The sequence below is a fragment of the Nitrospira calida genome (assembly GCF_976986435.1).
Genome location: NZ_OZ335950.1, coordinates 1,423,622 through 1,481,292, shown reverse-complemented (window position 1 = coordinate 1,481,292; position 57,671 = coordinate 1,423,622). Strand labels below are relative to the sequence as shown.

52 protein-coding genes and 1 pseudogene (2 of these 53 running past the window's edge) are annotated in these 57,671 nt (G+C 60.9%); 11 read left to right on the top strand and 42 right to left on the bottom strand.

From position 1 onward, the window contains the following. The 20 genes from ACWHTU_RS07325 to bamA all read right to left on the bottom strand — a co-directional run. Positions 1-1,065, bottom strand: partial view of a glycosyltransferase family 4 protein gene (locus tag ACWHTU_RS07325; RefSeq protein ID WP_447862828.1) — the 5' portion only. The gene continues 48 nt to the left of window position 1, outside the view; the window shows 1,065 of its 1,113 coding nt (coding positions 1-1,065); it begins with the start codon at positions 1,063-1,065; its stop codon lies beyond the left edge, outside the window. Positions 1,066-1,214: 149 nt separating this feature from the next. Further along, positions 1,215-1,985: a glycosyltransferase family 2 protein gene (locus ACWHTU_RS07320; protein WP_447862827.1), complete on the bottom strand. Its 771-nt coding sequence runs from the start codon at positions 1,983-1,985 to the stop codon at positions 1,215-1,217. Between the two features lie 74 nt (positions 1,986-2,059). Continuing rightward, positions 2,060-2,944: a hypothetical protein gene (locus ACWHTU_RS07315; protein WP_447862825.1), complete on the bottom strand. Its 885-nt coding sequence runs from the start codon at positions 2,942-2,944 to the stop codon at positions 2,060-2,062. 65 nt (positions 2,945-3,009) lie between these two features. After that, positions 3,010-4,128, bottom strand: a complete 1,119-nt coding sequence (locus ACWHTU_RS07310) for a glycosyltransferase family 4 protein (RefSeq protein ID WP_447862823.1) — start codon at positions 4,126-4,128, stop codon at positions 3,010-3,012. Between the two features lie 173 nt (positions 4,129-4,301). Next, the gene (locus tag ACWHTU_RS07305) at positions 4,302-5,063 is read right to left on the bottom strand and encodes a glycosyltransferase family 2 protein (RefSeq protein ID WP_447862821.1); all 762 of its coding nucleotides are present in this window, start codon (positions 5,061-5,063) and stop codon (positions 4,302-4,304) included. A gap of 10 nt (positions 5,064-5,073) precedes the next feature. Further along, positions 5,074-6,195, bottom strand: coding sequence for a glycosyltransferase (locus tag ACWHTU_RS07300; RefSeq protein ID WP_447862820.1), 1,122 nt, complete (start codon positions 6,193-6,195; stop codon positions 5,074-5,076). Next, positions 6,192-7,256 (bottom strand): glycosyltransferase family 9 protein, encoded by a 1,065-nt coding sequence (locus ACWHTU_RS07295; RefSeq protein WP_447862818.1) that lies wholly within the window; start codon positions 7,254-7,256, stop codon positions 6,192-6,194. Before ACWHTU_RS07295 ends, ACWHTU_RS07300 begins: the two co-directional genes overlap by 4 nt. Positions 7,257-7,331: 75 nt before the next feature. Then, the gene (gene waaF / locus ACWHTU_RS07290; protein WP_447862817.1) at positions 7,332-9,011 is read right to left on the bottom strand and encodes a lipopolysaccharide heptosyltransferase II; all 1,680 of its coding nucleotides are present in this window, start codon (positions 9,009-9,011) and stop codon (positions 7,332-7,334) included. 50 nt (positions 9,012-9,061) lie between these two features. Continuing rightward, positions 9,062-10,186 carry a tetraacyldisaccharide 4'-kinase gene (gene lpxK / locus ACWHTU_RS07285; RefSeq protein ID WP_447862816.1) on the bottom strand — a complete coding sequence of 375 codons (1,125 nt, stop codon included), beginning with the start codon at positions 10,184-10,186 and terminating at the stop codon, positions 9,062-9,064. A 17-nt stretch (positions 10,187-10,203) separates the two neighbouring features. Further along, positions 10,204-11,646: a 3-deoxy-D-manno-octulosonic acid transferase gene (locus ACWHTU_RS07280; protein WP_447862815.1), complete on the bottom strand. Its 1,443-nt coding sequence runs from the start codon at positions 11,644-11,646 to the stop codon at positions 10,204-10,206. 109 nt (positions 11,647-11,755) lie between these two features. After that, the gene (locus ACWHTU_RS07275; RefSeq protein ID WP_447862813.1) at positions 11,756-12,337 is read right to left on the bottom strand and encodes a lysophospholipid acyltransferase family protein; all 582 of its coding nucleotides are present in this window, start codon (positions 12,335-12,337) and stop codon (positions 11,756-11,758) included. An 83-nt stretch (positions 12,338-12,420) separates the two neighbouring features. Then, the gene (gene msbA, locus ACWHTU_RS07270) at positions 12,421-14,148 is read right to left on the bottom strand and encodes a lipid A export permease/ATP-binding protein MsbA (protein ID WP_447862811.1); all 1,728 of its coding nucleotides are present in this window, start codon (positions 14,146-14,148) and stop codon (positions 12,421-12,423) included. Beyond that, positions 14,145-15,275 carry a lipid-A-disaccharide synthase gene (gene lpxB / locus ACWHTU_RS07265; protein WP_447862810.1) on the bottom strand — a complete coding sequence of 377 codons (1,131 nt, stop codon included), beginning with the start codon at positions 15,273-15,275 and terminating at the stop codon, positions 14,145-14,147. Before lpxB ends, msbA begins: the two co-directional genes overlap by 4 nt. Positions 15,276-15,305: 30 nt before the next feature. After that, the gene (locus ACWHTU_RS07260; protein WP_447862808.1) at positions 15,306-16,304 is read right to left on the bottom strand and encodes a Gfo/Idh/MocA family protein; all 999 of its coding nucleotides are present in this window, start codon (positions 16,302-16,304) and stop codon (positions 15,306-15,308) included. Between the two features lie 53 nt (positions 16,305-16,357). Next, positions 16,358-17,194: an LpxI family protein gene (locus ACWHTU_RS07255; RefSeq protein WP_447862806.1), complete on the bottom strand. Its 837-nt coding sequence runs from the start codon at positions 17,192-17,194 to the stop codon at positions 16,358-16,360. 30 nt (positions 17,195-17,224) lie between these two features. Continuing rightward, positions 17,225-18,034 (bottom strand): acyl-ACP--UDP-N-acetylglucosamine O-acyltransferase, encoded by an 810-nt coding sequence (gene lpxA, locus ACWHTU_RS07250; RefSeq protein ID WP_447862805.1) that lies wholly within the window; start codon positions 18,032-18,034, stop codon positions 17,225-17,227. A gap of 54 nt (positions 18,035-18,088) precedes the next feature. Further along, the gene (fabZ, locus tag ACWHTU_RS07245) at positions 18,089-18,565 is read right to left on the bottom strand and encodes a 3-hydroxyacyl-ACP dehydratase FabZ (RefSeq protein ID WP_447862804.1); all 477 of its coding nucleotides are present in this window, start codon (positions 18,563-18,565) and stop codon (positions 18,089-18,091) included. A 134-nt stretch (positions 18,566-18,699) separates the two neighbouring features. Continuing rightward, entirely contained in the window at positions 18,700-19,242 is a 543-nt protein-coding gene (locus ACWHTU_RS07240) for an OmpH family outer membrane protein (protein ID WP_447862802.1), read from the bottom strand. A gap of 162 nt (positions 19,243-19,404) precedes the next feature. Further along, positions 19,405-20,001 carry an OmpH family outer membrane protein gene (locus tag ACWHTU_RS07235; RefSeq protein ID WP_447862800.1) on the bottom strand — a complete coding sequence of 199 codons (597 nt, stop codon included), beginning with the start codon at positions 19,999-20,001 and terminating at the stop codon, positions 19,405-19,407. A gap of 24 nt (positions 20,002-20,025) precedes the next feature. Beyond that, positions 20,026-22,356: an outer membrane protein assembly factor BamA gene (gene bamA, locus ACWHTU_RS07230; RefSeq protein WP_447862798.1), complete on the bottom strand. Its 2,331-nt coding sequence runs from the start codon at positions 22,354-22,356 to the stop codon at positions 20,026-20,028. Positions 22,357-22,671: 315 nt separating this feature from the next. Between bamA and galU the strand changes: the two genes are divergently transcribed. From galU to ACWHTU_RS07205, 5 genes are all read left to right on the top strand, one after another. Next, positions 22,672-23,565 (top strand): UTP--glucose-1-phosphate uridylyltransferase GalU, encoded by an 894-nt coding sequence (gene galU, locus ACWHTU_RS07225; RefSeq protein WP_447862796.1) that lies wholly within the window; start codon positions 22,672-22,674, stop codon positions 23,563-23,565. 138 nt (positions 23,566-23,703) lie between these two features. After that, a complete protein-coding gene (lon, locus tag ACWHTU_RS07220) occupies positions 23,704-26,202 on the top strand; it encodes an endopeptidase La (protein ID WP_447862794.1) in 2,499 nt (832 codons plus the stop codon). Position 26,203: 1 nt separating this feature from the next. After that, on the top strand, positions 26,204-27,256 hold the full coding sequence (thiL, locus tag ACWHTU_RS07215; protein WP_447862792.1) for a thiamine-phosphate kinase: 1,053 nt from the start codon (positions 26,204-26,206) through the stop codon (positions 27,254-27,256). 9 nt (positions 27,257-27,265) lie between these two features. Further along, a complete protein-coding gene (locus ACWHTU_RS07210) occupies positions 27,266-27,760 on the top strand; it encodes a DUF2062 domain-containing protein (protein ID WP_447862790.1) in 495 nt (164 codons plus the stop codon). A 20-nt stretch (positions 27,761-27,780) separates the two neighbouring features. Further along, the gene (locus tag ACWHTU_RS07205) at positions 27,781-29,205 is read left to right on the top strand and encodes an HD domain-containing protein (RefSeq protein WP_447862788.1); all 1,425 of its coding nucleotides are present in this window, start codon (positions 27,781-27,783) and stop codon (positions 29,203-29,205) included. 1,078 nt (positions 29,206-30,283) lie between these two features. Here ACWHTU_RS07205 and ACWHTU_RS07200 read toward each other — a convergent pair. The 9 genes from ACWHTU_RS07200 to thiS all read right to left on the bottom strand — a co-directional run bounded on the left by ACWHTU_RS07200 (position 30,284) and on the right by thiS (position 39,535). Beyond that, positions 30,284-31,273 carry a M23 family metallopeptidase gene (locus ACWHTU_RS07200; protein WP_447862786.1) on the bottom strand — a complete coding sequence of 330 codons (990 nt, stop codon included), beginning with the start codon at positions 31,271-31,273 and terminating at the stop codon, positions 30,284-30,286. Continuing rightward, positions 31,270-32,646: a Pup--protein ligase gene (gene pafA / locus ACWHTU_RS07195; protein WP_447862785.1), complete on the bottom strand. Its 1,377-nt coding sequence runs from the start codon at positions 32,644-32,646 to the stop codon at positions 31,270-31,272. Before pafA ends, ACWHTU_RS07200 begins: the two co-directional genes overlap by 4 nt. A gap of 95 nt (positions 32,647-32,741) precedes the next feature. Continuing rightward, on the bottom strand, positions 32,742-33,428 hold the full coding sequence (gene prcA / locus ACWHTU_RS07190) for a proteasome subunit alpha (protein WP_447862783.1): 687 nt from the start codon (positions 33,426-33,428) through the stop codon (positions 32,742-32,744). Positions 33,429-33,430: 2 nt separating this feature from the next. Beyond that, the gene (prcB, locus tag ACWHTU_RS07185; RefSeq protein WP_447862781.1) at positions 33,431-34,255 is read right to left on the bottom strand and encodes a proteasome subunit beta; all 825 of its coding nucleotides are present in this window, start codon (positions 34,253-34,255) and stop codon (positions 33,431-33,433) included. A 70-nt stretch (positions 34,256-34,325) separates the two neighbouring features. Continuing rightward, positions 34,326-35,825: a depupylase/deamidase Dop gene (gene dop, locus ACWHTU_RS07180; protein WP_447862779.1), complete on the bottom strand. Its 1,500-nt coding sequence runs from the start codon at positions 35,823-35,825 to the stop codon at positions 34,326-34,328. 18 nt (positions 35,826-35,843) lie between these two features. Beyond that, complete coding sequence (arc, locus tag ACWHTU_RS07175) at positions 35,844-37,517, bottom strand: proteasome ATPase (protein ID WP_447862777.1); 1,674 nt, start codon at positions 37,515-37,517, stop codon at positions 35,844-35,846. A 312-nt stretch (positions 37,518-37,829) separates the two neighbouring features. After that, positions 37,830-38,462: a thiamine phosphate synthase gene (gene thiE, locus ACWHTU_RS07170; RefSeq protein ID WP_447862775.1), complete on the bottom strand. Its 633-nt coding sequence runs from the start codon at positions 38,460-38,462 to the stop codon at positions 37,830-37,832. 43 nt (positions 38,463-38,505) lie between these two features. Then, complete coding sequence (locus ACWHTU_RS07165) at positions 38,506-39,279, bottom strand: thiazole synthase (protein ID WP_447862774.1); 774 nt, start codon at positions 39,277-39,279, stop codon at positions 38,506-38,508. Positions 39,280-39,319: 40 nt separating this feature from the next. After that, positions 39,320-39,535 carry a sulfur carrier protein ThiS gene (thiS, locus tag ACWHTU_RS07160; RefSeq protein ID WP_447862773.1) on the bottom strand — a complete coding sequence of 72 codons (216 nt, stop codon included), beginning with the start codon at positions 39,533-39,535 and terminating at the stop codon, positions 39,320-39,322. A gap of 149 nt (positions 39,536-39,684) precedes the next feature. Here thiS and ACWHTU_RS07155 point away from each other — a divergent pair, with 149 nt between their 5' ends. Then, positions 39,685-40,146 carry a histidinol-phosphatase gene (locus ACWHTU_RS07155; protein WP_447862772.1) on the top strand — a complete coding sequence of 154 codons (462 nt, stop codon included), beginning with the start codon at positions 39,685-39,687 and terminating at the stop codon, positions 40,144-40,146. Between the two features lie 30 nt (positions 40,147-40,176). On the opposite strand, the gene ACWHTU_RS07150 is transcribed toward ACWHTU_RS07155, so the two are convergent. From ACWHTU_RS07150 to ffh, 11 genes and pseudogenes are all read right to left on the bottom strand, one after another. Next, a complete protein-coding gene (locus ACWHTU_RS07150; RefSeq protein ID WP_447862771.1) occupies positions 40,177-41,523 on the bottom strand; it encodes a S41 family peptidase in 1,347 nt (448 codons plus the stop codon). 26 nt (positions 41,524-41,549) lie between these two features. After that, positions 41,550-42,749, bottom strand: coding sequence for a murein hydrolase activator EnvC family protein (locus ACWHTU_RS07145; RefSeq protein ID WP_447862769.1), 1,200 nt, complete (start codon positions 42,747-42,749; stop codon positions 41,550-41,552). After that, a complete protein-coding gene (gene ftsX, locus ACWHTU_RS07140) occupies positions 42,746-43,645 on the bottom strand; it encodes a permease-like cell division protein FtsX (protein WP_447862767.1) in 900 nt (299 codons plus the stop codon). Before ftsX ends, ACWHTU_RS07145 begins: the two co-directional genes overlap by 4 nt. Further along, the gene (gene ftsE / locus ACWHTU_RS07135; RefSeq protein ID WP_447862766.1) at positions 43,642-44,310 is read right to left on the bottom strand and encodes a cell division ATP-binding protein FtsE; all 669 of its coding nucleotides are present in this window, start codon (positions 44,308-44,310) and stop codon (positions 43,642-43,644) included. The genes ftsX and ftsE overlap by 4 nt, the downstream gene beginning before the upstream one ends. Positions 44,311-44,400: 90 nt before the next feature. After that, on the bottom strand, positions 44,401-44,787 hold the full coding sequence (locus ACWHTU_RS07130) for a YraN family protein (RefSeq protein WP_447862764.1): 387 nt from the start codon (positions 44,785-44,787) through the stop codon (positions 44,401-44,403). A 51-nt stretch (positions 44,788-44,838) separates the two neighbouring features. After that, positions 44,839-45,471 (bottom strand): ribonuclease HII, encoded by a 633-nt coding sequence (locus tag ACWHTU_RS07125; RefSeq protein ID WP_447862763.1) that lies wholly within the window; start codon positions 45,469-45,471, stop codon positions 44,839-44,841. Positions 45,472-45,635: 164 nt separating this feature from the next. Further along, positions 45,636-45,980, bottom strand: a pseudogene (rplS, locus tag ACWHTU_RS07120) (50S ribosomal protein L19); the annotation flags it as partial. Between the two features lie 4 nt (positions 45,981-45,984). Then, positions 45,985-46,776 carry a tRNA (guanosine(37)-N1)-methyltransferase TrmD gene (gene trmD, locus ACWHTU_RS07115; protein WP_447862761.1) on the bottom strand — a complete coding sequence of 264 codons (792 nt, stop codon included), beginning with the start codon at positions 46,774-46,776 and terminating at the stop codon, positions 45,985-45,987. Beyond that, positions 46,766-47,299, bottom strand: coding sequence for a ribosome maturation factor RimM (gene rimM / locus ACWHTU_RS07110; RefSeq protein WP_447862760.1), 534 nt, complete (start codon positions 47,297-47,299; stop codon positions 46,766-46,768). The genes trmD and rimM overlap by 11 nt, the downstream gene beginning before the upstream one ends. Before the next feature lie 72 nt (positions 47,300-47,371). Then, on the bottom strand, positions 47,372-47,656 hold the full coding sequence (gene rpsP, locus ACWHTU_RS07105) for a 30S ribosomal protein S16 (protein WP_447862758.1): 285 nt from the start codon (positions 47,654-47,656) through the stop codon (positions 47,372-47,374). 61 nt (positions 47,657-47,717) lie between these two features. Beyond that, complete coding sequence (gene ffh / locus ACWHTU_RS07100) at positions 47,718-49,067, bottom strand: signal recognition particle protein (RefSeq protein WP_447862757.1); 1,350 nt, start codon at positions 49,065-49,067, stop codon at positions 47,718-47,720. Positions 49,068-49,433: 366 nt separating this feature from the next. Between ffh and ACWHTU_RS07095 the strand changes: the two genes are divergently transcribed. Beyond that, complete coding sequence (locus ACWHTU_RS07095) at positions 49,434-49,694, top strand: DUF4321 domain-containing protein (protein WP_447862756.1); 261 nt, start codon at positions 49,434-49,436, stop codon at positions 49,692-49,694. 3 nt (positions 49,695-49,697) lie between these two features. Here the strand turns inward: ACWHTU_RS07095 and uvrB are convergent, their stop codons facing one another. After that, entirely contained in the window at positions 49,698-51,698 is a 2,001-nt protein-coding gene (gene uvrB / locus ACWHTU_RS07090) for an excinuclease ABC subunit UvrB (RefSeq protein ID WP_447862754.1), read from the bottom strand. A gap of 178 nt (positions 51,699-51,876) precedes the next feature. Between uvrB and ACWHTU_RS07085 the strand changes: the two genes are divergently transcribed. The 3 genes from ACWHTU_RS07085 (at position 51,877) to groL (ending at position 55,203) form a co-directional block, all read left to right on the top strand. Beyond that, positions 51,877-52,878: an RNA polymerase factor sigma-32 gene (locus ACWHTU_RS07085; protein ID WP_447862753.1), complete on the top strand. Its 1,002-nt coding sequence runs from the start codon at positions 51,877-51,879 to the stop codon at positions 52,876-52,878. A 277-nt stretch (positions 52,879-53,155) separates the two neighbouring features. Then, a complete protein-coding gene (groES, locus tag ACWHTU_RS07080) occupies positions 53,156-53,464 on the top strand; it encodes a co-chaperone GroES (protein WP_447862751.1) in 309 nt (102 codons plus the stop codon). Between the two features lie 104 nt (positions 53,465-53,568). Beyond that, positions 53,569-55,203, top strand: coding sequence for a chaperonin GroEL (gene groL, locus ACWHTU_RS07075; RefSeq protein ID WP_447862749.1), 1,635 nt, complete (start codon positions 53,569-53,571; stop codon positions 55,201-55,203). A gap of 87 nt (positions 55,204-55,290) precedes the next feature. On the opposite strand, the gene ACWHTU_RS07070 is transcribed toward groL, so the two are convergent. Then, the gene (locus ACWHTU_RS07070; RefSeq protein WP_447862747.1) at positions 55,291-56,946 is read right to left on the bottom strand and encodes a [protein-PII] uridylyltransferase family protein; all 1,656 of its coding nucleotides are present in this window, start codon (positions 56,944-56,946) and stop codon (positions 55,291-55,293) included. Between the two features lie 268 nt (positions 56,947-57,214). On the opposite strand from ACWHTU_RS07070, the gene ACWHTU_RS07065 reads away from it, so the two are divergent. Beyond that, positions 57,215-57,671, top strand: the 5' end (the start) of a protein-coding gene (locus ACWHTU_RS07065) for a [protein-PII] uridylyltransferase family protein (RefSeq protein WP_447862746.1). It continues 1,805 nt past the right edge of the window; the window shows 457 of its 2,262 coding nt (coding positions 1-457); its start codon is at positions 57,215-57,217; its stop codon lies beyond the right edge, outside the window.

Here is a 57,671-nt window from a genome sequence, read left to right as displayed (position 1 = left end):
CCGCTCCCAGGTGAACCGCTTCGCGCGTTGGAACCCCTTTTCCCGTAAGGAGGCGCGCAAGGATGAATCATGAATCACCCGCGCCATCGCGTCCGCCAGCTCGTCCGGCTTGTCCGGATCGACGAGTACGGCAGCATCGCCGGCGACCTCCGGCAGGGCCGTCGTGTTCGAGGTGATCACCGGCGCGCCGCAGGCCATGGCTTCCAACACCGGCATCCCGAAGCCTTCGTAGATCGAGGGGAAGACGAATACCTCGGCATGGGAATACAGCATCCGTAGATCCGCGAGAGACAAGGGTCCGGTACAGACCACATGCTCCTCAAGGCCGGCGGCCGCCACGCTGTCGCAGAGATTGCCGAAGCGGTGCGTGGGTGACCCGACCATGATGATCGTATGGGACTTCAGTTGCTCCCGTCGGCCAACATAGGCTTCGAGCACGGCGCGATGATTTTTTCTTGGGTCGGCGCCGCCCACGAACAGAATGAACGGCCGCGGCGTCCACCCAAACCGCCGCCCCCAGGCCGCCAGCGCCAGCAGATCATGCGACGGATAGAACTCCTCAGACACCGCATTGTGAATGACTGTAACCTTCTCCCGCGGCACGCCGCAGATCGCCACGATGTCGCGAGCCGAGTGGTCGGAGACGGTGATGATGCGGGCCGCCTCATGCGCGGTCCGCCTGACGCGCCTGGTCGCACCCCATTGCCCGAACAGCTTGCGGGAAAATTGAGGATGCCGCGCAAGCCACAGGTCATGAATCGTGACGATGCCGCCGAACCGGCCGACCGTCGGCAATTTGAAGTTAGGGCCATGAAACACATCCAGCTTATCCCTCGTCCCGCGCCACCGCAGGGCCCAGCCCCCGGTTTCCCGCCACGTGAGCCCCCGGCTGCGCGCCCATGGCTCGTGCATCACGCTCGCGTCGGCCGATCCCGGGCTGACGTAGGCGATCAGATCAAGATCCGGATCCTTCAACTCGACGAGCGCGCGAAGCACATGGTACGTATGCCAGCCGATGCCGCCGCGGTTCCGGACGATGGGATTCGCGTCGATTCCGATCCTCATCTTTCACCAAGAACGGTGTAAGGAGGTAGCGGGGTAGCGAACGAAGCCAAGCCGGAACGGCGACGCCAACCGGATGGTCCGTTATCCCTCCATCCCTCACTCCGTCTTCATTCCTTACCCCGTGCCCCCTTGTCTCTTCTTTACCTCGGTTACCCCGTTATCCCTTCACCCCGTTCCTGCGACGCTTCCCATGCCTTCGCGTATTTCACGAACGTGTGCAGACCCGCGAAGAGCGCGACGATAAGGCCGTGAATTCCGTCGCGATAGCCGCGTCGTAAGAGATAGGTTTTGAGGATCGTACCCAGGTGGTGGGCGCCGACCTCCCAACCGGTTACACGCGAAGAACTTTTGAGCTTCTCCTGCGCGCCCAGCGTGGTGTAGCGCATCATCTTGCGGACATGACGCCCGATCGTCGGCATGCTGTCATGGTCTAGCGGATTCGTCAGCCTCGCCACACGGCCATCGAGACAAAGATGCTCATGTAGCAACACGTCGTCGTACCGGCCGGCCGACCGTTTGAACAGTCTCAATTGATAGTCTGGATAGTAGCCGCTGCCCCGAATCCACTTGCCGTAGAAAAAGTTTCGTCGCGGGATTTCGTAGCCGACCACATCAGAAGGGGGTCCCTGCCGCAGCGTGCGCAGAATTTCATCCCGCAATGCTTCGGTTACCCGTTCGTCGGCGTCTACGATGAGAATCCAGTCGGCGCCGGCCTGATCGATCCCGAAATTTTTCTGCGGGCCGTAGCCCGGCCACGGTCTGACGAAGACCCGATCCGTGTAGGTCCTGGCGATCTCTACGGTGCGATCCACGCTGCAGGCGTCCACGACGATGATCTCGTCTACCCAGCGCAGCGACTCCAGACAGACCGCGATGTTCCGTTCTTCGTCTTTGGTGATGATGACCGCCGCAATGGACATCGTCGTTCGTAAAATGACCTGTTGGAGACTCCATGTCCTACGATGAACGCTTCAGGCTTCACATTTCACGTCTTCTACCCTCTGAACCCTCGCTTCAGCACAGCCCGATAGAACGCCGGATTCAGCCAGCGATTCCGTCCCGGCTTGAGCACCGGATACGTTCGCACCCGTTCTGCCATCACCGCCGGATGGCTGCCGGTGAAGGTTTTCATGATGTCGTAGTCCTCGAACTCATAGGCCGTCCGAGCCAGCATGCGGGCCTGTTCGGGGCCGGGTTGTTCGCCGTGGTGACGGGCCACCTGATAGCGAAACTTCTCCAGCAGCACCGTGGCCGGTTTAACCCAGCCGTAGTGGTAGATCGTCGCCCCGGACGGGCGCACCCGGTCCCGGTGGATGCTCTGCAGATAGCCGCGATCTGTTTTGAGCCAGAACCCCACGGCATCGCCGCAGGATTCGACCTGGCCGTCGTTGCGGATGATACGCACCGCGCGGTGGTAAAACCACGGATTGACCGAGCGGTAGTCTCCGTAGAAATGGAGATAGCGAAAGGTGAACCCCAGAACGCGCGGATCGTCCAGGTGATCCCGTAGCGTGCGCCGGATCGTCTCGTAATCCCGCTCGTGCAGCACTTCGTCGGCCTGCAGGTAGAGCGCCCAGTCGCCGGTACAGCGGGCCAGGGCCTTGTTGGTCTCGATGGAAAACAACAGCCCGTCCTTTTTCAGATTGTCGTCCCAGACCGACTCCACGATGCGGATCTTCTCCGAGCCGATGGAGCGGATCAGATCCAGGGTTCCGTCGTCTGACTGACCGACATTCACAATGAATTCATCGACGATCGGCAGGGCGGACCGGAGCACTTCGACGATTGGATAGTCGAACGCGACCGCGTTGCGACAGATGGTGAAGCCGCTGACCTTCATCGTCTCTTCAGTCTGTTTGGTCTCTTCAGTCTGTCTCATCTATCCGGTCGCTCGTATGGCTCCCACAACCGAACAGACCAGACCGACACTTTGTCTTTACGCGCTCAGGCAGTCCCCATCAGGTGCTCGTAGAGCTGCTCGGTCTTTCTCAGCATTTCCTGAGCCGAGTAGGAACGGAGAACATGTTGCCGCCCTTCCCGGGCCAGCCTGCTCCGCAAGTCAACATTTTCGACCAGCGCGCTCACCGCCTGGGCGAGCGCCTCGGCCGAGCCGGGTTCAATCAGCAGCCCGGTCCGTCCCGGTAGGATCACTTCGCCGGTGCCTCCCACCGCTGTGGCCACGACGGCCCGTTCCATTGCCAACGCTTGCACGACCCCCTGCGGGACGCCCTCATCCTTGAGCGAGGGTTGGACGTAGATGTCCAGCATGGCCAGCAGGCCTGGAACGTCCTCCCAATAACCGGTCAAGACCACACGATCCTGGAGCCCCAGCTCACGGATCCGACTCGAAATCTTCGGCTGTTCTTCGCCTTCCCCCGCAATCACGAATCGGATGCGGGGATAGCGTTGTCTAAGTTTCGCGGCGGCCTCGATCAAGACCTCCAGGCCTTTGTAGCTCCGCAGAAACGCCACCGTTCCGACAAGACAATGGTCGCGGTTCCACCCGAACGAGTGGCGCAGCACATCGTTGCTCGAGCGCACGGCGAAGCGCTCGAGGTCCACACCCGTGGGGATCGAGACAATCTTGCTCGGGTCGAGTTGGAATTGCTCCAACAGACGACGGCGGACGGCTTCCCCCGTCGTCACGATCGCGGCATAGCCTCTGCGGTATGCCCACCGATGGAGGACCGAATTTCGCACGGCGGTCGATTTGTGCCGCACCTGGACGACCAGCGGGCGCTGCGGGATCGAGCGTGCGACAAGCGCCGCCGCCCAACTGTCCGCGGAGCCATGGCACTGCACGATCTGGATCCGCTCTCGGCGCATCGCTCGTTGCAACACCGCCATCGTGAACGGCCACTGGATCCATGTTCTTCCGATCGTCACCACCGGAAGTCCCTGTTTGAGTCCTTCAGCCGAAAGCCAACTGTTCCAAGGCGCGGCCAGCACGACGCGATGTCCCCTCGCGATCATGCCCAGCGCTTCCTGCAACACCCGGAACTCCTGCCCGCCCCGCGCAGTGGAAGACTCGGTATGCAGGATTCGATACCCGTTCTTGCTCATCTCGATCCTGTCATTGAGAGATCCCGATCTCCCCCCTTATCCCGATCAGGAGGGTTCGATGATCGGGGATCGAAACGCGACCGCGTTGCGACAGATATGGTGAAGCCGCTGACCTTCATTCGTTGCCTCGGCTAGTCGCAAATGGCTGGGTAGCTCATAGCTCTTTGTGCCGGCTATTCGCCACCTGCTTTCTTGCTTAACTCCCACAGCTTCGCGTACTTGATGAACGTGTAGTAGGCGTACAGTCCGGCCAGGATGAGCCCCGGCACCCCGTCCAGGACGCCCGCTCGGCCGACATACATTTTCAGGAACGTGAACACCGGATGCGTGACCAACTGATGGGGGCGGAATCGCCGCCTCTGCTCGGCCATGCGGCGGGCCATCAAGTCAGAATAGCGGTCTTGCTTGAGCAGATAATGATCGATGTCCCGGAACGGGTATTGGAGCACATGCTCCTTGAGATACCCGATGCGGCCGTCGAGGTCGAAGCTTTCGTGGACGGCCTCCTCCCGATACCGCAACCGGTCCCGGCGGAAAAGCTGCGGTTGGCGGTAATCGGGATACCAGCCGCCATGCCGGATCCAGCGGCCGAGGAAATAATTCTTGCGCGGCACGAAATAGGCGTCGGCTTCGGGTCCCCGGGCGATCAAGGCCCGAATTTCGTCGCGAAGCTCCGGCGTCGCACGTTCGTCGGTGTCAAGGCTGAAGACCCATTCATGCGAGGCGTGCGCGATCGCCTCGTTGCGCAGCCGCCCGAATCCCGAGAACTCATGCTGATAAACCTGGTCGGTGAATTCCCGGCTGATCTTTTCTGTCGCGTCGGTGCTGTAGGAATCGACGACGACGAGTTCATCCGCCCACCGCACGCTTTCCAAACAGGCGCGCATGTTCGGCTCGTCGTTATAGGCGATGATGACCGCCGATATCTTCACCATGCGCCAATCCTCAACGATCCGGGGATTGTCGGGACGTGAGCACGTTCCGATAGACCCGTTCCAGTTCATCCAGCATGCGGTCGATTGAATACACGCGTTCAACCAGCGCCCGGCCTTGTTCCCCCATCCGCTTGCGCAACGACGCGTCCTCCAGTAACACCTCGATGCGCTCCGCCAAGGCGGCGGCATCGCGCGGAGGGACCACGTACCCCGTCTCGCCGTCCATCACCACGTCAGGGATCGAGCCGACGGTCGTGGATACTACCGGCAGTCCCATCGCGAGGGCCTGCATCAGGACTTGGGGAATCGTATCCCCTTCGACCGACGGGATCACGAACAGATCGAGGGACCGGAAGACGTTCAAGAGATCGTGCCGGAATCCCAACATCTTTACCGCGTCGGTCAACCCCCCAGACTCGATGCGCGCCCGGATCGCCTGCTCCTCCGGGCCCTCGCCCACGATCAGAAACGTCGTATCGGGATGGCGCGCCAGAACACGGGCCGCCGCGTCGATGAAATAGCCATGACCTTTGTACGTGCGCAGGTAGGAGATAAGCCCGACGAGTTTCCGGTCGCCGGGCAGGCCCAACTCGCGTCGCAGATCATGATCCGGCGGCGCCGGTCTGAAATACTCCACATCCAGCCCGATCGGAAAGGCCGCCACCCGGTCGGCAGCGAGCCCGTCCCGTTCGATCAACGCCCGCCGCGTCCGCTCCCCGCCCGTCACGATCACCATGTCGAGCAGGCGCCGGTACAGCAGACGAGTCGCGAAGGTGTTGTTCAGCGGTGTCGAGATGTGCCGGATCCGGATGATCTTCGGCCTGCAAGGGACCAGCCTGGCCGCCAAGGCGCCAATCCAACTATCGCACGAACTGTTCACCTGCAGGATCGCCGGACGCTCCCGGAGGATCAGCCGCCGGAACGCAAGGATCGCCGACGGGTAGCGTGACCGCTTCATGGTCACCAGCTCAACCGGCAATCCCTTGCGGCCGGCCATCTCGGCGATCGGACTGCCCGGTTCCAGGATGAGCCGCAGATCGTGCCCGCGCTTCCGCAAGCCCTCCGCGTGAAGCAGCACCGCCCATTCCTGTCCACCCACGGCTGCGCTGGATTCGGCAATGAAGATCTTCACGGTGTTGCGTGCGCCCGCCTGACCGGTACGCGTTCGCGCACAGCGGCCAGCACCTGATGAGGAGCAATGCCGATGAGACACTCCAGAGGAACCTGATTGCGGCAAATCCGACTGAAACACGGACGGCAGGGAACCGCATGGGTCAACACGGCGTGTCCGGTCCCGTACGGTCCCGTCCGGATGGGACTGGTCGGGCCAAACATCGCGACGACCGGCGTGCCAACGGCCGCCGCCACGTGCAGGGGGCCGGAGTCGTTCGTGATCAGGAGCGCCGCCGCCTCGAGCAGCGCCGGCAAGAGGCCAGGATCGGTCTGCCCGGTGAGATCGATCGGACTGGTCCGCATCAGGGCCTTCAGCGCGTCCGCATCGATCCGCTCGCCCGGCCCGCCGATCAACACGATGCGTCCGGCCCCCTCGCGCTGGAGTTCATCGGCCACGGCGGCGAAGCGTTCCAGCGGCCAACGCTTGGTCGGCCATCGGGCCGAGACGTTCATCGCGATCCAGTCGTTCCCGGACGCAAGGCCGTGGCGCTGCAGAAGCTGCCCCACCGCTTCGCGGTCTTCAACTGGAATGCGAAACCGAGCCGGCGGAACCGGCCAGACCGGCGCGCCTAGTGCCGCCGCCGTCAGGAGAGACCGGTCCACCGCATGCATCTCGGGCGTGGGGACCGGCACGCGAATCGAGTAAAAGAGCGGACTGCCCTCGCGGCCGTTGGCGAAGCCGATTCTGGTCGAACACCCCGTCAGCCAGGCCATCGCCGCGCTGCGAAAAAGCCCTTGAAGATCCACCACCAGATCGAACGCGGCGGCGCGCAGGGCCGGCACCTGCGAGAGCCAACCGGTCAGCCCCCCGTTCACGGGCCACACCCGATCGACCCCCTCCGCCCGTTCCACGATGCCCGCCCATTGTCGCTTCACCAGCCAAGTGATGTGGGCCTGCGGCCAGTGCCGGCGCAAGGCAGCCAGCGTCGGCAGCGCATGGACGATATCTCCCAGCGAACTCGGCTTGATCATCAGAATGCGACGGTAATCCTGCATGACTTCCTCGTGAACGGAGCCCATCGCTCCGCAGCGTGCCAGGGACGCCCACGTGATGTGCGAAGATGAAAGACCCCGGCAACCGATCGCGTCCCGCCGTCAACGATTCACGGCCACTGCATGACGGGCTTTGGCATCTTCGAAAATCCATTCCGCCGCTTCGGCCAACGACGGCGCGATGTGATCGGGCGGCAATCCTTCCCGCTTCAATTCCTCCAAGGCCTCGCGGCCGGCCGGGCCGCTCATGACGAGGAGGCTCCGTGCGCGGACCCGCTGCGCCAACTCGATATCCCGTTTCTGGTCTCCAACGACATAGGCGCGCGAGAGGTCCAGCCCCAGTTCGCGCACGGCCCGGTCGACCATCGCGGTGTTCGGCTTGCGGCAGGCGCACCCGTCATCCGGATGGTGGGGACAAAAATAGATGGCATCCACCACGACACCCTCGGCCTGGAGCAAGGCCTGCAGCTTGGCATGCACCCTCTCCACATCCGCCATGGTGAAGATTCCCCTCGCCACCCCCGATTGGTTGGTCACCACCACCAGGCGGGCGCCGGCTCGCTTGAGACGCGCCAAGGCCGATCCGACGCCCGGCAGCAACTCGACTTCTTCCGGTGACCTGACGTACCCGGTGTCCTTATTCAGCGTCCCATCGCGGTCTAAAAAAATGGTAAAACCAGAAAGCACGTGTGTTTGGTCTATCTGGTTGGTTTGGTTGATCTGGTTGGTGTCGTTTCCCCACGCACCAAACAAACCAGATACCCGTTTCAACCGTTGCGCTGCCGCCTGGTAGACTAGCTCGACCGTCACGCCCGCCATACAGCGGTGATCGATGGGACATTCGCGGAGCAGACAGGGGGCGCAGTCCACCGGCTGCCGAACGAGGCTGTGCCCGGTTCCGAACGGCGCGGTCGTTCGCCAGTCGGTGGGACCGAAGACCGCCACTACCGGCACGTTGAACGCTGCGGCGATGTGCATTGGCCCGGTGTCGTTGGTCAGGAAAAGCCCGCAGCGTTTCGTCACCGCCATCAACTCTCTGATCGTCGTCCGACCCGATAGGACGACCGTAGTCGCGTGGATCAAACCGGCGATCGCCTGTCCCAAGGCTTCTTCTCCTCTGGCACCGACGATCACGGCTTTAATCGGTTTTCCGATTCTCGGTCCCTGTTCCTCGATCAGCCGGTTCACCGTCTCGGCGAAGCGCTCCGGCAACCATCGCTTGGCGCCTCCGTACGTTGAGCCGGGGTTCACGCCGATCAGAAAGTCCGACGACGCCACGCCGGCTGCCGCCAATCGTTCCGCCATCGCCGATTCTTCTTCTGCCGCCGGAAACAAGCGGGGCGCGTCCGGCTGCCCCTGACACCCTAACGGTCGAAGCAGATCCCAATAGTATTCAACTTGGTGCTTCAGTTTGACTCGGGCCGGAGGCGTGATCGGGTCGGAGAGCAAAAATCCCCGGCCGTCCGTCGCGTAGCCGTAGCGGCGGGGAATACCGGCCAAAAAGCTGAGCAGCGCGGCCTCAAAGGCGTTCTGAAACAGAATCGCCAGGTCGAACCGGTGACGGCGCAAGATACTGGCCAGCGTCCATTTGCCCGACAAGCCGGTATGACGGCCCCGGTCATCGTAGACCAGGGTGTGATCGACGGCCGGATGTCCTTTTAACAGTTCCGCGATCGGCGGTTTGACCAGCAGAGCGATTGTTGTCTCAGGAAACAGCGTCCGGACCGCCCGAAGCGCCGGCTCGCACATGACCGCGTCGCCGATCCAGTTGGGCCCTCGCACAAGGATGCGCCGGGCCCACGGGTGCTGAGTGCTGGGTGCGGAGTGCTGCCTCACGTGACCCCGTTCCCCCCTAACAGAAGCCGCTCCAGCCGTTCCCACCCGTCAACGATCTCGGTACGCAGCCGCACCGCCCAGCAATGATCGTCCGGTCGGAGCAGAGGGGCGATCTTTCCCGCATCTTTCTCGGTCGTGATCAGGATCTCGACGTCGGACCGCTGCACGCGCTGGCGGAGGTCTTCCAGATCGGCCCGGCTATAGACATGATGGTCCGGAAAGACGATCGTTTCGGCCACCTTGAGACCCAACTCTTCCAGCAAGGCGTGAAAAGAAGCGGGGTTGGCGATGCCGCTGAATGCGACGGCCGACCTGTCGGTGAAGCGTGCCGGGTCCTCCATCTTGCCGTTCGCGACATTGACCAGCCTTTCCGGCTTAAACGAAACCCGGACGGGGTCTTCCACCGGCCCGCCGGCCTGCCTGATGCGCTGCAGGACCGGTTCAGGGTCGACGTTCCCATCGGCTCGCGTCAGCAGCAGCGCCGTGGCTCGTGCCGCCGCTGCGAGCGGTTCGCGCAACCGTCCGGCCGGAACCACGGCCTCAAGCCCTCGGGCATCCGTGGCATCAACCAACAGAAGATTGACGTCCCGGTGCAAAGACAGATGCTGAAATCCGTCATCCAACACCACACAGTCGATGGGGTGCTGCGCCAATACCCATCGCCCCAGTGCATAGCGATCCGCCCCTACCGCCACGATCGCCCTCGGGCACCGTTGCGCAATCAAGTAGGGTTCGTCTCCTGCTTCCGCGGGTCCGGCCAACAGATTGCGGCCGTCCGACACCAGGACTTGCGACGACCGGCTTGTTCGCCGATAGCCGCGGCTGAGCACGGCCACGCATTTCCCCTGCGCCAGCAACCATTCGGCAAGAAAGATCACGACGGGCGTCTTGCCGGTCCCGCCGACCGTCAGGTTGCCCACGCTGATGACCCGACAAGGGAGTTTGCGCGTGGGAAGCCAGCCGTGTCGGTAGAGGGACGCCCGGATTGCGGAGGCGGCACCGTACAGTAGGGCTAAGGCCTGTAACAGAACGTCCGCGGGTCGCGGTTCGAGATTCGAGGTGGCCGAAACGAGCAGCGCGGGACCGCCTCCCCAGGCGTCGAACCTTCGGCGCACCTTCATCCCAAGCCCCTCGGCCTTCACAGCGACACCCCAACTTGCTTCTCTGCCGAACTTGGCACCTCGACCTTCGAATGTTCTTTTTCTTCGTCGAGCACGCTTGCGATCAGCTCGAGGCTGCGATCCAGGGCCCCGCGATTGACGAGCACCGCGCGCTGCGCCGCTTCCCCCATACGCGCCAGACCCGTTCGGTCATCGAGCCGAGCGGCCAGCTCGGCGGCGAGTTGTTCCCCGTCGCGCACCTGTCTTCCTCCACCCGCCTGCACCAGCAGGTCCGCTACTTCCTGGCAGTGATCGGTATAGGGACCGAACCACACCGGCCTCCCCCAAACGGCCGGCTCCAGGAGATTGTGTCCGCCCACTGGAACCAACGTGCCGCCGACAAACGTTAGGGTGGCCCACCGATAGAGACTTGCCAGTTCTCCGCGCGTATCCAATAGGATCACACGCGGTCCGGTCATGGTGGTAGCGGATGCGCTCGTCGGATCGGCGCTGAGCCGGCTTCTCTTTACGACCGCCAAGCCCTTGGCGCGAATCATCGCCTCCACCTGCGATGCCCGCTCGATGTGGCGCGGCGCCAACAGAAGCACAAGCGAAGGGAAACGGCGAACCAACGTCTGATAGCAGGCGATAAGCTGTTCTTCCTCGCCGGGATGGGTGCTCCCAGCCACGAACAGGTCTTCTTCCTGCGCCAAGCGCAAGACCTCGCGGGAGAGAGGACCGGTCGTTGCCACCTCCGGCAAGGGCTGGTCGAATTTGATGTTGCCGGTGCGGCGCACCCGGGCCGGATCGGCTCCCAGGGCGACAATCCGTTCGGCATCCCGGTCAGACTGCATGAGACAGAGGGTGACGGATTCGAGCACCTGACGATACAGCGGCCGGACGAAGCCCATTCGTTGGCGCGCGAACGAGCGGGAGGACACTCGGCCGTTGACGAGCACCGTCGGCACGCCGCGCCGCCGGAGCGTCCGCAGAAGATTCGGCCACAGTTCGGTTTCGACGAACAGATACAGACGCGGATCGAGGCGATTCACAAAGGCGGACACCGCCCAGGGGAAATCGAGCGGGGCGTAGCAATGCTCGGCGGTCCCCGCCAGGCGGTGCTCCACCGCTTCGCGTCCCGTCTCAGTGACGGTGGACACCACAAACCGATGCGCCGGATAGCGGCGGGCCAACGCGCGCACGAGCGGCACGGCCGCCGTCACCTCGCCCAACGACACAGCGTGGAGCCAAATGACCGGTTTGTGTGGTTCATCTGGTTTGTTTGGTGTGTTTTGTCCCCAACCAGATAAACGAGACAAACCGGATAAACCCAGCCTCTCCAACAATCCTCGCCGGCATCGCTTCTTGCCGAGCAGCATCAGCAGGATCACCGGAGAGGCCAGACTCAGGAGGACGTTGTAGAGGAGGTACCACATGAACGTGAGGCCAATAGCGAGCAGCAACGAGCAGCTTGCAGCCAATGGCTCCGTGCTATTCGCTGCTCACCGTTGGCCGTTGGCTATTCTTTCATGACCGCTTCATCCGCGTCCGCGGTGAGTCGGTTCAGCGCGGCCTCCAGTTCGGCGCGTTTCACTTCCAGGTCGGCGTCGGTTGCATCGGCCGCCACCCAGATGGGCTCCCCCCATCGAAAGAGCCCTCGTCCGAACGGAAGCGGCACTTCGAACCGATCCCAGCTCGCGAAGACTTTTTTTTTGAGCAGCTAAAGGTCACCGGCACGATCGGCAGCCCCGTGGCTTTGGCCAGTTGCACCACGCCGAGCTTGGCGACGTACCTCGGCCCCTTCGGCCCGTCCGGCGTGACGGCGAGATCAGCGCCCGAGCGCCCCGCTCGGATCAATTCGCGCAAGGCCGCCGCGCCGCCTCTTGTGCTGGAGCCCCTCACCGCCCGGATGCCGAGCCGTTCCGCGATTCTCGCGATCAGCTCGCCGTCGCGATGTTGGCTGATGAGCGCATACGCGCCGCCGCCTCGATAGGCCAAGGGCATCAGCAGTTGGCGGTTGTGCCAGAACGCGAAAACGACGCGGTGCCCTTCCCGATGCAGGTTCTCGACGATCTCGGCTCTCTCGTACCGGATGCTGATCAGAACGCCCAGCGTTCGGATCAGCCAAGCGCCAATCGGGGGCAGGCACGTGAGTTTGAGCCATGTCAACATACCGCTACGCGTGACGCGTGATGCGCGACGGGGCATCTCTCTGGGGAGACTCTTCAACCCCGCCACTCGTCACGTGTCGCCTGTCACGTGTCCTGGAATTGCATCGCATGGAGTCGTTTGTAGAATCCGTTTTGGCGGAGCAGCGTCTCGTGCGAGCCGATCTCGACGATCCGGCCCCGATCCAACACTACGATCCGATCCGCATTTTGAATCGTCGAGAGCCGGTGCGCGATCACCAAGGTCGTGCGATGCCTCATCAGGTTGGAGAGCGCCATCTGGACCACGCGTTCCGACTCCGTATCGAGCGCCGACGTGGCTTCGTCCAGAATCAGAATCGCGGGATCGCGCAAGATCGCCCGCGCGATCGCCAACCGCTGGCGCTCGCCTCCCGACAGCTTGACGCCGCGTTCGCCGATCAGCGTGTCATACCCGGAAGGCAGCCGCTCGATGAAGTCATGCGCATAGGCCAGCTTAGCGGCTCGCACGATCTCCTCCCTTGGAGCTCCCGGCCGGCCGTAGGCGATGTTCTGGGCGACCGTGTCGTCGAACAGCACCACGTCCTGCGAGACGATGCCAATGTGGGCGCGCAGCGACCTGAGCGTGCACTCCCGGATGTCCGTCCCATCGATCAGAATCCGGCCCTCGGTCGGCTCGTAAAAGCGAGGAACCAGACTCACAAGCGTGGTTTTGCCGCTGCCGCTGCCGCCGACGAAGGCGACCGTTTCGCCGGCCCGGACGGTGAGGTTGATGCCAGACAGCGCGTCCATGCCGTGCCGCTCGTAACGGAACGTCACGCCCTGAAATTCCAACGCGCGCGTGAGGGGAACCAGCTCGATCCGTCCGCGGTCCCGATCCTGTTCGGTTTCCAGATCCAGTACGTCGAACACGCGGTCGGCTGCAGCGAGCGCCTGTTGGATGGTATTGTTCGCTCCCGACAGCCTGCGGATTGGGGTATAGGCCATGAACATTGCCGCGAGAAACGAGAAGAACGCCCCGGGCGTCATGGCGTCGTGAATCACCAGATAGCCCCCGTACCACACGATGCCAGCCACGCCGACGACGCCGATGACTTCCATGTGCGAGGACCCGAGGGACGACACCTGGATCGCCTTCATCGTCGTCTGCAGAAAGGCTTTGTTGCTGGCTTTGAAGCGCAGCGTTTCGGCTTCCTCCCGCCCGAACGCCTTCACCATGCGGATTCCCGCCAAAGATTCCTGCAGCAACGAGGCCATATCGCCGATCCGCTCCTGCCCTCTGGTCGCCAGATGGCGCAGCCGCCGCCCCATGCGGATCATCGTGTAGGCCGACAAGGGGATAACGACGATCGAGAGGACGGCGAGTTGCCAATTCTGATAAAAAATCACCCCCAGCATCGCGAGAAAGGTCAGGCCCTGCTGGAAGAGATCCTTCAGCACACCCGCCACCGCATTGGCCATCAGGTTGACGTCGTTGATGACGCGCGACACAAGCCGTCCCGAGGTGTTGGCGTCGTGAAACCCGACGGGCAGGCGGAGCAGTTGTCCGAACAGCGCTTGGCGGATGTCCGTGATGACCCGATTGCCCACATAGTTCATGAGATAGTTCTGCCCGTAACTGAAGACGCCTTTCAACACAGCCACGGCCAGAATGGCGAGCGGCAGAACGATCAGCAACGTTTCGTCCTTGTTGATGAAAATGCCATCCAGGACTGGCCGCACCAGCCAGGCGTACGCGCCGGACAGTGCGGCCACCAGCGCGGCGCAGATGAACGCCGCCGCGAGCCGGACCCTATAGGGTTTCAAGTAACCGATCAGCCGGAAAAATTGCTTCATGCACGACACTCCGCCAGCACCACTTCGGCCGCCCGGCGCGACGCGCCCGGTTCGCCCAGCGACTGCCTGACCACGCGGAGCGCAGCCTTCATCTCGTGGTACGCGATCCTGTCGGTCAGCAGGCGGACCGCTTCCCGGTGCAGCCGCTCGGGCGTCGCCTCCTGCTGGATCAGCTCGGTCACGATCTTTCGTCCTGCAACGAGATTCACCAACCCGATGCAATCGACGCGGATCACGGCCCGCGCAATCCAATACGTCAGCCAGGGAACCCGATACAGGAGGATCATCGGCGCGCCGACCACCGCCGCCTGGAGGGTTGCCGTTCCGGAGGCGACGAACAACAGATCCGACGCCGCCATCACCTCGTTGGCTAGGTCACGCTGCACCCGCACGGTCACCGGCGCATCGGCTAAGAGCTCTTGAATCAGATTATCCTGGATCGAGGACGCCTGAGCCAGTAGAAACTCGACTCCCGGCCGTTCGGACGCCAGACGCCGGGCGGTCTCCAGCATCACCGGCAGCAGCGACCGGACTTCTCCTTCACGGCTTCCCGGCAGCAGCCCGATCACCGTTTCCGCCCGATCGACGCCGAACCGTTTGCGCAGCTCGGCCTGATCGAGGGCCGGTGTGACGGCATCCAGCAGCGGGTGCCCGACGAAGGTACAGCGGATGCCGGCCCGCCGATACAGCGGCTCTTCGAACGGCAGAATGACCACGACATGGTCCACCCGCCGCCGGATCCAGTTGATCCGCCGCGGCCGCCAAGCCCAGATCTGCGGCGCGATGTAGTACAACACCCGCCGCTTCGCCGCCTTCGCCACGCGCGCAAAATGCAGATTCAGGCCCGGGTTGTCGATCAATACGACGAGATCAAAGAGTTCTGTGCGGAGCATGCGTCGAACGGCCAGGATCCGCCGGAGCAGAACCGCAACGGCCGAGGGACCGATCAGGCCGATGATGTCGAGAGGCGGGACGCCAGGCACCAGCTCCACCCCGGCCGCCCGCATGGACGCCCCGCCGATACCCACAATCGACAGGCCGGGATCCAACGCTTTCAGCGCCCGAGCCAGATTGGCCCCGTGCAGGTCGCCGGAGGCCTCGCCGGTAATGATGAGAATGCGTGGCATGACCTTCAGCTGGTAGCCAACAGCGTGCAGCTAACCGTCGATTTCTCCCGAGATCCTGCCATTCGCTACCCGCTCTTCGCTCGTTGTGTGCCGTCGCACGAATTCTCCGATGGCCTCCAGGATCCGGTGGGCCAGCTCCAACGCCGCCGCTCCGTCCTCGCCGGACACAGCGGGACGACCGCCGGTCGACACGGCCTGCAGAAAGGCCTCGAGTTGCAGCTTGAGCGGCTCCTCGTCGGTCCCCTGGACATGTTCGATATCGAGCGTCGGCCGCTCGCCCGGCTTCACGCGACGCCGGCAGATCATCCCCTGGCGCGTGGAAAAATCGATCGAGACATAACTGTCACGCTGAAAGACCCGCAGACGCCGCATCCGGTTCAGCGACACCCGACTGGACGTCAAATTCGCCACGCACCCGCCGGCGAACACGATCCTGGCGTTGGCGATATCGATGTTGGGCGAGAGCACCGGCACGCCGGCGGCCCGGATCTCTTCCACCGGACCGAGCTGAAACGAGAGGACCAGGTCAAGATCATGGATCATCAGGTCCAGGACGACGTCGACATCCGTGCCCCGTTCGCCGAACGGACTCAAGCGGTGGCATTCGATGAACCCCGGCCGGCCGATCCGGGGCCGTACCGCCTGCATGACCGGATTGAACCGCTCGATATGGCCGACTTGCAGGAGGCAGCCGCGCTTCCGCGCCAGTTCCACGAGGTCGCGGGCCTCGCCGGGCGTGACGGCGATCGGTTTCTCAACGAGCACATGCCGGCCGGCTTCCAGGCAGGCCTTCGCGACGGCGTAATGCGCCGTCGTCGGCACGGCCACGCTGACCGCGTCCACTTCCTTAAGCAATTGTTCCTGATCGAAGAACACTCGCGCGCCGTAGCGCTCCGCGATCGAACGGGCTCGTTCCGGATTGGTGTCCATCACACCGACAAGTGTCGAGCCCGCCAGACCGGCGTAAAGGCGGGCATGGTGCTGGCCCAGGTGGCCGACTCCGATGACCCCGGTGCGAATTCGCTTCATGTCACCCGTCGCTCGTATCTCGTACCTCCTCTCTCGTGAGAGGAGCCCGCGCTTCACGCTTCACGCTTCACATCCTCTGCTACAACACCCACGATCGCGATGCCTGCTTGCTCAGCCTTGCGCAGCATCTCCTCCCGGTCCAGCAACACGCTCTTGCCCGCTTCCAGCGCGAGCACTGCTGCTTTCACCGATTCCATGACCTCGATCGTCCTGGGGCCGACCGCCGGCAGGTCGAAGCGGAGATCCTGCTGTGGCTTCGAGCGCTTGACCACCACCGCGCCCTCCTTGGCCAGTTCGCCTCCGCGACGGATGGCGCCGTCGGTCCCCTCGACCGCTTCAACCGCCACCACCACCCGGTCCTTCACAACGACGCATTGGCCGATGTCGAGGCGGCCGATCTCCCGCGCTACCTCCCAACCGTAGCGCACGTCTTCCCATTCCTTCCGGCTGGGCTTCCGGTCGGTCAGGGAACCTTCTTCGACCAGAATACCCTCCAGGCCGAAGGTCGATTCCCGGATCGTAATCCCTTCGCTTTCCAACTCGGCCGCGATGCCTCGCAGAATCTCGTCGTCCTTCCACCGCGCCAACCGAGTCGCCAACGCCAGCGCACGGAAATCCGGCCTCACCGCGGTGAAGACGTGCGTCTTGCTGATGCCGCCCAGCATGACCGCCTGCCGCACGCCGTCTCCCTTCAGCGCATTGATGAGCTTGTTGAACTGGCCGATCTTGATCCAATGGATCCGGTCTACGTGATTGGCCAACTCCGGATCCGTTTCGCCCTCGTGCGCCACGGCCGACACGGTGTAGCCCTGTTTCTTCGCGTTCTCCGCGAAGATGATCGGGAACCGGCCGTTGCCGGCGATCAATCCGATGCGTTCCCCGTTGCCCATGACGCTCCGTTCACCGACGCACCCGTTCCGCTATTCGTCCTCGTGCTCGTGCTCGACATCCACCGAACGGCAGATGCCGCGTTTGGTGCCCTCCATGAAGGCGACGACTTCCATCACGTCCTTGCTGTCCTTGAACTGCTCGCGGGCCAGCTTGATGGCTTCGGCCATTCGATGGCCGGTGCGGAACAGGAGGTCGTACGCACGCTTGAGGGTCGCGATGCGTTCGCTGGAAAACGCGTGACGTTTGAGCCCGATGTAATTGATACCGTACATCCGCGCCCGGTAGCCACCGGCCGCCCGCATGAACGGCGGGAGGTCCTGGCCCAGCGCCGAACAGCCGCCGACCATGGCGTAGGCGCCGATCCGCACGTATTGATGGATGCCGGACAGACCGCCGATGATGGCGTGATCCCCGATCGTGATGTGGCCGGCCAAGCTGGCGGCGTTCGCCAGGATCAAATGGTTGCCGAGATGGCAATCATGGGCGACATGCACGTAAGCCATCAGAAAATTGTGATGGCCGATCGACGTTAGGCCGCCGCCCTGGGCCGTCGCGCGATTGACCGTCACGTATTCGCGCAGGATATTGTCGTTCCCAATGACGACCCGGGTCGGCTCGCCCTTGTACTGCAGATGCTGCGGGGGACCGCCGATCGAAGCGAATGGATACAGCTCGCACCGCTCGCCGATCTCCGTCCACCCTTCCACGCACACATGCGACATCAGCCGCGTGCCACGCCCGATCTTAACGTGCTCGCCGACGACGCAAAACGGGCCCACCACGACATCCTCGGCCAGTTCGGCTTTGGGGTGGACAACTGCGGTCGGATGAATGTTCACTCGACTCCCTCCAATCAGCAACCAGCGAAAAGCCGGCAGCGAACATCTTCGAGCCTATTTGCTGCTCGCCGCTGGCTGCTCGCTGTGTTCGGTTTTTTCCTCCGTCACCATCGCAGTCAACTCCGCCTCGCAGACCAGGTCCGCTTCCACATAAGCCTTGGCCTGCATCTTCCAGAACGGCGGCCGCTTCTTGAGCACTTCGACCTCGAACCGCAATTGATCGCCAGGAATAACCGGTTTGCGGAACTTGGCGTGGTCCACCCCGGTCAAATACACCACCGGCCGCCCGGTCTGCGCCAAGGATTTGAAGGCCAGCACGCCGCCCACTTGGGCCATCGCTTCGAGAATGAGCACGCCGGGCATGACCGGACGGCTCGGGAAGTGCCCCTGGAAGAACTGCTCGTTGATCGTGACGTTTTTGATTCCGACGACCCGTCGGTCCAATTCCAACTCGCGAATCCGGTCAACCAGCAGAAACGGATACCGGTGCGGAAGCAAGGTCTGGATGTCCACGTTCTCCATCGCTGCCATCGGCACGCCTCCTGAGCTCGGTTCAAGAAAGTGTATTGGCCTATCGTGTTGGTGTTGGTGTTGGTGCGGAAGTATCTCGATCCGGCCAACCGCATAAATCGAACGAACCACATGAACCACACAAACCGGTGTTGCTACTGGTTCTGCCGGTCGAATTCCTTGATCACCTTGTCCGTCAAGTCGAGCCCCGGCTGATGATAGATGACGATTTTGATGCTGGCCTCGTTGCCCTTGTCCAGCACAGCGGCGTAGCCCTCCCGCTCCGCGACGGCCATCGCGGCCTTCTGGATTTTCTTCGAATATTCCTCGACCATCTCGCGCTGTTTCTCCTGCACCTCGCGATTGAACTCCTGCACGCGACGCTGATACGCTTCGAGCTTGGCTCGGAACTGTTCCTGCTTTTCCCGTCTGGCGGCGTCGCTGAGTGTATTGTTCGGATCTTGCAGGACTCGTTCGATCGACTTCAATTCTTGATCGTCGGAGTCGACGATCTTCTGGCGGGCGGCGGAGAAGCTCCGCAGTTTTTCCAGCGCCTGTTTCCCCGTTTTCGACCTTTCCATGACCACTTGCTGGTCGATCACCGCCACCTTGAACGATTCCGCCGCCGCCGAGCCTCCCATCCAGCTTTCCAGCAAGACCACGCCGACGATCATCGGCAGAAGAGTTCCCGACTTCATCCTGCACTCCTCAATCGATTCCGTTCCCGCTTGCTCACGCCCATGTGTCCTCGTTTCATTCTGAAGCTTAAGACTCGCGAGCAGCGAACAGTTACTAGCGAGTAGCGCAGAGTCTTGGGCTGTCGGCTGTTCACCTCCGGCTACCCACTACTTTCACACTTGCTACGGAAATTCCTTATTGAACTCCCGGATGACGCGATCCGAGATGTCGACGGACGCATCGCTGTACACCGTCGGCCCGCCTCGTCCCTTTTCAATCACCACCTGCAAGCCCAACTGCTTGGCGACCTTGGCCGTCACCGTCTCGATTTTCTCGCGGAACCCGTCTAGCACGTCCTTCTGCTTCTCCTGCACTTCCCTGTTCAGCTCGGCGGCTTTTTGCTGATATTCGGCCATGCGGCGCCGGAACTGCTCTTCACGTTCCCGCTTCGCCGCCGCGCTCAGCACGCTGGCCTGTTTGACGAAATCCTCTTCCATCCGTCGGAGTTCCTTTTCGTCGAGCTCGATGAGCGCCTGCCGGTTTTTCGCGAAGGTCTCGAGAGACTCCTTGGCTTTTTTGCCCGCGGAAGTCTCGTTCAGGATCCGCTGCGGATCGATGACCCCTATGCGGCCTTCCGGTTGCGTCCCCGCCGACGCGCAGCCGACAAGCGCCGCGAGCGCGACCGTCGGAACCGCGAGTCTCACAGCCCGGCGACAACGCGCCGGCACCGACCGCTGGCCGGAATCGTGGCCTTTCCGCCGAACTCTTTCCCTGGGCATGAAACTCCCCAACATGGACACGCGTCAGAACAGCGACCCGATGGTGAACTCAAACACGCCTTTCCGTTCAAACGGTTTCGGATCCAAGTTGATCCCGTACGCGGCCCGCAGCGGACCGAACGGCGAAATCCATCGGGCTTCAAACCCCGCCGCCGGCCGCAGATTGAACGAAAGCCGTTCGTCGTCGCCAAAGCCCTTGCCGTAATCGAAAAAAAACACACCGTTCAGCTTGGCCTCCGACGAGATCGGGAAAATGAAGTCCGTATTGAAAATGAGTTCCTTCGCTGCGCCCAGGAGAAATCCGTCCGACGTCACCGGCCCGGCGCGACCGAAATAAAATCCTCTCATGGTGTTGATGCCGCCGACGAAGAACCGTTCAGTCAAGGGAATGGGTTTCCCCCCCAGCCCCTCGACGATGCCGAATCGCGCCCGCAGCGAAATCCGCGTGTCGAACGGCAGCGGGGTATATTTCAGGGTGTCCAAGGCGAACTTGTAAAAATTGTTGGTCCCTCCCAGATAGGGGGTGCCGATTGACACATCGACGCTGTGCCGCCAACCGGTCCGCGGATCCAAATAATAATCGCGCGTGTCGCGGGCTAGCCCGAAACGAAACCCCGTGGTGCTCTGAGTCCCAAACTGGTCCCGGATGAATTGCGGGATATTCGTCGTAAAGCCGAAGATGGACCCGGCGCTGGCGGTTCCCCCGAACGGGTTCAGTGTATTGACAAAGGTATTTGGATCAGCGTAGCGAATCATTTCGGCGACGGGGGTGAAATAGCCCGAGATGTATTCGGAAAACCATCGGCCGAACGTCGCCGAAACGCCGCGCTTCTCCTCGAAGAACGTGCCGTACAGCGTTTGGGTCGCGTAGATATCCAATTGCAGCGAGGTCAGCGAATCCTGGATGTAGGGATTCCGGAAACTGATCAGGCCAATGGAGCGAAGTTGTCCCAACTGGCCGCGGACCCGGCCGGTATATCCCCGGCCGCCGAGGTTTCCTTCGGTAATGTCGGCAATCAGCACGAACCGGTCCAAGGTGCTGAAGCCGCCGCCGATGCTGAACATACCGGTCGACTTCTCTTTCACCTTGACGTCCAGATCGACTTTGTCTGGCTCGACCTGTCGCGGCAGGATTTCGACAGTCTCGAAGTAGTTCAAATTGTTCAACCGCTGAAAGCTCCGCTTGATCGAGACGGTGTCAATCACGTCCTGTTCGTCGAGGCGCAACTCCCGCCGGATGACGTTGTCGCGGGTCTTGTCGTTGCCGGTGATATTGATCCGCCGGATCCGCATCATCTCCCCTTCCTTGATGTGGAAGAGAATCGTCGCGGTCTTCTCCTGGTTGTCGGGCGTCACTGACGGGGTGACTTCGGCGAACGCGTAGCCCTTCGCTCCGTATAGATCCGTGATCCGCGCGATTTCGTCTCGAATCTTCGCCCGTTGAAAAATTTCGCCGGGCGTGATTTTCAGTCCCACGCGCAACTCCGGATCCTCGAAGACGGTGTTGCCGCGGAACCCGATTTCCTTGACCGTGAACGGCTCGCCCTCGACGATCGCATAGGTGACCGTGAACCACTTCTTGTCCTCTGACAACTCGACGGTCGGCATGCCGATCTGGACGTTAAGATAGCCCTTGTTCAAATAGACCTCGCGGATGCGCTCGATATCGTTCGCGAGTTCCTCGCGCTTGAGAATGCCGGCATCCGACAAGAACGAGGGGAGCTTGAATTGCGTGAACAGACCGTACCACGGAACCCATTCACGGGTGGCCATGACCTTGAAGAGCTCGTCCTTCGACACGGCCCTCATGCCGTCGAAGATGACCGTCTTGATGCGGGCCTTTTCCCCCTCTTTGATAAAAAACGTCAGGCGCTTGCGGTCTTCGTCCAGCGTCTGAATGACGGGAATCACTTCGGCTTTATAGTAGCCATCCTCTTGGTAGGCCTGCCTGATCTTCTCCGCGCTTTCCTTGGCCTGTTGCTGATCCAAAAACGACTGACTCTTGATGGTGATCTTTTCGCGCAGCTTGTCTTCGCTCAGATTCTCGTTCCCGTCGAACACGATTTCCGTGATGAAGGGTTTCTCCCTGACCACGAAGACCACCAAGAACCCGCCCGGCACCGCCTCCGTCTCCACCTGAACATCTTCGAAAAACCCAGTCTCATACAGAATTCTGACCTGATTGCGGATTGCTTCCGGAGTATAGGGATCATCGACTTTCAGCGTAAGCCGACTGGTGATCGCCGCCGTTTCAATCCGCTTGTTGCCCCGCACCTCGATGGACTTGATCAGCGGCGTCACCTCCTGGGCCACTCCGCTGGCCGTAAAAAACAGGAGACAGAAGACCGCCGACACCAGAGCAACCGCGCTCCGCTGAGGTCGTCTCCTTTCGATCACCGGAGCCCTTCCCGATGATCCAGGTGCTCCGGCATCCACGCAACGCCCGCCGCCCGCCGAGCGGCTCCGCGGAGCTGAGCGCCGGACGCGTAGACGCGGGCGGCGAGCAAACTCCTGCGCTTCAAGCGTCCCGGCATCGACGTCAGACCTCAAAGGCGTTGAAAAACTTGTGAATTATATTGATCGATGCGCACAATGTAAAGAAATTTCCTGCAGGGGCGGCCTTGCGCGCTCGCCTTGACTTCCCGTACCCCATCACATACTATCGGCCGCATGTCCCATTCAGAGATTCGCAAAGCCGTCATCCCAGCCGCCGGCCTCGGCACGCGGTTCCTTCCGGCCACTAAAGCCTCCCCCAAAGAAATGCTACCGCTCGTCGATAAACCGCTCATTCAGTATGTCGTCGAGGAAGCGGTCGCCTCCGGCATTCAAGACATCATCGTGATCACCGGACGCGGCAAGCGCGCCATCGAAGACCACTTCGACCGGTCGTTCGAACTCGAAGAAAATCTGAAGGGGAGCGGCAAGGCGCAGGTGCTCAGCCAGATCCGCCGTATTTCCAACTTGGCGAACTTCTGTTATGTCCGCCAGTCTGAGGCGCTGGGCCTGGGCCACGCCGTACTGTGCGCGCAACACCTCATCGGCGACGAGCCCTTCGCCGTCATCCTTGGCGACGAGATCATCGACGCCCCGACGCCAGCGCTGGCTCAACTCATCCACGTCTTCAAGAAGCGGAAAGGCGCCGTTTTGGGCGTGCAGGCAGTGCCTCGGAGCGAGGTCAGCCGCTACGGCATCATCGCACCGCGTCGCCTGGCGCCCGGACTGCACCGGGTCGAGGACCTCGTGGAAAAGCCCGCGCCGGCCGACGCGCCGTCTCATTACGCGGTGATCGGACGCTATGTGTTGCCACCTGCGATCTTCCCCATCCTGCGCAAGACACAGCCGGGAAAGAACGGCGAGATCCAACTCACCGACGCGCTGCGCCAATTGGCCAAACAATCGCCCATGTTCGCTTACGAAGTGCAGGGGCAACGCCACGACGCCGGAGACAAACTGGGATTTCTCATTGCGACCGTCGAGTTCGCGCTCAAGAACCCGTCGCTCGGACCTCCGTTTTCCGACTACCTCAAACGGCTGCGACTCAACACCGGCGGGCCGCGTGCGTAAGGCAGGACATCTCCGGACGTTTCGCCGGGCGGTCCGGCGTCGGCTCCGGAACCGCGGCGAACCCCCGCGCGTCCGGCCAGGCGCGCATGGTATGATGCATCGGGCCGGGCGCGGACTTGACGATAAGGACAGCGTTTTATGAACGAACCAACCGAGCAGGATCTCCAGAATCCTCAGCACATCGACATTCCTGACCAGTTGCCGTTACTGCCGGTCCGGGACATCGTCGTCTTTCCGTACATGGTGCTGCCGCTGTTCGTCGGCCGCGAGATGTCCATCAAGGCCATCGAGGCCGCGTTGGCCGGCAACCGCATGATCTTCCTCGCCACGCAAAAAGCCCTCGACGTGGAGAATCCGAAACCGGACGACATCCACGGCGTCGGCACGGTCGGCATCATCATGCGCATGCTGAAACTGCCTGACGAGCGCATCAAGATTCTGGTCCAGGGCCTCGCCAAAGGCAGGGTCGAAGAGTACATCCAAACCGAGCCCTACTATTCGGTCCGCATCTCCAAAATCGCCGAAGCCAAGCCGCCGGCGCCGACCCTCGAAATCGAAGCGGTCATGCGCACGGTCAAAGAGCAGATCGAACGGATCGTAAGCCTGGGCAAAGTGCTCATCCCGGACGTTATGGTCGTCATCGAGAACCTCGAAGACCCGGGCCGCTTGGCGGACATGGTTGTCTCCAACCTCGGCCTCAAGGTGGACATCACCCAACGCGTCCTGGAGATCACAGACCCCATCCAACGGCTGCGGCAGGTGAGCGACATCCTGGCCCAGGAAATCGAGGTCCTGGCCATGCAGCAGAAGATCCAAGCCCAGGCCAAGGGCGAAATGGACAAGACCCAGCGCGAGTACTTCCTGCGCGAGCAGCTCAAGGCGATCCAGAAAGAACTGGGCGAACTGGATGAGCGGGCCGAGGAGATCGCGGAGTTCCGCAAGCGCATCAAAGACGCCAAGATGCCGGAGAAAGTGCTGAAGGAGTGCGAGAAGCAGTTGAAGCGGCTTGAAAAGATGCACCCGGACACGGCGGAATCGGCGACGGTGCGGACCTATCTCGAATGGATGGTCGAGTTGCCGTGGAGCAAAAAGTCCAAGGACAACCTCGACATCAAAGCGGCGGCCAAGGTCCTCAACGAGGATCATTACGACCTTGAGAAAGTCAAGGAGCGCATCCTCGAATACCTCGCCGTTCGCAAACTGAAAGACAAGATGAAGGGCCCCATCCTCTGCTTTGTCGGTCCCCCCGGCGTCGGCAAGACGTCGCTCGGGAAGTCCATCGCGCGGGCCCTGGGTCGCGAGTTCGTGCGGGTGAGCCTGGGTGGTGTACGGGACGAGGCGGAAATCCGCGGGCATCGGCGAACGTATGTCGGCGCGCTGCCCGGCCGGATCATCCAAGGCATCAAACAGGCAGGCACCAATAATCCGGTCTTCATGATGGACGAGGTCGACAAAGTCGGCATGGATTTCCGCGGGGATCCTTCCGCCGCCCTGCTCGAAGTGCTGGACCCGGAACAGAACCACGCTTTCACAGACCACTACCTGGGCGTCCCGTTCGACTTGAGCGAGGTGATGTTCATCACGACCGCGAACTTGATCGATCCCATCTTGCCGGCGTTGCGGGACCGGATGGAGATCATCGAGATTCCCGGCTACACTGAAGAGGAGAAGCTGGGCATCACGCAGAAGTACCTGATCCCCCGGCAACTGGCCGAGCACGGCATTACGGACAAGCACATCCGGATCGCCGAGCCGGCCATCCGCCAGATCATTTCCCATTACACCCGGGAGGCCGGCGTCCGGAATTTGGAGCGGGAGATCGCCAACGTCATGCGAAAGGTGGCGAAGAAGGTCGCCGAGGGCAAGGGCCAGTGCTACACGATCACGCCGGCCAACCTGCACAAGTACCTCGGCGTCCCGAAGTTCCTGCCGGAGTCTGAATTGGACAAAGATGAAGTCGGGGTAGCAACGGGACTGGCTTGGACCGAATCCGGCGGCGACGTGTTGTACATCGAGGCGACGGTAATGAAAGGAAAGGGTAACCTCACGCTGACCGGCCATCTCGGCGACGTCATGAAGGAATCAGCCCAGGCCGCGCTGAGCTACGTCCGCTCCCGCGAGAAATTGTTGGGCATCAATCCGGATGTCTTTTCCAAGAACGATCTTCACATCCACGTGCCGGCCGGCGCCATCCCCAAAGACGGGCCGTCAGCTGGCATCACCATGGCCACGGCGATCGCCTCCGCGCTGTCGAACATCCCTGCCCGCCGCGACGTCGCCATGACTGGAGAGATCACGTTGCGCGGGCGTGTGCTGCCGATCGGCGGGCTGAAGGAGAAAATTCTGGCCGCCAAGCGGGCCAAGCTCTCCACGGTTATCCTGCCCAAGCGCAACAAGAAGGACTTGGAAGAGATTCCCAAGCACTTGCTGAAGGGCATTCAGTTCATCTTCGCGGAGACGATGGACGATGTGATCAAGGCGGCGCTGCGCCGGGACCAGGCCGGCAAGGGGATCATGAACGCCAAGCCCGTCCAGCGGCGGGCCGGACGGGAGAAAGCCGACCGCGTGAAGACACCCCCCCGGGCGGCGCGTGCTGTCCGGCCCGCTTCGAGCGTCCCCGCCCCTGCGACACCTTGATATGCCCTCCGGCCCGTCGCGCCCACATGGTCCGCTCGCCGGTGAATTCGCGCTGATCCGCTCTCTGCGCCGACGCTTCGGCCAGACCGGGCCGTCCGTCCTGCGCGGGATCGGCGAAGACGCGGCCGTCATCCGGGTGCCGCCCGGATACCGGCTCCTCCTGACCACGGATCTCCTCGCCGAAGGTGTCCACTTCGATCTGACGACAACCGCCCTCGAAGACGTCGGATACCGGGCGGCCGTCGCTAATCTGAGCGATATCGCGGCGATGGGCGGCATCCCGCAGTATCTATTGGTCTCGCTCGCCATTCCGCCCAAGCGGACGGACGCCGAGATCGACCGGCTGTACCGAGGGCTCATGCAGCCCTGTCGCCGAAACGGCGTCCAGCTTGTCGGCGGCGACACCTCCGCTTCGCGGGACGGGTTGTTCGTCTGCATAACCTTGACTGGTGTCGGGCGCCCTGGCCGTCTTCTCACGCGAGCCGGGGCGCGGGCGGGCGACCTGATTTACGTCACGGGGACGATCGGCGATTCGCAGGCCGGCCTGACTCTGTTGCAGGCTGGCGACCGCTTTCCGGCTCCGCTGCTCGGCACAAAGGCCGACCGGGTTCGGCGGTTTCTGATCCGCCGCCACCTCCGTCCTTCGGCGCGCGTGCGGGAAGGCCGATTGCTCGCCGAACAACGCTTGGCCTCGGCGGCAATCGATCTCTCAGACGGTTTGTCCGGCGACCTCGTTCACTTGTGTGAGGAAAGCCGCGTCGGCGCGGCACTCGATCTCCGCGCCATTCCTGTATCGCGCGCATGCCGGTTGTATGCCGACGCCCGTGGCCTGGACCCGGTGGACGTGGCGTTGAGCGGCGGGGAGGATTATGAGTTACTCTTCACCGTGCCGCCGGCCAACCGCCGCAAGGTGGAACGTCTGGCGCAACGCGCGCGGTTTCGGGTGTCCTGCATCGGCGCGATCACTACCCGCCGTTCTGGGATCAGGGTCCAGCGAGCCGATGGTTCCTGGCAACCGCTGATCATCACGAGCTATGAACATTTTCGGTGCTGAGCCTCTTTCATGATTACCGCGCAGCTCTCGCGGATCCGATCGGTCCTCGATCAGGTTCTTCACTTGCACGAACCGCCCCAGCGTACGGCTCTGGCCTTCGCTTTGGGGGTCTTCATCGCCTTCTCGCCGACCTACGGGCTCCATACGGCAATGGTGCTGTTCTGCACCTGGGCGTTCCGGCTGAACTTTCTGGCGCTCTTTCTCGGCGCCGGCATCAACAACCCGTGGACGCTCGTGCCGATTTTGGGCGCCACCTACTGGACCGGCGCGGCCCTGCTCGGCCTGCCGGACAGCCCGTCATTCGATTGGAGCGATCTCAGCTTCATGTCGATCTACCGCCAGGTCATGCCGTACGCCGTCCCGTTCTTTCTGGGAGGGACCGTCTTGAGCGTATTGGGAGCCATGATCGGCTACCCGATCGCCTACTATGTCATCTTGAAACATCGCCGGACACGGGCACACCGGCGAGAAGAGCCGTTGTCCCGCAATCCCCAGGTCGGCTAAGATGAGCCGGAATCCTCACCATGAAATCCGCCGGTCGCTATCCCGCCAAGTTTCCCTATGACGGATCCGCGCTGATCGCCGATCCGATTCACGAGTACATCTCCTTCACCGTTCCCTACTCGACCCCGGATCCGGCCGAGCGAACCGAGAAGGACCTGATCGATTCTCCTTGGGTCCAGCGACTGCGGTACATCTATCAGCTGCAAAGCGCGCGGTGGGTCTACCCATCGGCCGAGCACAGCCGGTTCGTCCACTCGCTGGGCACCATGCATGTCGCCGGCCGGTTCGCTAAACACCTGTACCCGTTCCTGCGCGAGGTCGCTAAGGACACGCCGTCGGCCAACTATATCGAGGAACTGCTCCGTATCACGGCTCTGGTCCACGACATCGGTCACGGCCCGTTCTGCCACTTTTTTGACGACAACTTCCTGAAAGCCTTCCACCTGACTCACGAGAAACTAGGCCAGATCATCATCCGGGACTTCCTCGGACCGCTCATCCGCAAGATTCGGCGGAGTCCGTCCGGCCCGTTCGCCAAAGGTGAGGAACTGAACCCCGATCAGATCGCCCACCTGATTCTGAAGGACAAAGGCAAAGACTTCTCGCGGATGCCGCGGTGGCTGACTTGTCTGCAGCCAGTCATCTCCGGGAGCTACACCGCCGACAATCTGGACTACGTCCTCCGCGACTCGTACATGTGTGGGGTGGCGGTCGGGCCGGTTGACCTGACCCGGCTCATCCATTACACGATCATCACGGAGAAAGGCTTCACCATCCACAAGACCGGCCTGCCGGCGCTCCAGATGTTCCTGAACACGCGAATGTACCTCTACTCCAATGTGTACTACCACCGGACCACCAGGGCGATCGATATTCACTTGCGAGACATCTTCGGTGAGACGATGCGGTTAGTCTTTCCCGGCGATCCGCGCAAGCGGATGGAGGACTATCTGACCCTGACCGATTGGTCTTTGCTGGAAGAGGTGCGGGAGTGGAAGAAATCCCGGCAGGCGACACGCCGGCGGCTTGGAGAAGAGTGGGGGCGAATCCTTGGACGCGACGTGAAATGGAAAATGGCCTACAGCACGGTCCTCAAGGAGAAAGGGCAAGAGCGCGGCATGGATTTCCCCAGCCGCGAGCATTTCGAACGGCTGATCCAGAAAGAACTGCCGGTTGGGCTCCAGAAAATCCCGTTCCGGGTCGATATGGCGCCGCTGGACCCGAGACCAGACCCGAAAGACACACGCGGCCTTCCGCTGTATGTGTACGATCCCGGGACCCGCTCGGTGTCCACCGAACCGCTGGAAGAATTTCTCGATCTCCTGCCCACCCGCCTAGTGCAGTTCCGCATCTACACCCTCACCCACGAGTACGACGCGGCTCTCTCCCATGCCGCGGGCACGGTGCTGAACAAGGCGCCGTCGAGCATCGAGACGAACGTGTGACCCCGCAAAGGCGAGCCTAATCGGAGAGTGTGGCGGGGATCTCCAGCTTAGGAAACAAGAAGGCGAGTCCTGTCGCCAAACTAGCCGTGTACCCGTTCTTGGCTTCGTGCAACGGGTGAAAGCTCGCGCCCGCTCGCACCAGCCAGGCGGGTACCCGCAGGACCCGCGCTCCGCGCGGCCAGGTTCCCGAGTTTGGCGCCACCCGCCCGATAAGCGGGAATCCACGCCGAGCCTTCATGCAAGTCGCGATAAAGCCCCCACAGCCCGCCCAAGGAAGAGACTAATAGCTAACCTGTAAAAGGGACGCTTCCTGATACCGTGTCCTTCTACCTACACGGACCGACTTTGACCAGGAGCCGCACACTGAATAGACCGCGGGCTGATACCGGATTGATCGCAGGATTGGTAGTCTGACCCGACCAGCCAAGCAAGATGAACTATTGAACACGAGTTGGATGCTCCAGTAGAGTTGCCTGCCGCCAGGCTATGTAGGCCCCCACACTGCTGCACCGGTAGGCTGCACCAGCAGTTAACCCTAACCCCAAAACCGTGACGATACACCGGTGTGAACTGCCCACGAATGGCTTGGCGAACGGGGCGCCTCACTGCGCGCAACGCAAGGGCTTATCCAATCTCTCTTTCCGCCTTCTGAGCAGATGCCCCAACCCACGGCTGTCCCGTCTTCCGATACCGACGCCGACGTGGAAAAACTTCTGCCCGATTTACCGCCGATATCTTGGAACTCCATACCCGACTGAATCGAGCCTGACGAAGGCACTTCGTTTCCTGCAGATGGCGTACGGGTTGTTGAAGGAGAAACTCCAGCGGCACCCCAAAACCCACGGCTGCAATTGATGTTCTGGCATACTATCGGCCATTCCGCTTCTACCTCACAGGTGAGGCATCTACCTCCACGCTAGCGGGATTCTCCCAGTGGCCTCAATGCTCGCATCCGCATTAGGATTCGAGGGCAGAAAGGGGTCGGGAGTCTTTTTTGGTTAAAACCAGGTTCTTGCTGAAAAAAGACTCCCGACCCCTTTTCGACCCGCTTGGCGCTATTCTAGCCCTTTCTGATTTCTTATTCTCTTGCTGGAACGACTGTTGCGGCGGGCGTCGCTCCGGGAGCGCCGTGGCGGGGGAACGGGAGATCGAGGAGAGCGTAGGGATTGACCCGCGCGCCGTTGAGCTTGACGCCCCAATGGAGATGCGGCCCGGTGGCACGGCCGGTGGCACCGACTTTCCCAATGACTTGGCCGGCCCTCACCAGATCGCCGTCGCGCACGAGTACCTCCGAGAGATGGAAATACATGGAATACAGTCCCAGTCCATGATCGAGAAAGATGCCCTTGCCCGAAAAGAAATGATCGACCGTGAGTCGCACGACTCCGTCGTTGCTCGCCACAACCTCCGTGCCGAGCGGCGCACTGATATCCTCGCCGTTGTGCGGACTGCGCGGTTGTCCGTTGAGCACCCGCACGCTGCCAAATACTCCGGTCTTCGATCCCCGCACCGGCTCGATGAACGAAGTTCTCCACAGACGGAGACGGGACTCCTCGGTCAAAGCGGCCCGCACCTGTTCCTGCTCGGCCTTCCAACGGGCCAAGGCCTTTTCATCCAGATCCACCTTGTCTTTGGGCAACTTCAGATACTCGACCGGAAACGTTTCCTTGATGATCAGGACGTTGTAGCTCAAGCGCCGCGCCTGCTCGCCGGATCGAACCTCCACCGTCAGCTCATGCGTACCCGGTTCGTCCTGCATATCGATACCGAGCAGCGCCACATAACCGGGCGGCTCGTCGGCTTGCGGTTCCGGGAAGAACGGGATGTGGCGCCCGAGGAACTTTCCCTCCACCTCGGTGATCCCTTCCCCGGCAGGCACTTTCACCACGATGACCTGCCCTTGTTTCCCGCTGTACTGGCCGTCCGATCCCTTTTGCGGCGGGGGAGTGTTCGGCAGCAGCTCCACTGGAAACACGCTGGCCAGCAAAATGATCGCGGTCACAGCTATGCGATCGGCCCGCGACATCCCTTTCCCTTTCGCGTGTCCCAACGGCGCCGCGGTCGTCATCGGTAGAACCGCAATCCGGCGACTTGCGAGACCAGTTCTTCCACACGGCGGTTCACCGCGCTGAAGGGGTCCATGCAGAGGATCGTTTCTTCCCAGTAGCCGTTCAGCTTCAGATAGGTCCAGTCCACTGTGTAGGACCGGTTCTTGGCTCTGGCGAAGCGGATGAAATCCCCGCGCACCTTGGCCCTGGTCGTCTGCGGGGGCACGGACATGGCCCGCTGGACAGATTCCTCGTCCACTACCCGCTCGATCATGCCGCGCGATTCCATCAGATAGTACAACCCGCGCGTGCGCTTCACGTCGTGATACTGCAGGTCCATCAGAAACACGCGAGGATCGTCCCAGCCGCATCCCCGCTTCTCCACATAGGATTGAATGAGCAGCTTTTTGCTCACCCAATCCACCTCGCGGGTCAACTGCATCGGATCTTCTTCCAGCCGATCCAGCACATAGCCCCAGCGGGCCAGCACGTCGTCCATGGTCGCGTCGTGCGACTGCTCCTTCAGATAATCGTGCGCGCGCTCCCAATAGACTCGTTGAATTTCCACGGCGGTCATCTGCCGCCCGTCGTCCAGTTTGATCTTCCTCTTGAGCGTCGGATCGCGCGAGATTTCCCGGATCGCCTTGACCGGATCTTCCAGTTCCATGCCGCTCACCGCGTAGCCGTCCTCCACCATCGATAGCACCAACGCCGCGGTGCCCACCTTCAGGTAGGTCGTATATTCGGACATGTTGGAGTCCCCGACGATGATGTGCAACCGGCGATACTTTTCGGCGTCTGCGTGCGGCTCATCGCGCGTGTTGATGATGCTGCGCGACGATGTCGTCGAGGACGAGGTCTTCTCATGGATGTGCTGCGCGCGCTGGGAGATGAAGAATTGGGGCTTGCCGGACACCTTGAGCACCTTGCCGGCGCCCGAGTAGATCTGACGCGTGACGAAAAACGGGATTAACTGTTCGGTAACTTTCCAGAAATCGACATCTCGCCGCATGAGGTAGTTTTCATGGCAGCCGTAGGTGTTGCCGAGCGAGTCGGTGTTGTTCTTAAAGATGTAGATCTCCCCGGACAGACCCTCTTCTCTCAGCCGTTCCTCCGCCGCCGGAAGACAGGCTTCCAACAGCCGCTCCCCTGCCTTGTCGTGCACCACCAAATCCAGGATGTTGTCGCATTCGGGCGTGGAGTACTCCGGATGGCAGCCGGTGTCCTGGTAGAAACGGGCGCCGTTCACCAGAAAGGCGTTGGAGGGCCAACTGTTCGGAATGAGGCCCTCGAAGATGTAGCCGAGGACCTTTTCCATCGGAAGATAGATGCGCCCGTTTGGCGAAAAGATCAGCCCGTATTCATTTTCGAGGCCGAAAATGCGTTGTCTCATGGCCGCCGCCCCGTCGCTAAGCTCGCACACAGAATACACCGGCGATCGGCCTTCTTCAACTAGAAGGCGTTCATCAGCCCAGGCGGCCAGGCTCGTCAGTCGGAGAGCAGTTGGCGGATTTCGGACGACGGGATGCGGCGGAATTTGCGACCTTGACGGGTACGATCCAGCACGGCGACTTCCAGCCCTTCGGGCGCGAATTTCTGATTGGCTCCGTGTTCCAGCGCCGCGACGCACAACTTTAGGGCCGCCTTGAGCGCCGGCACCTGGGCGGGAAACCGATCTTTCAAGAAATTTTGCAGCGCCTCCGCCCGACCTCCGATGACGGCGTAGTTGCGCTCGTCGAAAATGCTGCCGTCGAACGAAATGCGATAGATTTCGTTCGGACCGCCGGCCGCACCGACCTGCACGACGAGGATTTCCACTTCCAACGGCTTCAACTCCTGGCTGAAAATCGTGCCCAAGCTCTGCGAATAGCCGTTGGCCAGGGAGCGGGCCGTGACGTCCTCCCGGCTGTACATGTAGCCCTTGAGGTCCGCGTGGCGAATGCCAGCCTTGCGGAGATTTTCGAACTCACTGTATTTGCCGGCGCCCGCGAAGGCGATGCTATCGTAGACTTCGGACACCTTGTGCAGGGATGCGCTCGGATTGTCGGCCGCCAACAGCACCCCGTCGACATATTCCATCGCGATGATCGACCGGCCCTTGGCGATCCCTTTCTTGGCATACTCCGCCTTGTCCTGCATCATTTGCTCGGGCGAGACGTAGTACGGCAGCGGCACGGCTACACTCCCTTTCCGCGATTCGCGATCAGGTCGTCGTATAGGCTCCGAATCCGTTGGTCCGGCACATCGGAGATGCCGGCGGCGCTGACGGTTTTGACCGTCGGGAAAATCCCACGGATGAGGTCCGGTCCACCGGTTCCCACATCTTCATCCGCCGCGTTGTACAGGGCCAGGAGCGCCAGCTTGATGGCCTCGTCCTCCGAGAGGTTCCTGCGAAAGTGCTCCCTCATCGTGTTGCGCGCGTCCTTGCCGCCCGAGCCGACGGCATGGTAGTCGGACTCCTCATATCGTCCGCCGGTAATGTCGTATTTGAAGATCCGCCCCTCCCCCCTGGCGACATCGTAGCCGGCGTAGAGCGGCATTACGACGAGCCCCTGAAACACCATCGGCAGGTTGGCCTTGACCATCTGCCCCAGTTTGTTGGCTTTGCCTTCGCACGAAAGGGGGACGCCCTCCAACTTTTCGTAATGTTCGAGCTCGGTCTGAAACAGCTTGGCCATTTCGATGCACGGACCGGCGGCGCCCGCGATGGCCATCGCACTGTACTCGTCGATCCGGAAGACTTTCTCAATGCGCCGATCCGCGATTTGAAATCCTTCAGTGGCCCGCCGATCACCAGCCATCACGACGCCCTCCCGGTACTTAAGCGCCAACACCGTCGTGCCCTGCGGGACAGGCAACGCGGAAGCCCCGCTCGACGGCTCGGGGGCGGGCACTGTTGAGCGACCAAGCCCGCGGACAGCGAAAGTGAACTCCGGCCGCTGTTTCATCAGCAGATCAAAGAAACTGGAGTTATCGTGTTCCGGGAAAAATGGCAGGTTCATCGCGGCGAACGACGTTCTCTCATGTCAGGCTCCGTCGGACGGAATCTGGGCGACAGTTTCGTCCGGATCATCACGCGGTCAACTTGATCAGGAGAGACTCCGCCGAGCCGCAGCTTTCCAGCAAGTCGTGCGTCAGAGACTCCGTGCCACGCAACGGATCCAGCAGCGGGACCTTTTTGATAGTCGTGTTGCCGACGTCGAAGAGGACCGACGTCCAACTCGCCCCGTAGACGGCCCTGGCATATTTGCTCACACAGCGCCCGCGGAAATAGGCTCTTGTCCCTGTCGGCGGGGTTGACTCCGCTTTGACGATCTCGCTCTCCGGCACTAGCCGATCAACCATATTGCTGCGCTCGAGGGCATAGTACAGACCCTTCTCCCGGCGGATGTCGTGATATTGGAGATCCATGAGACGCACACGGGGATCATCCCAACCACACCCCTTCCGTTCCATGTAGGATCGGATCATCTGCCGCTTGGCCACCCAATCCAGTTCACGGACCAGCAGCATGGGATCACGCTCCAGCTTATCCAGGACTTCTTCCCAGCGGACGAGGATGTCTTTGGTCACCTGGGACAACTCATGACAGGCGAAAAAGTCCATCGCCGCTTTCAGGTAGGTCCGTTGGATGCCGATCGCCGACGTCACCCGTCCATCCGCCAGCTTCAAAGATTCTTTCATGTCCAGATCGCGCGAGACTTGCTTGATGGCCAGAACCGGATCTTCGAGTTCCATCATCGGCAGCTCGGCTCCGCCTTCGAGCAGATCCAGCACGATCGCGGTGGTCCCGATCTTCAGATAGGTCGGCAGTTCGGCCATGTTGGCATCGCCGACGATGACATGCAGACGTCGATACTTGGCCGGATCAGCGTGCGGTTCGTCCCGGGTATTAATGATCGGGCGTTTGACCATCGTGTTGAGATCGACCAGGCATTCGAAGAAATCAGCCCGCTGAGAGATCTGATATTCCGTCGGCGCAGTCTGATTCTCGGCGCCGACCTTACCCGACCCCGCGAAGATTTGCCGAGTGACAAGAAACGGGGTCAGCACCCGGACGATCCGATCGAACGGCACCGACCGCGACAGCAGGTAGTTCTCATGGTACCCGTAGCTGTTGCCTTTGCCGTCCGAGTTGTTTTTATAGAGGACGAACGTCTCCTTGCCACGCGTCTGCGCCATTGTCCGCAGACATTGCTCCATGATGCGTTCGCCGACCCGTTCGAATGCGATCAGTTCCCTGGGGTTGACGCACTCGGGAGTGGAATATTCGGGATGCGCGCCGTCCACGTAGAGGCGGCCGCCGTTGGCGAGCACCTTGTTCAACTGACGGTTGTAGTCCGGACTGGGCCGTTCGCGCTCGCCCTCGACCTCAAATCCCCGAACGTCAAGCAGCGGATTCTCGTTCTCGTAATCCCAAATCGCCTGAGGCGCTGGAAGCGAGGGATAATGGCTAATCAGATGGAGAGAATTGGAAACGGGGTCGAGCGCGTCCGCATCCCTGGCGGCGATTCCAAACTCTGTTTCAGTACCCAGAACGCGCGGCAAAATCGTCTTTCCTGATCCCTGCATGGAGTCAAGCGTGACTCATCAGAGGTAGTGTCCCGTGCTGATGGTTTCAATTTGCCGGGACTCCGCGGGACCTCCGCTGATAGTCCGGACATGGACGATCTTTTCGCCTTTCTTGCCGGCGATCTTGGCCCAGTCGTCCGGATTGGTTGTATTAGGAAGATCCTCGTGCTCTTTGAACTCTTCACGGATCGCCCGGATGAGATCCTCCGAGCGGATTCCCCGTCCCTCCTGAGCAATCTCCCGCTTCACCGCATATTTCTTGGCCCGGGAGACGATCCCCTCGATCAGCGCACCGCTCGCGAAGTCCTTGAAGTAGAGGATTTCCTTCTCCCCGTTGGCGTAGGTGACTTCGATGAACTTGTTCTCTTCGGACGTCGCATACATGGCGTCCACCGTCATGCCGATCAGCCACTCCACAAACGCACGGGAATCGCCGCCGTGACGCCGCAACTCCTCTTGATCGAACGGCAGATCGGGCGTGATGTACTTCGAAAAAATGTCGCGGGCGGCCGCGGCGTCGGGACGCGAGATTTTCACTTTCACATCCAACCGGCCGGCGCGCAGGACCGCCGGGTCGATGAGGTCTTGCCGATTGCTGGCACCGATCACGATGACGTTGCGCAGCCGCTCCACGCCGTCGATTTCCGAGAGAAACTGCGGAACGATCGTCGATTCGACATCCGACGAGATGCCGGTACCTCGGGTTCGAAAGAGCGCGTCCATTTCGTCGAAGAAGACGATGACTGGGTAGCCCTCTGAGGCCCGCTCCTTGGCTTTTTTGAACACTTCGCGGACTTGGCGTTCCGACTCGCCGACGTACTTGTTCAGCAACTCCGGCCCCTTCACATGCAAGAAGTAGCTGCGGACTTGCCTGCCGGTGAGGTGGCCGAGTTTCTTGGCGATGGAGTTCGCGACCGCTTTCGCGATGAGCGTCTTCCCGCAACCCGGAGGCCCGTAGAGCAGCACGCCCTTTGGTGCGCTGAGCTTGTATTCGGCGAACAACTGGGGATGCAGGAACGGCAGCTCCACCGCGTCCCGAACTTGTTCGATCTCCTTCTGGAGCCCGCCGATGTGGCTGTAATCCACGTCCGGCACTTCCTCCAGCACCAACTCCTCCGCCTCGGACTTGGGAAGCTTCTCGATGACGTATCCGGAACGCGGATCGTAGAGCAGATGGTCACCGACGCTCAGCCGTTCGCTCAGGAGCGGATCGCCCAGTTCCGCGACCTTCTCCTCGTCGAAATGCAGCGTGACGAGTGCACGGTTGCCTTCGATGACGTCTTTCAACCGCACCACTTCGCCTTGCCCATCGAACCCACGCGCTTCGATGACGTTCAGCGCCTCGTTTAGGATCACTTCCTGTCCTTTGCGCAACTCCTTGCTCTTGATCGACGGATGGACGCTGACTTTCATTTTCCGTCCTGACACATACACGTTCGCCGTGCCATCTTTGTTCAAGCTCGAAAAGATCGCGTAGGTGGAGGGCGGTGCGGTCAGCTTGTCCACTTCGGCTCGCAACGCTTCGATCTGCGCCTTCGCTTCCTGCAGCGTGGCGGCCAGTTTTTCGTTCTGTCTGGTGGCCTGTTCGAGTTGATAACGGGACTGATAGAGGCGACGCAGTTCCTCCTCCATCGATTGGATCTGGACGCGGAGCTTTTCGACTTCGCGAAGGTGTTCGTCGTTCTTATGCATGACCTCCGAATCTCCGTCGGACAAACGCTTCGTGATTTTCTTCACGGAATCGCGGAGGGACCGCAGTCGGTTCCCCTTGGACTCGGCCATTGCAGCACTGTTTCGATCGCTCGAAACCCTTACCAGATCGCGACGCGCTTCACAATGCGCGAATCTGTCGCGATTCTATCATCCGCTTCCCACACGGTCAACTGCACCTCGCAACGGTGCCAACCATTCCGCGCGTGGCGCGCACCGCGACCCGTCCCTTTTCCTCACAGCAGAGCCTTACCCGCTTCGCGTCATGGCCGCGGTCGCATTCACCATCCGCCTTCACGCCGAAGAAGTCACAGCGCTCATGAGTCGACGGACGGCATCACTCACATCTTCGGCGGCGAGGACGGCCGAAATCACGGCGACGCCGAACGCGCCGGCTCGCCGGACCTCGGACGCGCGAGGCGGCGTGATGCCGCCGATCGCAAAGATCGGAATCCGACAGCGGCGGCAGGCCTCCTCGAGCGTTCCGATCCCGATCGGTGGGCCGTACTCGCGCTTCGACGGCGTGTCATAGATCGGACCGAGCACGGCGAAGTCGGCTCCATCGGCCTCGGCCCGCGCCACTTCGTCGGCGGAATGCGTCGAGACACCGATCAGCCGGTCCGGTCCCAGTATCCGGCGCGCGGCGGCCACCGGCAGGCTGCTAGCCCGTAGATGCACGCCCGCGGCTCCCACCGCACACACCAGATCGATGCGGTCGTTGATGAGCAATTTCGCCCTCCGCTCTCGAGCAAGCATTTGGATTTCTTGCGCGAGCCCGAGAAGCGCGCGTGTATCGAGATCCCGTTCCCGCAATTGAACCGCGGATACTCCAGCGTCAATGGCCTGATGCAGCAGAGGAACCAGAGGACGGCCGCCGGTGCGCAAACGGTCGGTGACCAAGTAAAGGCGGAAATCAACGGAAGGCATGAAACCTAAGTGTTGAGCGCGGGGTTCGGGACTCAACACTTCTTCAGAGCATGCCCTCGATCGGGCTGCTGGCCGTGGCGTACAGCTTCCTGGGGATCCGGCCAGCTTTATAGGCCAGACGCCCAGCGTGAACGGCGTATTTCATCGCTTCAGCCATCGCGATGGGATCTTTGGCCCCGGCGATCGCCGTGTTCATCAACACCGCATCGGCGCCGTATTCCATCGCCAAGGCGGCGTCCGACGCCGTCCCGACCCCGGCGTCGACGATCACGGGAACTTTCACCGTCTCCAGGATGATCTTGAGATTGTAGGGATTCCTGATGCCAAGCCCGGACCCGATCGGCGCGGCGAGCGGCATGACAGCGGGACACCCGATGTCCACCAGCTTTTTGGCTACGACCGGATCATCGTTGGTATAGGGCAATACAATGAATCCTTCTCGGATGAGAATCTTGGCCGCTTCGATCAAACCAGCCGTGTCAGGAAACAGCGTCCGTTCGTCTCCGATCACCTCCAACTTCACCAGGTCGGACACTCCGGCGGCTCTGGCCAAACGGGCGTAGCGCACCGCCTCCTCGACCGTATAACAGCCGGCCGTGTTCGGAAGGATCGTGTATTTTTTCGGGTCCAGATAGTCCAGCAGGTTTTCCTTCGATCGGTCGGTGATATTGACCCGTCGCACCGCGACCGTCACCACGTCGGCTCCGGACGCCTCGATGGCCTTCTGCGTTTCGACGAAGTCTTTGTATTTCCCGGTTCCGACCCAGAGTCGTGACTTGAATTCTCGGCCGGCAATTATGAGGCGATCGTCCGTCATTGTACGCGCTCCCAAGCGATGTTTTAGCGACCCGGCTCTCTTACCCGCCTCCGATGAAGCTGATGATTTCCACACGATCGCCGTGTTGCAACCCGCGGTGCCCGAACTCCTGCCTGTCCACAATCTCGAGGTTCACTTCGACCGCCACCCGATCCGGCCTAATGGCGAGTTCGCGCAGCAAGTCGGCCACCGTGTGTCCGGCTTTCGCCCTGCGCAACTCGCCGTTCACCCGGATTTCGATGTCTCCGTCCGTCATGGGTCGTCGCGTAATCCTAGGTGACGCGCAAACCGCTTGTCAACAAACGGGGGGATCCGCTGGAAGCGCGAACATCGATCATCTAGGATAGAGACGGCTACGGCCTTCGAGTCGGACCTCAGACATAGACGCGCGAAGAGAGTCTCACCATGTCGGAGCACAATCGCCGCCTTGCCTCGCTGTTCCACTCGATCGCCGACCTGCTGGCCACGCAACGGGCGAACCCGTATCGAGTCCGGGCTTACCGGCGCGCGGCTGAATTGATCGCTGCTCTCCAAGAAGACATCGCGGACATCGCGCAGCGGGGAGAGTTGGAAGAGATTCCGGGGATCGGACGAGACCTAAGAGCCAAGATCCAGGAGTACCTCGCCACCGGCACACTCCGGTCATATGAGGACTTGAAAACCCCTCTGCCGGACGAAGTCGCCGATTGGGCCACGTTGCCTGGACTGTCGGAGTCGACGGTCAGCTATCTCTATTTCCGTCTCGGAATTCGAACGTTGGCTGATCTCGAAGCCTTGGTCCGATCCCATCTGTTGCGCACCCTTCCCGGGCTGACCGTGCCGGAAGAAGCATTGCTGAACGCTATTCGGGCGCGCCGACGGAACTGATCCGGCCGCAGCCTGGACATTGTGCCTGTCTCAGGTTGAAGGCCGCAGCTCTTTGAAGATCTTCCAAGTCTTGAGCAGTTCGACAGCCTTTTGGAGCTGCACATCATCCTCCAAGGAAGCCTCCGCACTGGGGTCTTGACCGGTGTTCGACCCGCCCGCACCATTCTTGCGCGTTGGATCGTCGGGCGTCTTGGACTGGGACGACGATTCCTTCCCCGTCGAAGGTTTCGCTTTTGGATTCGCCTCCTCCTTCTCGGTGGCCTTGGCCACCGTCGTCGGCTGCGGCTTCACGATGATATCGGGCGTAATTCCGGTCGACTGGATGGACCGGCCCTTCGGCGTATAGTACTTCGCGGTGGTGAGCCGCAACCCCGATCCGTCCCCCAGCGGCAGAATGGTCTGAACCGACCCCTTGCCGAACGTGGTGGTTCCCACGACGACCGCCCGTCCCCAGTCCTGGAGCGCGCCGGCCACGATCTCCGAGGCGCTAGCTGAGCCCTCATTCACGAGCACGATCATCGGAGAGTCGTCGAGCGGTTCCTTGGTCCGGGAAAAATACTCATCCTTGCGGCCATCACGACCCTTAATATAGACGATCAACTTGCCATTGCCCACGAACTGTTCGGAGACATCCACAGCCGCGGTCAACAATCCCCCGGGGTTGTTCCGCAGATCGAGAATGGTGGACTGGATCTTCTGCTCCCGGAACTGTTTGAGGACACGGCTCAGGTCTTTCGCCGTCGACTCCTGAAATTGCGTCAGGCGGATATAGCCGATGTTGTTGTCAATAACCTTGGATTTGACGCTTTCAATTTTAATGATATCCCGGACCAACGTGAACACTAGCGGGTCCTGAACACCGTCGCGTTGGATCGTCAAGCTGACTTTGGTCCCCTTGGGCCCGCGCATCTTCTGCACGGCATCCATCAGCGTCAGATCCTTGGTCGGCTCGTCGTTGACCTTGGTGATGAAATCGCCCGCCTTAATGCCGGCCCGATAAGCGGGAGTCCCTTCGATTGGCGCGATCACCGCCAAGCGATTGTCTTTTACCCCGATCTGGATACCGACTCCGCCGAACTCGCCTTTAGTCTCGACCTGCATTTCCTTGTACATTTCGGGCGTCATGTAGGCCGAGTGTGGGTCCAGCGTGGCGAGCATGCCGCGGATAGCGCCCTGCACCAAGTCCTTGACTTTCGTTTCTTCAACATAGTGTTTCTGAATCTGGGTCAACACCTCGGAGAAGGTCTTTAACTCTTCGTAGGTCTCCGTCGCGTGGCCGGTCCGTTCCCAACCTTTTCCGATCAGCACACCCATGAAGAGTGCGACCACGACCATTGGCCCCAGATACCAAGATCGACGCCGCAGTTGCTGTTCCATAGTCATGTGTTCCTTTCCCTTGAAAGCTACGGTCGTTTCGCCAACCACAGGAGCGGATCGACAGGTTCCGCTCCTTCGCGCAATTCAAAATAAAGCGTATTCTCTCCCGTCATTCCGGTATCTCCAGTCTCCCCGATCGTCTGCCCCGCCTCAACCCGTTCGCCGACCGCGACCAGGATCTTGGAGGCGTGGGCGTAGAGCGAGAAAAATCCGTTGGCATGGTCTAGGATAATAACAAGCCCGTACCCTTTCAACCAGTCAGCATAGGCGACCGTGCCGCCCATGACTGCTCGAATCGTACTCCCCTCGAGGGTTCGGATTTCAATCCCCTTCCGTTGAATGTACGTCTCGAAGGTCGGGTGCTTCTGCCGCCCGAAGAACGAAACGACCTGACCATCAGCGGGCCAGGGCAGGGCACCCTTGAATCCCCGGGGGGCTGGCGCCGCGGCAGGTGGACGAGCCGCCGCCGCTTTACGACGTTGCTCCAATTCCCGCAGAAGGCCGTCTACCCGGGCCGCCGACCGTTCCAGCTCCTCGACCGCCCGATCGTATGACTCCTTCTGCTGCGTGATCTTCGCCAGCAGCACGCGCTTTTCCTTCTGCAGTTCCCAAATCTCCTTCAGCTTGCGCTCCGTGCTCGCTTTGTACGCGGCCAGCCCCGCCCGGGCCTCGGCGCGCTGACGCTCCGCCTGTTCGATGCGGGCGACATCCGCGCGATACGTCTCCATCATCTCGTACTCCCGGCGGGACACGGCTGACAGGTACTGAAAGCGGCGCTGAAAATCGCCGTAGGAATCGGAGCCGAGCAACGCCTTGAGATACCCGAACCGCCCTTCGGTATATTGTACACGGAGCCGGGCGAGAATGGCGTCTCGCCGCGCATCGATCCTGGCCCGCAGGCTGGTCAACTGCGCGTTGAGCTCTTCCAGTTCCCGATCCTTTTTTTTGAGCTTGCGGTCGATCTCCTGCCGTTCCTGCCGATAGCGCAGCAGGCGTTCATCAAGGGTCTGGATGCTCTGCAGGATCGACTCCCGCTGCTTCTCGGCTTCGTCCGCCCGTTTCCGCTTTTCCTCGATCTTGCCTTTAAGCTGCTCCAAGGTCTTGCGTTCTTGTTCGATCTTTTGCGTGATGGGATCGTGTCGCTCCTTGTCCGCCGGCAACGACGGAGCGGCGACCACCGTCCATGCAAACGCGGCGGCGATGGGAACTGCGGGGCGCAGCCTCACGAGCGCGCCTCCCCGAACCGCGACAGCGAGACGAAGCTGCCGACGAATCCCAGCAGCGCGCCCGCCAGCACGAGCAGCAGACAGATCTGAACGGGAAAGAAACTCAACCAGGATTCCATCCGCAAAAAGCGACCCGTCGATTCAATTTGGTGACGGACGAACTCGAACCCCATTTTCAAGATCGCCAAGGACAACGCACTGCCGAGGCCGCCTAGGAAGGTCCCCTCCATAAGATAGGGAATGCGGATGAACGCCCTCGTAGCCCCGATCAGCCGGAGGATTTCGATCTCGTCTCGGCGCGTGTACAGCGTCAACCGAATCGTGTTGGCGATGATCGTCACGGACGCGGTGGAAAGAATGACGCCCGCCGCGATGGCCGCCAGCTCGATATGGCGAACGATATGTGCGAGCGTCTCAATCAAGTCTCGGCTATATTCGACCTGGGCGACGCCGGGAAGCGTCTGGACGCGCTCCGCCCACCGCCTCACCGAGTCCGAGGAGCGGAATTGCGGAGCCAGCGTGATTTCATAGGAGGCCGGCAGCGGGTTCTGCCCCAACCCTTCCAGCAGATGGGATTCGGACGGAAACTGAGCCTGAAACTCGGTCAAGGCCTGCTCCTTCGATACATAGGTGAACGAGGCCACCGCCCGGTCCACTTTGAGCCGTTGTTCGATCTCGGCCAATGTCTCCGCCGTGAGACCGTCGTCAAGATAGATCATTACTCTGATGTCTTCCTGGAGCAAGCCTGCGATGATGCGCAGGTTGACATAGAGCAGTAGAAACACTCCGACGCAGGCCAGTGTGAAGGCCGTCGTCGCCACCGCAACCACGGTGGTCGTTCGATTGACCCGCACATTGGCGAAGGCCTCTCTCAGGAAATAGAGCGCCCGCCTCATGATCCCAGCCGCTGGTCCGCGACCAGCTTGCCTTCCATCAGCGTCACGATCCGCCGGTTGACTTGCGCCATAACCTGCGGATCGTGGGTCGCCACCATGACCGTCGTTCCTCGTGCATTAATGACCTTGAACAGCTCGATGATCTCGCTTGTCAACTCCGGGTCCAGGTTGCCGGTGGGCTCATCGGCCAACAAAATGATCGGACCGTTGACGATCGCGCGCGCGATACAAGCGCGCTGCTGCTCTCCGGCCGACAGGCTGCTGGGGAACTGCTCCCTCTTGTGATCCACTCCGACGGCTTTCAGCGCCTCCGCGACCTTGCGCCGAATCTCGCCCCCCGCGGCGCCCTGCACCATTAGTGGCAGCGCCACGTTCTCAAACACCGTTCTTTTGGGCAACAACCGGAAGTCCTGAAAGACAATCCCGATTCTCCTTCGCAAATACGGAATCTCCGAAGGTCTCAACTTGGCCACGTTCCGGCCTTGCACCAAAATCTGCCCTTCATCCGGTCGCTCTGCCGCGATGAGCAGCTTCAACAAGGTCGACTTCCCCGCCCCACTGGCGCCCATCAGCACCACAAATTCGCCTTTCTCGATTGCAAGACTGACATTGGAAAGTGCCGGCCGCCGGTCATAGTATTTGGAAACGTGGAAAAGCTGGATCATGGTCAGCGTTCAGTCATCAACGTTCAGCTTTAAGTGCAAGACGTCACGAAGGCCGTCCCGCGCTGAAAGCTGATGACCGCAACCAATGGCTCACCATCGCAGATCCTCACCAGGGACCTCGAACGCGTTCTCGATGTGTTGAATCCGGCCGTCTTCATGTTCTCCGTCCCGCAGGAGCACGACATCGAACCGGCAGGCCGGTTGTCGCAACCGGTGTTGAGCAAGATATTGCGCCGCCAGCCGCACGAGGCGCGTCTGCTTCCGCTCATGCACCGCATAGGCCGCCCCTCCGAAGACTGAAGTTCGACGAGCCTTGACCTCGATGAACACCAACACAGGGCCGTCCTGCGCCACGAGATCGATTTCGCCGCCGGACGACCGGACGTTTCGGGCAAGGATACGATATCCTTTTTGCCGCAAGTATTGCTCGGCTTCCGATTCGGCCCACTGGCCGAAGCTGCGACGCCGGTCGTTCATCACGATCCGCGAGAGCCGCCGGCCTCCCGCGCCCGATGCGTCCTTACATCCTCATCTGCGGAGAACGGGGGTCTTTCCTTCCAGACAGTCCTGAACCGGACGAAACGTCCGACGATGGATCTCGCACGGCCCATACTCCGCAAGCAACCGCAAATGTTCTGACGTGCCATAGCCCTTGTGGGCCAGAAAATTATACTGCGGGTAGGCCCGATGAAAGTCGGCCATCAGACGATCCCTGGTCACTTTGGCGACGATCGACGCCGCCGCGATGGAGAGGGATAAACCGTCGCCCTTGATGATCGGACGCTGCGGCAGCCTCACGAGCGGAAGCGCCACAGCGTCGATGAGGAGAAAATCCGGAGACGGATCGAGTGTGGCGACCGCGCGCGCCATAGCCAACCGGGTCGCCTCCAGAATGTTCAGGGCGTCGATTTCTTGACCGCTAGCCGTGCCGACGCCGACCCCGACCGCGCGGAGGAGGATTTCCTCGCACAGCCGTTCCCGCTCGGACGCAGCGATCTGTTTGGAGTCATTGAGACCGGGAATCCGACACCGAAAGGGAAGGATGACGGCGGCAGCCACTACTGGACCGGCAAGCGGTCCTCGTCCGGCCTCATCCAGACCCGCGACGCAGCGATATCCGCATCGCCGAGCCTCCGCCTCGAATTCGTCGGTGGGGCCCACTGAGGGATACTCCAGACCGGCAACACTGGAACCGCAACGGCGCCGCGAAGATAACCGCCGGGCCGAACGCTTCAGCCCTTGGCGGCCGCAGCCGGTTCAGGTTCGGCGGCGGTTTCCACGGAGGCGGCGGAACGGGCTCCGCTTCCGGAAACTTTGGACTCCCCGGAAAACTCCCGCTCTTCGACTTTCGCCGTCTTGCCCTTCTTGTGCCGCAGGTAATACAGCTTCGCCCGCCGCACCCTGCCCTGACGGACCACATCGATACGCGTGACGGCCGGTGAATGAATCGGGAAAATCCGTTCCACTCCGACTCCGTATGAAATTTTCCGGACTGTGAAGGTTTCGCTGTTCAGCGACCCTTTCCGGCCAATCACCACGCCCTCGAAGACCTGGATGCGTTCTTTTTCACCCTCGACGACCTTCGCATGAACGCGAACGGTATCCCCGATCTCAAAGTTGGGCACCGTCTTCTTAATCAGCGATCGTTGGATCCGTTCCAACCGATTCATGGCGCTATCCCTCCTCCCCGCACCGCACCGGCGCCGTCTTGACGCATTCGCGGACGATTTCATCGAGCAATCGTTGATCTTCTTCGTTGAAGACTCGGTCCCGCAGCAAATCGGGACGTTTCATATAGGTGCTCCGCAACGCTTCGCGCCGCCGCCAAACCCTGATCGCCTCGTGATGTCCGGACAGCAACACCTCGGGCACTGTCAGTCCGCGGACCTCCGGCGGCCTCGTGTACTGAGGATACTCCAACAATGCATCGGAGAAGGACTCGTGCATCGCGGACTCCGGGTCGCCTAACACCCCGGGCACCAGCCTAGCCGCTGCATCGATGATGACCAATGCCGGCAATTCCCCGCCGGTCAGCACGTAATCTCCGATGGACACTTCTTCGGGGTCCAATCCCAAACGGACCCGCTCGTCGATGCCTTCATAATGGCCGCAGATGAAGACGAGCCGGCGCCGCTCGCCGGCGAGATCTCGAGCGTAGTCCTGCGTGAACGGTCGACCCTGAGGCGTAGGCATGAGCAGACGAAGAGAGAGACCTTCGTCGACGGCTCGGCCGTATCGGTCCCGGAGTGCATCGACGGCACGAAAGATCGGCTCGGCCTTCATCACCATGCCAGCGCCGCCTCCATACGGCACGTCGTCGGCGACCTTGTGCCGATCGAACGTATAGTCACGGATATTATGGATGCAGACTTCCAAAAGACCCTTCTCTTGGGCCCGTTTGAGGATACTGTGGTCGAGGACGGGCGCGACCATCTCAGGGAACAAGGTGAGAATGTCACACCGCATTCTGATCCTCCACCAGTCCCTCGACCGGACGAATCGTCATTCTTCGGCCGGCGACATCCACCGACACGACAATCTCCTTCGTCGCCGGAATCAGCACCTCTCCGCCCTCCCCCCTGACGACAAAGACATGGTTCGCGGGCAAATCCCACACTTCCTCCAGCGTTCCCAGAAATTCGCCCAGTTCAGTCTTTACTTGCATGCCGATCAGGTCGCGTTCGTAATACCATCCCTCAGGCAAACTTGGGCTCTCGCTCCTCGGGACCTGAATCAGGCTTCCGCGAAACGCCGCCGCCTCTTCCGGCGTCGTCAGCGCCTCGAACCCGATAATATATGAGCCGCCTCCGGCTCGCACACGTCTGACACCAGTGGTAAGTACTCGTCCGGACGGGGACTGCAAGATTGCCCGGCGAAGCGTTTCGAACCGGCCGGGGATGTCGCTCAACGACCGCACGCGGACTTCGCCGCAAAGACCGAACGGTTTCTCAATCTTGCCGATAGTGACGAGATCCGACGAATTGCTCATATACCTAACCCAGAGGCAAACCCTTCGGTATTTGATAGCCTGACCACCGATCGTTGACAGCTGACCGCGCTCTTAAGACGCCTTTTTGGCGGCAGCTCGTTCGCTTTCAAACTGCTGCCAGATTCCGGAGCGACGGAGGAGAGTCCGGACCGTGACAGTCGGCTGGGCACCCTGCTTGAGCCACTTGAGCACCCGGTCTGGCTTCAGCTCCGGCAACGCCGGATTTTTCAACGGATCGAAGGTACCTAAGATTTCCAGGAAACGCCCGTCTCTGGGCATCCGGGAATCCGCCGCCACGACTCGATAGAACGGCCGCTTATGTCGTCCGGCTCTCGCCAATCGCAAATGAACCGCCACGTGGATCCTCCTTCGTCGAAGAAGCAGCTCACAACGAGAAGCTGTGAACTCCTGAAAAGGGTCACATCGACCGCATCAACTGCGCCAGGTGCCGCCGGCTTCCAGTACCGCTGGTTATCGCCTTCATCATTTTTCGCGCGGCCAGGAACTGCTTCAGCAAGCGGTTGACCTCTTGCACGCTGGTCCCGCTGCCTCTGGCAATACGTTTTTTCCGGCTCCCGTTGATAATGGTATGGTCGCGGCGCTCCCGAGGCGTCATAGAATCAATCATCGCGACCACGCGCTTCAGTTCGCGTTCGGGCAAGCCGTTCTGCGCCAAAGCTTTCAACCGTTGACCGCCCGGCAACATCCCGAGAATCTGCTCGAGCGAACCGATTCGCTTCACCTGTCCGAGTTGCTCGCGGAAATCCTCCAGCGTAAAACCACCGCCGGCCGGCTTTTTCTCGTCCGTCTTCGCCTGTTCACGCGCGTAGACTTCCTGCGCCTTCTCGACGAGCGAGAGGACATCGCCCATACCGAGAATGCGCGAAGCCATTCGGTCTGGATGGAACGCTTCCAGCGCATCCAGCTTCTCCCCCACGCCGAGAAATTTGATCGGTTTGCCGGTCACCGCGCGGATGGACAGTACCGCGCCGCCCCTTGCGTCTCCTTCGACCTTCGTCAGGATGACACCGGTCAGCCCGACCTGCCGATCGAAGCGGCTCGCCATGTTCACCGCATCCTGGCCGGTCATCGCGTCGGCCACCAACAATACCTCGTGTGGCTTCACCGCATGCTTGATCGCGGCCAGTTCGGCCATCAATTCGTCGTCGATGTGCAACCGCCCGCCCGTGTCTAAAATGACCAGGTCGTAGCCTTGGTCTCTTCCACGCTCGACTCCTTCCCGGCAGATTCGCACCACGTCCGCCGGAGCCGCGTCCGCTCGGTCGAACCGATGGACTTCGACGCCAAGGTCACGGCCCAGGCTGGCCAATTGATCGCCAGCTGCAGGCCGTCGTGGATCGGCCGCAACCAACAGGACCCGCTTGCCTTGCTGCGTGAACAGTCGAGCCAACTTGCCGCAGGTCGTGGTCTTTCCCGATCCCTGTAACCCGACCATCATCACGACCGTCGGCGGACTCGAAGCGAGGCTCAGACCCGCCTTCTCACGGCCCATCATCTCGCGCAGTTCATCCCAGACAATCTTCACCACCTGGTGACCAGGCGTCAGACTCTCCAACACTTCACGCCCGACCGCCTTCTCGCGGACCCGATTGATAAAGTCCTTGACGATCTTAAAATTGACATCCGCTTCAAGCAGCGCCAGCCGGACCTCCTTCAGCGCCTCCGCGATGTTCTGTTCGGTCAGGACACCACGGCCACGGAGCTTGCGGAGAATCTTGTCGAGTTTCTCACTCAGTGCGTCCAACATAACCAAATCAACACCCAACACCTCTAACCGACCGACTCGGGCGATACGGGGGGCAGAGCTTCGATGACCTCGGAAAATCTAAAAAAAGAGCATCGGGCAGTCTAAACAACGCTCTGGAAAGAAGTCAAGCCATTCCCGGTGTCGGCAGGCCCTTTCTTTCCGCTCATTCAACCTGATCCGGCGTCGACCGAGATACAGGATCGTCCGTGCGCACGATCAGCGGTCATGCCGTCGCCCGCTTCGCAGGGAACCCGCTCTGCATACACGGTCAGCTGCGGTCCATTTGGTTGACTTCCCTGAGGGGTTTCGTTATGGTGCCAGCCACCGGCTCCGTGCGACTACGCAGCCCAAAGTCAGGAGGGAGGAATGAGAAAGTCACCATGGGTGCTGATGGTCTTTATCCTCGTCGGAGGATTGCTTGGCGGCATTCTCGGAGAGGTGCTGCGCGTCATGGCCCCGCACGGAACCATTCAAAATATTTTCTCGACCGCGCTCACTCCCGGCATTAACCCGCCTGTGACGGTGGATTTGGTGCTGGTTAAAATCACGATGGGCTTCACGATCAGAATGAACCTGCTGACCTTTCTGGGCATCTTCCTGGGCATTTACCTCTACAAGCAGATCTGAGCCCTACAGTTTGACTTCGAGTTCTTTCATTCTCAGCGCGCGAATCCGGTTCCGCAGTTCCGCCGCTCGCTCGAATTTCAATTCTTTGGCAGCCGCTTTCATCTCCGCTTCCAAGCGTCGGATGAGCTGCTCGACATCGCGTTCCTCTTGCTGATAGACGGCTTGGGATTCGGCGGCCAGATCGAGTGAAAGGTAGTCCATCTGCGCCATCGCATACTCCACCGTCGGAATACTTTTCTTCACGCTTTCCGGCGTAATGCCGTGCGCCCGGTTGTACTCAGCTTGGATCCTCCGCCGCCGCGCGGTCTCCTCGATCGCCAGTCGCATGGACTCCGTGACCGTATCGCCGTACAGAATCACGCGACCCTCGACATGCCGGGCCGCACGCCCGGCGGTCTGAATCAACGACCGGTGCGACCGCAGATAGCCCTCCTTATCCGCGTCGAGGATCGCGACCAGACTGACCTCTGGGATGTCCAACCCTTCACGCAGGAGGTTGATCCCCACCAGCACATCGAACACCCCGCGCCGCAGATCGCGCACGAGTTCCGCCCGCTCCAACGTTTTGATGTCGGAATGCAGATAGCGCACCTTGACGCCGAGATCGTGATAGTACTCAGTCAGATCCTCGGCCATCCGCTTCGTCAGCGTCGTGACCAGCACACGGTTGCCTTTGGCGACCTCCGTGCGCACTTCACCTAACAAATCGTCCACCTGGCCTTTCGCAGGGCGCACTTCGATGACCGGATCCATCAGGCCGGTCGGTCGGATGATCTGCTCGACCACCTCCTGCCCGGCCTGCTCCAATTCGTACGGACCGGGTGTCGCCGACACATAGACGACTTGATTGAGACACCGTTCAAATTCCTCGAATTTCAGCGGCCGATTGTCAATAGCCGACGGCAACCGAAACCCGTAGTCCACCAGCGTCTTTTTGCGCGAGTAGTCGCCTTCGTACATGCCTCCCACCTGCGGAATAGTGGCATGCGATTCGTCGACGATGAGGAGAAAATCCTTGGGGAAATAGTCCAGGAGCGTCGGCGGCGGCTCACCCGGCGCGCGGCCGCTCAGATGCCGCGAATAGTTCTCGATCCCGTGGCAATAGCCCATCGCCCGGATCATCTCCAAATCGAAGCGCGTCCGTTGCTCGATCCGCTGGGCTTCGAGCAGTTTGCGCTCTCGCTTGAAGAACGCGATCCGCTCTTCCAGCTCTTGTTCAATTCCCTTCAGCGCCTGTTCGTACCGGTTCGGCGCGATCAAATAGTGGGTATTGGGATAGATCGGCACTTTCGGCAACCTGCCCAATGACTTGCCGGTGAGCGGATCGATCTCATGAATCGCGTCCACCACATCGCCGAACAACTCGATGCGCACCGACGCGGCGTCCGATGAAGCGGGGAAGACCTCGATCACATCGCCCCGCGCGCGGAAGGTCCCTCGATGGAAGTCTGCATCATTGCGAGTGTATTGAATTTCCACCAGCTTGGATAGGATCCGTTCGCGACGGATCTCCATGCCTTCTTCGAGATAAAGCAGCATGCCGTGATAAACTTCCGGCGAGCCGAGGCCGTAGATACACGACACGGACGACACAATGACCACGTCGTTCCGCTGTAACAGCGCCGTGGTCGCCGCATGCCGCATCTGATCGATGGCGTCGTTGATGGAAGCGTCCTTAGCGATGTAGGTGTCGGTCTGAGGAATGTAGGCTTCCGGCTGATAGTAGTCGTAGTAACTGATGAAATATTCTACCGCGTTGTGCGGGAAAAATTGTTTGAATTCTTGGTAGAGCTGTCCGGCCAGGGTCTTGTTATGGACGAGTACAAGCGTCGGTTTCTGCACCCGCTCGATCAGGTTGGCCATCGTGAAGGTCTTGCCAGAGCCGGTGACGCCGAGCAAAACCTGGTGCTTCTTGCCGGCCTTCACCCCGGCGGCCAGTTTTTCAATCGCCTGACCCTGATCCCCGCACGGCTTAAACGGCGCTTCGAGCTTGAACGGCGGCATATCCTTTTCTATCTCCGGTATCTTCAGAAGCCATCTTAAGAAGCCATCTTAGCAAATCCAATGACCCGCGCGCGAACTCATAGCCATGACGGCCTCCCGCGGTCGAACTTTGTGCTTCGACTCCGTTCCGTTTATAATGACTTTTCACGCGTGCGCCCACGAGAGCATCTAGAACTCGATGAGCGAATCCGAACCGCAGATTCAGCAGAATACCTGGGAAACCGAGGACCTGGAACCGACGGACGGCGACTTCGCAGAAGAAAGCGTCTTCCCGGAGCGGGCCGAAGCCTCTTCCTCTCAGGAGCGCGACCACGGCGACGACACCACGTCTCTGGTCCCCGTCACGGCGCTGCAACAGTATCTGGCCGAAGTCCGGCGCTACCCCTATCTGACCAAGGAAGAAGAACTCCGACTCTTTCACGAATACCGCGTGATGGGTAGCCGCGAGGCCGCCGTCAAGCTGATCCTTTCCAATTTGCGGGTCTCCGTGGCTATCGCCGCCGAATACCTCCACACCGGCGCAGATCATATGGATTTGATCCAGGAAGGCAACGTCGGCTTGCTGCAAGCAATCAAGAAATTCGACCCGAGCAAAAACGTCCGTTTCTACGCCTATGCCGCTTGGTGGGCCCGTGCTTATATTCTTCGCTACCTGCTCAACAACTTCCGTCTTGTGAAGGTCGGCACCACCCAGGACCAACGCAAGCTCTTCTACAATCTCAAGAAGGAAAAGGCCAAACTGGAACGAGAAGGCTTCGTGCCGGACGCCAAGCTCTTAGCTGACCGCCTGAACGTCCGGGAACGGGACGTCATTGAAATGGATCAACGGCTGGGCAGTTGGGAATTGTCCCTGGATCAGCCGCTGGGCGAGGACAAAGACGGCACACTGCTGGACATTCTGCCCTCTCAGGATCAGCCGGCGGACGAACGGATCGCCGATACGGAGCTCCGGGCGCTTTTTCGGCGGAAACTGGCTGAATTCATCAAGACCCTGGACGAACGGGAAGAGGATATCCTGCGAAACCGCGTCCTATCAGAAACTCCCCTAACCCTGGAGGATCTCGGCGCCAAATACGGGATCACGAAAGAGCGAACCCGGCAACTGGAGGCCCGCATCATCAAGCGGCTCCGAGACTATATCAAAAAAGAAGTCAAAGACTTCGATCGGTTGCGGGCCTAACGTCTTATGCATTTTATGTGTATTAAAATTTGTATTCATGGCCGCTATTTCTTTGAAATTTCAACGACTTAGATTCACCGAGTGATGCACTCCCATTTTCGCGAAGAAATTCTTGCCCCGCCCCTTGACTTGCCCTTGACTGGCGCTATCTCTCTTACCGAATTTTGCTAGCAGTCCGCTCTTCTTCGAAGAGCGGAATCCGCTTCTCACACAACTGGCTTCAAAGCAACAGTCGCGACCCGGTAGGAACCACAACCAACAGGAGGAGGATGTTCGTATGGCCACGGAGACCAAGGAAAAGAAAGCCTCGACCGTAGCGAAGAATTTCCAGCCGCTCGGGGACCGCGTCTTCATCACCTATACGGAGGAGATGGAACGGACAGCGGGCGGTATTTATGTGCCGGACTCCGCCAAGGAGAAACCCCAGCGCGGCATCGTGCAGGCGGTCGGGAAAAAGGTTGAGAACGTGAAGGTCGGCGACCAGGTCCTGTTCGACAAATATTCTGGAAGCAAGCTGCGGATCGACGACGAAGAATGCCTGATCATTAAAGAAGAGGACATTCTGGGCGTATTTACCAACACCTGAGGTGGGGGCGTGGTCCCGTCGCGCCCGGTCCATGGTCCATACGTGACATTTACCTATATGGACCGCCAATTCACAATGATAACGACGCAGAGGGAGGATCCACGATGGCAAAGCAACTACTGTACAGTGAGGCGGCGCGGGCCGCGATCCTGAAAGGGGTCAATCAGCTCGCCGACGCCGTGAAGGCGACGCTCGGCCCCAAGGGTCGTAACGCGATTCTGGACAAGAAGTTCGGCGCGCCTACGATCACCAAGGACGGCGTGACCGTCGCGAAAGAGATCGAGCTGAAGAACCCATATGAAAATATGGGCGCCCAGCTTGTTCGCGAGGTTGCCAGCAAGACCAGCGACACGGCCGGCGATGGCACCACGACCGCCACCGTGCTTGCCCAGGCGATCTACCGTGAGGGCGTCAAAAACATTACCGCAGGCGCCAACCCGATGGAAATCAAGCGGGGCATCGACCGAGCGGTGGAAGTGGTGGTGCAGGAACTCAAGAAGCTCAGCAAACCCTGCCAGACCAAGACCGAGATTTCGCAGGTCGGCACAATTTCAGCCAACAACGACAAGACGATCGGCGACCTGATCGCCGAGGCCATGGAAAAGGTAGGGAAGGACGGCGTCATCACCGTCGAGGAAGCCAAGTCCATGTCCACTTCGCTGGACGTTGTCGAAGGCATGCAGTTCGACCGCGGATATATCTCCCCCTACTTCGTCACCAACGCCGAGCGGATGGAAGCCGTTCTCGAAGAGCCGCTCATCCTTATTAACGAAAAGAAAATCAGCAGCATGAAGGACCTGTTGCCGATTCTGGAGCAGGTCGCCAAGATGGGCAAGCCGCTGCTGATCATCGCCGAAGAAGTGGAAGGCGAAGCTCTGGCCACCTTGGTCGTGAATAAGTTGCGCGGCACGCTGAACGTGGCGGCGGTGAAGGCCCCCGGTTTTGGCGACCGGCGCAAGGCCATGCTGGAGGATATTGCGATCCTGACCGGAGGCCAGGTGATCTCCGAAGACCTCGGCATTAAACTCGAAAACGTGAAGCTAACGGATCTCGGTCGGGCCAAGCGGGTGACGATCGACAAGGACAACACCACGATCGTGGAAGGGTACGGAGATCCGAAGAAGATCGAGGGCCGCGTGAAGCAGATCAAGTCTCAGATCGAAGAAACGACGTCCGATTACGATCGGGAGAAACTGCAGGAGCGGCTGGCGAAGATTGTAGGCGGCGTGGCGGTCATCAACGTCGGCGCGGCTACCGAAACCGAAATGAAGGAGAAAAAGGCCCGCGTGGAAGACGCACTGCATGCGACCAAGGCAGCCGTCGAGGAAGGCATCGTGCCCGGCGGCGGCGTCGCCTATCTGCGCTGCATTCCGGCACTGGATCCCTTGCTGAAGGATGTGCCGCCCGAGCAGAAAGTGGGCGTCAACATCGTCCGGCGCGCGCTGGAAGAACCCATCCGCCAGATCGCTGCAAACGCCGGCGTGGAAGGGTCGGTGGTCGTAGAAAAAGTCAGACAGAACTCGAACCCCGCATACGGCTTCAATGCACAAACCGAAGAGTACACCGACATGCTCAAGGCGGGGATCATCGATCCGACGAAGGTCGCGCGTTGCGCGTTGCAGAACGCGGCCAGCGTGGCAGCTCTGATGCTGACCACCGAGGTGATGGTTACGGAGATCCCGGAGGAGAAGAAAGAGCCGGCCGGCGCCGGTCACGGTCACATGCACGACATGTACTGAGCTGAGAACGATTGGCTGACGCGCTCTCGCTGAGCGCGATCACCGTTGGATGGCGGGCCGAGCAGTTCCCGCTCGGCCCGTCGCGTTTCATGCCTGCTTCCTGGCTTGGAGGATCGCCTGCAACAGACGGGAACGCCCCGTGGCATAGAAGAAGCGACGGAAGATAGAGTTGACCCGCTCCGTATGGCGCCGATAGTCTGCGGTGAAGCGATCGGCGGCAGTCTTCCGGTCCCTGCCCGCGTAGCCGAGCCGAATCGCGCACTGCGTCAATTCGTCCGGTCTGTCGGGCAGCGCATGGGTTTGGAGGTCATGCACCATCTGCAGTTTGTGCTCCACGTCGCGCAGAAAGACATAGGCCTCCGCCAGCGCCGACTGCTCCGCCGCCGACAACAATCCCAGTTCTCGGAATCGAGCCAGCGCTCCTAGGGTGCTACGGTCCAGCACGCGCGGCAGAACCTTTCCGCATATCACCTGGATCGTTTGCACGAGAAACTCGATCTCCCGAATCCCCCCGATGCCCAGTTTGACATTCCTCCGTTCGTGACCGCGGTCGGCCATTTTCCCGTTGATCAGTTCCTTCACCGCCCGCACTTCTTTCAGGATAGTTTGGACGTCCGCAGCTCGTGATGACGGTTGCGGACCATTCAAGATGAACGGTCGCGTCAGCCGCAGAAAGGCCCGACCGACCTCGCGGGAGCCCGCGATCGGCCAAGCCTTCAGCAGCGCAAGGCGTTCCCACACTTCGCCCCGCGTCCTGTAGTACTTGGCATACTCTTCCAAGGACCTGGCCAACCGCCCGACCGATCCTTCCGCGCGAAGTCTCAGATCCACGCGAAAGACACGGCCTTCCCGTGTCGGAGCGGCGAGCGCCTGCGTCAGCCGACGCGCAAGCTGTTCAAAATACTCTTCGTTGGAAATCTCCCGGCGACCTTCTCGGGTACCGCCGGCATCCGACGCATACACGAAAATCAGATCGACGTCGGAGCTGTAGTTGAGTTCTCCCCCGCCGAGCTTGCCCATGCCGATCACGGCAAATCCGGTTTCAACCAGCCGTCCTTTGGCGTCGCGGTGCATCGGAACTCCGCACTGCCGTCGAAGGTCCGCCTCGACGATTTCGTATGCGGCCTGGATCAACACCGCTGCGAGATCGGAAAGCGCGGCGGCGGTATCCGGCACGTCGTCCAGCCCCAGCAAATCGCGTACGCCGATCCGCAACATTTCCCGACGCCGAAACCGCCGAAGCGCTTCCAGTTTGAGCTCGAATGTTGTCAGGTTGGCCAACGCCCGGCTCAGCGCTCGGTCCAAAGACGCGCGCGTCGGGCGTCTCGTCAGGACTTGTTCTTCCACCAGCCAATAGACAAGGAGCGGATCTCGGATCAGCGTCTGGGCCAGCGACTCGCTGTTGCCGAAAATCGTACAGAGCAGGTGCAGCATACGGGGCGAGCCATGCAAATATTCGAACAGCGCCGCCCGGTTGATGCCGGTCTGGAGAAATCGTTCCCAACGATTCAGCGCTTGGTCCGGATCGGCGGTCTGCGCAACGGACTCGAGGAGATCGCCCAACATCTTTGCCAAGAGATGCCGCGTCCGAGGCTCTCCGGCCATCGCTTGGATGTTGGCGTCGGCCTGCGCGATATCGGCCAGCCCGTAGGGCTTGAGAAGGGTGGCAACTTGGCCGGCATCGAGTTTGGGCGCCAACAGAAGCGCGCTCGGATCGGATGATCGCGCGGTGGGTCGAGTCATTAGCGATTTCGTGTGCAGCATGCGGGACCCCGAAATCGTCCGTACCTTGCGGCCGGCATTATACCGGTGCGAACGAGGAGGCACAACGAGCCGCCGTTCGGGTATACTGAGCGCGAGCGGGCTGTCGGCATCAGCTCTCAGCCATCGGACGTCGGTTATCAGCGTTAGCCGTCAGCGGTTCGTGAATGCCTTTTCTCGCCCTTCGCTTACGAGGTGAGAAAGGACGAATTGCGGTTGATGACTGAGAGCTGATAGCCAAACACTTTTCATGATGACCACCGAAGAACGTCTCGATGCGCTTAGGCCACTGTGCCCTGATGTTGCGGAAGACATCCTGCGCGATTTTGTGTCGCGCATGGATGCCGACTACTTCGCCCGCTTCTCGCCCGACGACATCGCGCAACACATCCGGCTTGCAGCGCGCCTGGATCCGGACCATCCCTGCCAAATCCATATTCAACCGAAGGATGGCCCGTCGTTTGAGGTCGTGGTCGTAGCCTACGACTACTTTTCGGAATTCGCCACGATCTGCGGACTGCTGTCCGCCTTTGGGCTCGACATCCAGGAAGGGCGTATCTACACCTTCACAGACGTAGCGCCGTCCCCTTCGTCACGCGCCCGATCGGCGTGGCCCCCGCGCCGCCCCAAAGCCAGGCCGGGCCTCGCACGGAAAAAGATTGTCGATTTCTTCCGTGTGCGCCCGATGGCCGGAGTCGTGTTTTCTC

What these genes read in the sequence shown, in the direction of transcription:
- ACWHTU_RS07320 (WP_447862827.1), bottom strand. Translation starts at nt 1,985, where the DNA reads ATGTCCATTGCGGCGGTCATCATCACCAAAGACGAAGAACGGAACATC.
- ACWHTU_RS07315 (WP_447862825.1), bottom strand. Translation starts at nt 2,944, where the DNA reads ATGAGACAGACTGAAGAGACCAAACAGACTGAAGAGACGATGAAGGTC.
- ACWHTU_RS07310 (WP_447862823.1), bottom strand. Translation starts at nt 4,128, where the DNA reads ATGAGCAAGAACGGGTATCGAATCCTGCATACCGAGTCTTCCACTGCG.
- ACWHTU_RS07305 (WP_447862821.1), bottom strand. Translation starts at nt 5,063, where the DNA reads ATGGTGAAGATATCGGCGGTCATCATCGCCTATAACGACGAGCCGAAC.
- ACWHTU_RS07295 (WP_447862818.1), bottom strand. Translation starts at nt 7,256, where the DNA reads ATGGGCTCCGTTCACGAGGAAGTCATGCAGGATTACCGTCGCATTCTG.
- lpxK (WP_447862816.1), bottom strand. Translation starts at nt 10,186, where the DNA reads ATGAAGGTGCGCCGAAGGTTCGACGCCTGGGGAGGCGGTCCCGCGCTG.
- ACWHTU_RS07275 (WP_447862813.1), bottom strand. Translation starts at nt 12,337, where the DNA reads ATGTTGACATGGCTCAAACTCACGTGCCTGCCCCCGATTGGCGCTTGG.
- msbA (WP_447862811.1), bottom strand. Translation starts at nt 14,148, where the DNA reads ATGAAGCAATTTTTCCGGCTGATCGGTTACTTGAAACCCTATAGGGTC.
- lpxB (WP_447862810.1), bottom strand. Translation starts at nt 15,275, where the DNA reads ATGCCACGCATTCTCATCATTACCGGCGAGGCCTCCGGCGACCTGCAC.
- ACWHTU_RS07260 (WP_447862808.1), bottom strand. Translation starts at nt 16,304, where the DNA reads ATGAAGCGAATTCGCACCGGGGTCATCGGAGTCGGCCACCTGGGCCAG.
- ACWHTU_RS07255 (WP_447862806.1), bottom strand. Translation starts at nt 17,194, where the DNA reads ATGGGCAACGGGGAACGCATCGGATTGATCGCCGGCAACGGCCGGTTC.
- fabZ (WP_447862804.1), bottom strand. Translation starts at nt 18,565, where the DNA reads ATGGCAGCGATGGAGAACGTGGACATCCAGACCTTGCTTCCGCACCGG.
- ACWHTU_RS07240 (WP_447862802.1), bottom strand. Translation starts at nt 19,242, where the DNA reads ATGAAGTCGGGAACTCTTCTGCCGATGATCGTCGGCGTGGTCTTGCTG.
- ACWHTU_RS07235 (WP_447862800.1), bottom strand. Translation starts at nt 20,001, where the DNA reads ATGCCCAGGGAAAGAGTTCGGCGGAAAGGCCACGATTCCGGCCAGCGG.
- galU (WP_447862796.1), top strand. Translation starts at nt 22,672, where the DNA reads ATGTCCCATTCAGAGATTCGCAAAGCCGTCATCCCAGCCGCCGGCCTC.
- lon (WP_447862794.1), top strand. Translation starts at nt 23,704, where the DNA reads ATGAACGAACCAACCGAGCAGGATCTCCAGAATCCTCAGCACATCGAC.
- thiL (WP_447862792.1), top strand. Translation starts at nt 26,204, where the DNA reads ATGCCCTCCGGCCCGTCGCGCCCACATGGTCCGCTCGCCGGTGAATTC.
- ACWHTU_RS07210 (WP_447862790.1), top strand. Translation starts at nt 27,266, where the DNA reads ATGATTACCGCGCAGCTCTCGCGGATCCGATCGGTCCTCGATCAGGTT.
- ACWHTU_RS07205 (WP_447862788.1), top strand. Translation starts at nt 27,781, where the DNA reads ATGAAATCCGCCGGTCGCTATCCCGCCAAGTTTCCCTATGACGGATCC.
- ACWHTU_RS07200 (WP_447862786.1), bottom strand. Translation starts at nt 31,273, where the DNA reads ATGACGACCGCGGCGCCGTTGGGACACGCGAAAGGGAAAGGGATGTCG.
- pafA (WP_447862785.1), bottom strand. Translation starts at nt 32,646, where the DNA reads ATGAGACAACGCATTTTCGGCCTCGAAAATGAATACGGGCTGATCTTT.
- prcB (WP_447862781.1), bottom strand. Translation starts at nt 34,255, where the DNA reads ATGAACCTGCCATTTTTCCCGGAACACGATAACTCCAGTTTCTTTGAT.
- dop (WP_447862779.1), bottom strand. Translation starts at nt 35,825, where the DNA reads ATGCAGGGATCAGGAAAGACGATTTTGCCGCGCGTTCTGGGTACTGAA.
- arc (WP_447862777.1), bottom strand. Translation starts at nt 37,517, where the DNA reads ATGCATAAGAACGACGAACACCTTCGCGAAGTCGAAAAGCTCCGCGTC.
- thiE (WP_447862775.1), bottom strand. Translation starts at nt 38,462, where the DNA reads ATGCCTTCCGTTGATTTCCGCCTTTACTTGGTCACCGACCGTTTGCGC.
- ACWHTU_RS07165 (WP_447862774.1), bottom strand. Translation starts at nt 39,279, where the DNA reads ATGACGGACGATCGCCTCATAATTGCCGGCCGAGAATTCAAGTCACGA.
- thiS (WP_447862773.1), bottom strand. Translation starts at nt 39,535, where the DNA reads ATGACGGACGGAGACATCGAAATCCGGGTGAACGGCGAGTTGCGCAGG.
- ACWHTU_RS07155 (WP_447862772.1), top strand. Translation starts at nt 39,685, where the DNA reads ATGTCGGAGCACAATCGCCGCCTTGCCTCGCTGTTCCACTCGATCGCC.
- ACWHTU_RS07150 (WP_447862771.1), bottom strand. Translation starts at nt 41,523, where the DNA reads ATGGAACAGCAACTGCGGCGTCGATCTTGGTATCTGGGGCCAATGGTC.
- ftsX (WP_447862767.1), bottom strand. Translation starts at nt 43,645, where the DNA reads ATGAGGCGGGCGCTCTATTTCCTGAGAGAGGCCTTCGCCAATGTGCGG.
- ftsE (WP_447862766.1), bottom strand. Translation starts at nt 44,310, where the DNA reads ATGATCCAGCTTTTCCACGTTTCCAAATACTATGACCGGCGGCCGGCA.
- ACWHTU_RS07130 (WP_447862764.1), bottom strand. Translation starts at nt 44,787, where the DNA reads ATGAACGACCGGCGTCGCAGCTTCGGCCAGTGGGCCGAATCGGAAGCC.
- trmD (WP_447862761.1), bottom strand. Translation starts at nt 46,776, where the DNA reads ATGCGGTGTGACATTCTCACCTTGTTCCCTGAGATGGTCGCGCCCGTC.
- rimM (WP_447862760.1), bottom strand. Translation starts at nt 47,299, where the DNA reads ATGAGCAATTCGTCGGATCTCGTCACTATCGGCAAGATTGAGAAACCG.
- ffh (WP_447862757.1), bottom strand. Translation starts at nt 49,067, where the DNA reads ATGTTGGACGCACTGAGTGAGAAACTCGACAAGATTCTCCGCAAGCTC.
- ACWHTU_RS07095 (WP_447862756.1), top strand. Translation starts at nt 49,434, where the DNA reads ATGAGAAAGTCACCATGGGTGCTGATGGTCTTTATCCTCGTCGGAGGA.
- uvrB (WP_447862754.1), bottom strand. Translation starts at nt 51,698, where the DNA reads ATGCCGCCGTTCAAGCTCGAAGCGCCGTTTAAGCCGTGCGGGGATCAG.
- ACWHTU_RS07085 (WP_447862753.1), top strand. Translation starts at nt 51,877, where the DNA reads ATGAGCGAATCCGAACCGCAGATTCAGCAGAATACCTGGGAAACCGAG.
- groES (WP_447862751.1), top strand. Translation starts at nt 53,156, where the DNA reads ATGGCCACGGAGACCAAGGAAAAGAAAGCCTCGACCGTAGCGAAGAAT.
- groL (WP_447862749.1), top strand. Translation starts at nt 53,569, where the DNA reads ATGGCAAAGCAACTACTGTACAGTGAGGCGGCGCGGGCCGCGATCCTG.
- ACWHTU_RS07070 (WP_447862747.1), bottom strand. Translation starts at nt 56,946, where the DNA reads ATGACTCGACCCACCGCGCGATCATCCGATCCGAGCGCGCTTCTGTTG.